The organism is Streptomyces sp. NPDC051822, assembly GCF_044452745.1.
Taxonomy (GTDB): domain Bacteria; phylum Actinomycetota; class Actinomycetes; order Streptomycetales; family Streptomycetaceae; genus Streptomyces.
The window spans coordinates 451,073-508,060 of record NZ_JBITBZ010000003.1; the positions used below are offsets into that span (position 1 = coordinate 451,073).

The 56,988-nt window shown below is 71.0% G+C and carries 46 protein-coding genes and 2 pseudogenes (1 of these 48 running past the window's edge); 24 read left to right on the forward strand and 24 right to left on the reverse strand.

The window, feature by feature from the left end; translation table 11 throughout:
- Positions 1–484, reverse strand: partial view of a universal stress protein gene (locus ACIA8N_RS12565; protein ID WP_365780211.1) — the 5' portion only. It extends 374 nt beyond the left edge of the window; only the first 484 of its 858 coding nucleotides appear in the window; its start codon is at positions 482–484; its stop codon lies off the left edge, out of view.
- Between the two features lie 223 nt (positions 485–707).
- Between ACIA8N_RS12565 and ACIA8N_RS12570 the strand changes: the two genes are divergently transcribed.
- From ACIA8N_RS12570 to ACIA8N_RS12595, 6 genes are all read left to right on the forward strand, one after another.
- Positions 708–1,613: a universal stress protein gene (locus ACIA8N_RS12570; protein ID WP_365780212.1), complete on the forward strand. Its 906-nt coding sequence runs from the start codon at positions 708–710 to the stop codon at positions 1,611–1,613.
- A 269-nt stretch (positions 1,614–1,882) separates the two neighbouring features.
- A complete protein-coding gene (ppsA, locus tag ACIA8N_RS12575; RefSeq protein ID WP_365780213.1) occupies positions 1,883–4,285 on the forward strand; it encodes a phosphoenolpyruvate synthase in 2,403 nt (800 codons plus the stop codon).
- 243 nt (positions 4,286–4,528) lie between these two features.
- Positions 4,529–4,942, forward strand: a complete 414-nt coding sequence (locus tag ACIA8N_RS12580) for a CBS domain-containing protein (protein ID WP_365780214.1) — start codon at positions 4,529–4,531, stop codon at positions 4,940–4,942.
- A gap of 217 nt (positions 4,943–5,159) precedes the next feature.
- Complete coding sequence (locus ACIA8N_RS12585) at positions 5,160–5,618, forward strand: Hsp20/alpha crystallin family protein (RefSeq protein ID WP_365780215.1); 459 nt, start codon at positions 5,160–5,162, stop codon at positions 5,616–5,618.
- Entirely contained in the window at positions 5,615–6,757 is a 1,143-nt protein-coding gene (locus ACIA8N_RS12590; protein WP_365780216.1) for a flavodoxin domain-containing protein, read from the forward strand. The genes ACIA8N_RS12585 and ACIA8N_RS12590 overlap by 4 nt, the downstream gene beginning before the upstream one ends.
- The gene (locus ACIA8N_RS12595) at positions 6,750–9,458 is read left to right on the forward strand and encodes a cation-transporting P-type ATPase (protein ID WP_365780217.1); all 2,709 of its coding nucleotides are present in this window, start codon (positions 6,750–6,752) and stop codon (positions 9,456–9,458) included. Before ACIA8N_RS12590 ends, ACIA8N_RS12595 begins: the two co-directional genes overlap by 8 nt.
- Here the strand turns inward: ACIA8N_RS12595 and ACIA8N_RS12600 are convergent.
- The 4 genes from ACIA8N_RS12600 to ACIA8N_RS12615 form a co-directional block, all read right to left on the reverse strand.
- Positions 9,419–10,078 (reverse strand): DUF4389 domain-containing protein, encoded by a 660-nt coding sequence (locus ACIA8N_RS12600; RefSeq protein WP_365780218.1) that lies wholly within the window; start codon positions 10,076–10,078, stop codon positions 9,419–9,421. The genes ACIA8N_RS12595 and ACIA8N_RS12600 overlap by 40 nt on opposite strands.
- A 5-nt stretch (positions 10,079–10,083) precedes the next feature.
- Positions 10,084–10,365 (reverse strand): BON domain-containing protein, encoded by a 282-nt coding sequence (locus ACIA8N_RS12605; protein ID WP_399416240.1) that lies wholly within the window; start codon positions 10,363–10,365, stop codon positions 10,084–10,086.
- 106 nt (positions 10,366–10,471) lie between these two features.
- Positions 10,472–11,125: a CBS domain-containing protein gene (locus ACIA8N_RS12610; protein WP_365780219.1), complete on the reverse strand. Its 654-nt coding sequence runs from the start codon at positions 11,123–11,125 to the stop codon at positions 10,472–10,474.
- A 110-nt stretch (positions 11,126–11,235) separates the two neighbouring features.
- Entirely contained in the window at positions 11,236–12,663 is a 1,428-nt protein-coding gene (locus tag ACIA8N_RS12615) for an MBL fold metallo-hydrolase (RefSeq protein WP_365780220.1), read from the reverse strand.
- A gap of 174 nt (positions 12,664–12,837) precedes the next feature.
- Between ACIA8N_RS12615 and ACIA8N_RS12620 the strand changes: the two genes are divergently transcribed.
- Genes ACIA8N_RS12620 through ACIA8N_RS12630 form a run of 3 tightly spaced genes read left to right on the forward strand, consistent with a single transcriptional unit; the run spans position 12,838 to position 17,077 of the window.
- Positions 12,838–13,917: an alcohol dehydrogenase catalytic domain-containing protein gene (locus ACIA8N_RS12620; RefSeq protein WP_365780221.1), complete on the forward strand. Its 1,080-nt coding sequence runs from the start codon at positions 12,838–12,840 to the stop codon at positions 13,915–13,917.
- A complete protein-coding gene (locus tag ACIA8N_RS12625; protein WP_365780222.1) occupies positions 13,917–14,690 on the forward strand; it encodes an HAD-IA family hydrolase in 774 nt (257 codons plus the stop codon). Before ACIA8N_RS12620 ends, ACIA8N_RS12625 begins: the two co-directional genes overlap by 1 nt.
- The gene (locus ACIA8N_RS12630; RefSeq protein ID WP_365780223.1) at positions 14,687–17,077 is read left to right on the forward strand and encodes a glycoside hydrolase family 65 protein; all 2,391 of its coding nucleotides are present in this window, start codon (positions 14,687–14,689) and stop codon (positions 17,075–17,077) included. Before ACIA8N_RS12625 ends, ACIA8N_RS12630 begins: the two co-directional genes overlap by 4 nt.
- A gap of 44 nt (positions 17,078–17,121) precedes the next feature.
- Here ACIA8N_RS12630 and ACIA8N_RS12635 read toward each other — a convergent pair whose 3' ends face one another.
- Together ACIA8N_RS12635 and ACIA8N_RS12640 are read right to left on the reverse strand one after the other, a co-directional pair.
- On the reverse strand, positions 17,122–18,111 hold the full coding sequence (locus tag ACIA8N_RS12635; protein ID WP_365780224.1) for an Acg family FMN-binding oxidoreductase: 990 nt from the start codon (positions 18,109–18,111) through the stop codon (positions 17,122–17,124).
- 24 nt (positions 18,112–18,135) lie between these two features.
- On the reverse strand, positions 18,136–18,759 hold the full coding sequence (locus ACIA8N_RS12640; protein WP_365780225.1) for a CBS domain-containing protein: 624 nt from the start codon (positions 18,757–18,759) through the stop codon (positions 18,136–18,138).
- Between the two features lie 341 nt (positions 18,760–19,100).
- Here ACIA8N_RS12640 and ACIA8N_RS12645 point away from each other — a divergent pair, with 341 nt between their 5' ends.
- Both ACIA8N_RS12645 and ACIA8N_RS12650 read left to right on the forward strand, forming a co-directional pair.
- On the forward strand, positions 19,101–21,722 hold the full coding sequence (locus ACIA8N_RS12645) for a cation-translocating P-type ATPase (protein ID WP_365780226.1): 2,622 nt from the start codon (positions 19,101–19,103) through the stop codon (positions 21,720–21,722).
- A gap of 52 nt (positions 21,723–21,774) precedes the next feature.
- Positions 21,775–23,511: a GAF domain-containing protein gene (locus ACIA8N_RS12650; protein WP_365780227.1), complete on the forward strand. Its 1,737-nt coding sequence runs from the start codon at positions 21,775–21,777 to the stop codon at positions 23,509–23,511.
- A 5-nt stretch (positions 23,512–23,516) separates the two neighbouring features.
- Here ACIA8N_RS12650 and ACIA8N_RS12655 read toward each other — a convergent pair whose 3' ends face one another.
- The 3 genes from ACIA8N_RS12655 to ACIA8N_RS12665 form a co-directional block, all read right to left on the reverse strand.
- Complete coding sequence (locus ACIA8N_RS12655) at positions 23,517–24,203, reverse strand: response regulator transcription factor (protein WP_365780228.1); 687 nt, start codon at positions 24,201–24,203, stop codon at positions 23,517–23,519.
- A gap of 51 nt (positions 24,204–24,254) precedes the next feature.
- The gene (locus ACIA8N_RS12660; protein WP_365780370.1) at positions 24,255–24,893 is read right to left on the reverse strand and encodes a CBS domain-containing protein; all 639 of its coding nucleotides are present in this window, start codon (positions 24,891–24,893) and stop codon (positions 24,255–24,257) included.
- A 594-nt stretch (positions 24,894–25,487) separates the two neighbouring features.
- Positions 25,488–26,438, reverse strand: coding sequence for a glycoside hydrolase family 16 protein (locus ACIA8N_RS12665; protein WP_365780229.1), 951 nt, complete (start codon positions 26,436–26,438; stop codon positions 25,488–25,490).
- Positions 26,439–27,243: 805 nt separating this feature from the next.
- Here ACIA8N_RS12665 and ACIA8N_RS12670 point away from each other — a divergent pair.
- Positions 27,244–29,331, forward strand: coding sequence for a bifunctional polysaccharide deacetylase/glycosyltransferase family 2 protein (locus ACIA8N_RS12670; RefSeq protein WP_399416419.1), 2,088 nt, complete (start codon positions 27,244–27,246; stop codon positions 29,329–29,331).
- Positions 29,332–29,333: 2 nt separating this feature from the next.
- Positions 29,334–30,593, forward strand: a complete 1,260-nt coding sequence (locus ACIA8N_RS12675) for an acyltransferase (protein WP_365780230.1) — start codon at positions 29,334–29,336, stop codon at positions 30,591–30,593.
- Positions 30,594–30,876: 283 nt separating this feature from the next.
- Here the strand turns inward: ACIA8N_RS12675 and ACIA8N_RS12680 are convergent, their stop codons facing one another.
- The 3 genes and pseudogenes from ACIA8N_RS12680 to ACIA8N_RS12690 all read right to left on the reverse strand — a co-directional run bounded on the left by ACIA8N_RS12680 (position 30,877) and on the right by ACIA8N_RS12690 (position 33,207).
- Positions 30,877–32,196: a TerD family protein gene (locus ACIA8N_RS12680; RefSeq protein WP_365780231.1), complete on the reverse strand. Its 1,320-nt coding sequence runs from the start codon at positions 32,194–32,196 to the stop codon at positions 30,877–30,879.
- Positions 32,197–32,694: 498 nt separating this feature from the next.
- Positions 32,695–32,967 (reverse strand): annotated as a pseudogene (locus ACIA8N_RS12685) (GNAT family N-acetyltransferase); the annotation flags it as partial.
- An 81-nt stretch (positions 32,968–33,048) separates the two neighbouring features.
- On the reverse strand, positions 33,049–33,207 hold the full coding sequence (locus ACIA8N_RS12690) for a hypothetical protein (RefSeq protein WP_365780232.1): 159 nt from the start codon (positions 33,205–33,207) through the stop codon (positions 33,049–33,051).
- A gap of 191 nt (positions 33,208–33,398) precedes the next feature.
- Here ACIA8N_RS12690 and ACIA8N_RS12695 point away from each other — a divergent pair, with 191 nt between their 5' ends.
- Complete coding sequence (locus ACIA8N_RS12695; protein WP_365780233.1) at positions 33,399–33,758, forward strand: hypothetical protein; 360 nt, start codon at positions 33,399–33,401, stop codon at positions 33,756–33,758.
- 4 nt (positions 33,759–33,762) lie between these two features.
- Here ACIA8N_RS12695 and ACIA8N_RS12700 read toward each other — a convergent pair.
- The 3 genes and pseudogenes from ACIA8N_RS12700 to ACIA8N_RS12710 all read right to left on the reverse strand — a co-directional run bounded on the left by ACIA8N_RS12700 (position 33,763) and on the right by ACIA8N_RS12710 (position 37,421).
- Positions 33,763–34,636: pseudogene (locus ACIA8N_RS12700) on the reverse strand (IS5 family transposase).
- Positions 34,637–34,681: 45 nt separating this feature from the next.
- The gene (locus tag ACIA8N_RS12705) at positions 34,682–36,175 is read right to left on the reverse strand and encodes a hypothetical protein (RefSeq protein WP_365780234.1); all 1,494 of its coding nucleotides are present in this window, start codon (positions 36,173–36,175) and stop codon (positions 34,682–34,684) included.
- 193 nt (positions 36,176–36,368) lie between these two features.
- On the reverse strand, positions 36,369–37,421 hold the full coding sequence (locus ACIA8N_RS12710; RefSeq protein WP_365780235.1) for a hypothetical protein: 1,053 nt from the start codon (positions 37,419–37,421) through the stop codon (positions 36,369–36,371).
- 321 nt (positions 37,422–37,742) lie between these two features.
- Between ACIA8N_RS12710 and ACIA8N_RS12715 the strand changes: the two genes are divergently transcribed.
- From ACIA8N_RS12715 to ACIA8N_RS12725, 3 genes are all read left to right on the forward strand, one after another.
- Positions 37,743–39,269 (forward strand): Re/Si-specific NAD(P)(+) transhydrogenase subunit alpha, encoded by a 1,527-nt coding sequence (locus tag ACIA8N_RS12715; RefSeq protein WP_365780236.1) that lies wholly within the window; start codon positions 37,743–37,745, stop codon positions 39,267–39,269.
- 1 nt (position 39,270) lies between these two features.
- Positions 39,271–40,689 (forward strand): Re/Si-specific NAD(P)(+) transhydrogenase subunit beta, encoded by a 1,419-nt coding sequence (pntB, locus tag ACIA8N_RS12720; RefSeq protein ID WP_365780237.1) that lies wholly within the window; start codon positions 39,271–39,273, stop codon positions 40,687–40,689.
- Between the two features lie 208 nt (positions 40,690–40,897).
- Positions 40,898–41,464, forward strand: coding sequence for a HutD family protein (locus tag ACIA8N_RS12725; protein ID WP_365780238.1), 567 nt, complete (start codon positions 40,898–40,900; stop codon positions 41,462–41,464).
- A gap of 59 nt (positions 41,465–41,523) precedes the next feature.
- Here ACIA8N_RS12725 and ACIA8N_RS12730 read toward each other — a convergent pair whose 3' ends face one another.
- Positions 41,524–41,898, reverse strand: coding sequence for a DUF6193 family natural product biosynthesis protein (locus ACIA8N_RS12730; RefSeq protein WP_365780239.1), 375 nt, complete (start codon positions 41,896–41,898; stop codon positions 41,524–41,526).
- 317 nt (positions 41,899–42,215) lie between these two features.
- Here ACIA8N_RS12730 and ACIA8N_RS12735 point away from each other — a divergent pair, with 317 nt between their 5' ends.
- From ACIA8N_RS12735 to mmsB, 5 genes are all read left to right on the forward strand, one after another.
- A complete protein-coding gene (locus ACIA8N_RS12735; RefSeq protein WP_365780240.1) occupies positions 42,216–42,425 on the forward strand; it encodes an enoyl-CoA hydratase-related protein in 210 nt (69 codons plus the stop codon).
- A gap of 506 nt (positions 42,426–42,931) precedes the next feature.
- Positions 42,932–43,933 carry a hypothetical protein gene (locus tag ACIA8N_RS12740; protein WP_365780241.1) on the forward strand — a complete coding sequence of 334 codons (1,002 nt, stop codon included), beginning with the start codon at positions 42,932–42,934 and terminating at the stop codon, positions 43,931–43,933.
- A gap of 5 nt (positions 43,934–43,938) precedes the next feature.
- A complete protein-coding gene (gene chvE, locus ACIA8N_RS12745) occupies positions 43,939–45,057 on the forward strand; it encodes a multiple monosaccharide ABC transporter substrate-binding protein (RefSeq protein ID WP_365780242.1) in 1,119 nt (372 codons plus the stop codon).
- Between the two features lie 16 nt (positions 45,058–45,073).
- On the forward strand, positions 45,074–46,636 hold the full coding sequence (mmsA, locus tag ACIA8N_RS12750; RefSeq protein WP_365780243.1) for a multiple monosaccharide ABC transporter ATP-binding protein: 1,563 nt from the start codon (positions 45,074–45,076) through the stop codon (positions 46,634–46,636).
- Positions 46,626–47,846 (forward strand): multiple monosaccharide ABC transporter permease, encoded by a 1,221-nt coding sequence (gene mmsB / locus ACIA8N_RS12755; protein ID WP_365780244.1) that lies wholly within the window; start codon positions 46,626–46,628, stop codon positions 47,844–47,846. The genes mmsA and mmsB overlap by 11 nt, the downstream gene beginning before the upstream one ends.
- A 58-nt stretch (positions 47,847–47,904) precedes the next feature.
- On the opposite strand, the gene ACIA8N_RS12760 is transcribed toward mmsB, so the two are convergent.
- The 3 genes from ACIA8N_RS12760 to ACIA8N_RS12770 all read right to left on the reverse strand — a co-directional run bounded on the left by ACIA8N_RS12760 (position 47,905) and on the right by ACIA8N_RS12770 (position 50,402).
- Positions 47,905–48,750 (reverse strand): SMP-30/gluconolactonase/LRE family protein, encoded by an 846-nt coding sequence (locus ACIA8N_RS12760; protein ID WP_365780245.1) that lies wholly within the window; start codon positions 48,748–48,750, stop codon positions 47,905–47,907.
- Entirely contained in the window at positions 48,747–49,520 is a 774-nt protein-coding gene (locus ACIA8N_RS12765) for an IclR family transcriptional regulator (protein WP_365780246.1), read from the reverse strand. The genes ACIA8N_RS12760 and ACIA8N_RS12765 overlap by 4 nt, the downstream gene beginning before the upstream one ends.
- A 411-nt stretch (positions 49,521–49,931) precedes the next feature.
- The gene (locus ACIA8N_RS12770; protein ID WP_365780247.1) at positions 49,932–50,402 is read right to left on the reverse strand and encodes an Lrp/AsnC family transcriptional regulator; all 471 of its coding nucleotides are present in this window, start codon (positions 50,400–50,402) and stop codon (positions 49,932–49,934) included.
- A 94-nt stretch (positions 50,403–50,496) separates the two neighbouring features.
- Between ACIA8N_RS12770 and ACIA8N_RS12775 the strand changes: the two genes are divergently transcribed.
- Together ACIA8N_RS12775 and ACIA8N_RS12780 are read left to right on the forward strand one after the other, a co-directional pair.
- Positions 50,497–51,372 carry a TIGR03619 family F420-dependent LLM class oxidoreductase gene (locus ACIA8N_RS12775; protein ID WP_365780248.1) on the forward strand — a complete coding sequence of 292 codons (876 nt, stop codon included), beginning with the start codon at positions 50,497–50,499 and terminating at the stop codon, positions 51,370–51,372.
- Entirely contained in the window at positions 51,369–51,797 is a 429-nt protein-coding gene (locus ACIA8N_RS12780) for a nucleoside deaminase (protein WP_365780249.1), read from the forward strand. Before ACIA8N_RS12775 ends, ACIA8N_RS12780 begins: the two co-directional genes overlap by 4 nt.
- A 43-nt stretch (positions 51,798–51,840) precedes the next feature.
- Here the strand turns inward: ACIA8N_RS12780 and ACIA8N_RS12785 are convergent, their stop codons facing one another.
- From ACIA8N_RS12785 to ACIA8N_RS12800, 4 genes are all read right to left on the reverse strand, one after another.
- Complete coding sequence (locus tag ACIA8N_RS12785) at positions 51,841–53,052, reverse strand: helix-turn-helix domain-containing protein (protein WP_030553945.1); 1,212 nt, start codon at positions 53,050–53,052, stop codon at positions 51,841–51,843.
- Between the two features lie 216 nt (positions 53,053–53,268).
- Positions 53,269–54,213: a hypothetical protein gene (locus ACIA8N_RS12790; RefSeq protein WP_365780250.1), complete on the reverse strand. Its 945-nt coding sequence runs from the start codon at positions 54,211–54,213 to the stop codon at positions 53,269–53,271.
- A 54-nt stretch (positions 54,214–54,267) separates the two neighbouring features.
- Positions 54,268–55,842 carry a DUF6801 domain-containing protein gene (locus ACIA8N_RS12795; RefSeq protein ID WP_365780251.1) on the reverse strand — a complete coding sequence of 525 codons (1,575 nt, stop codon included), beginning with the start codon at positions 55,840–55,842 and terminating at the stop codon, positions 54,268–54,270.
- Between the two features lie 188 nt (positions 55,843–56,030).
- Positions 56,031–56,666: a hypothetical protein gene (locus ACIA8N_RS12800; RefSeq protein WP_365780252.1), complete on the reverse strand. Its 636-nt coding sequence runs from the start codon at positions 56,664–56,666 to the stop codon at positions 56,031–56,033.
- Positions 56,667–56,988: the final 322 nt, after the last annotated feature.

Below are 56,988 nucleotides of genomic sequence, written 5' to 3' on the forward strand. Positions count from 1 at the left end.
GCAGGTCCTGGCACGGGTGGGAGACGGCGACACCCGCCACGATCCCGCCTCCGGGAGCGACGTGGCCGTCCTCCGCGCGCACGAGGACGACCGGCCGACGCGCCGCGCCGACGACGGCAAGGGAGACCGAGCCGACGATGAAGCCGCGCAGGCCACCGAGACCTCGCGAACCGAGGACCGTCAGGTCCGCGTCGTTCGCGGCGGCCGTCAGTTCCTCGGCCGCCCGGCCAGGCGCACGCTCCGTGACCACTTCGAGGCCGGGATGGTCCTGCCGCACGCGCTCCGCCTCGTCCCGCAGGAGGCTCTCGGCCCGGTCGGCCATGGTGCGGGTGTGGGACAGAGGCACCTCAGGGGTGCTCGGCCATTCCTCCACGTGCACCAGCCGGAGGGGAACTTCGTGCAACACCGCTGCCCTGGCCGCCCAACCCACGGCGGCGAGGCTTTCCTGCGAGCCGTCCAGACCGACGGTGACCTGGGCCGTCATGACGCGCCTCCTCAGTCGTGCCCTCTCCGTTCCGTCCATGGTCCGGATGGGAGAGGACGTCCCGAACTTCAGGCTGGTCGTCCCGCGCCGCCCGGCAGCAGGGCCGGGCAGGTCTCGATGGGGGCCGAACGGCCCATCCCCGGGCGGCCGCCACGGTGTCAGCGTGGGAGGTGTCGCCCCTCGGGACGTGTCCCGAGCCCGGGCGTACCCCGGAGGAGGAACCATGACCAGCGAGACCCCAGCCCGACCGGAGCTCGGCGACGTCGTCGTGGGAGTCGACGGGTCACCCTCCGGGCGTACGGCCGTGCTCTGGGCCGCCGCCGAGGCGGACCGACGGGGCCGGCACCTGCGTCTCGTGCACGCCGCCGACACCGACCGCCGGGCCCTCTTCGCCAACGCCGAGACGGTCCAGGCGGTACGCGAAGCGGGCCGCGACCTGCTGATCGAGACCGCGAGCACGGTCCAGGAGCGTTTCCCGGACCTCGTTTTGTCAAAGGAACTGAGCCGCAAGGAGCCGGTCGCCGCTTTGCGGGCGGCCGCGGACCACCGGGGCACGATCGTGGTGGGCAACCGGGGGCTCGGCGGGTTCGCGACCCTCATGCTCGGATCCGTCGGCATGGGAGTGGCAGCCCGCGCCGAGGCGCCCGTCATCGTCGTCCGCGGTGACGGGGACCGCCCCGAGGCGGGCTCGGTGACGGCCGCCGTGCACGGCGCCTCGGATGTCGGCTGGCTGCTCGTCGCGGCAGCCGAGGCGGACGCCCGCAAGGCGGTGCTGCGCCTGGTGAGCGTCTGGAACGTGCTCACCCACGTCGGCACCGTCGCGACCATGCTGGACGACCTCGACGAGATCGCGCGGCAGCGCGTGCACGAGATCAAGGCGCTCGCCGACCGCGTGCGTGACTTCTACCCCGGGCTCATCGTCAGCCATCACGTCGAGACGGGCACGAGCACGCCCGGGATCCTGGTGGAGGCGAGTGCCCACACCGATCTGTTGGTGATGGGCAGAGAGCACCGTGTCCTGGGCGGGGGCCCGTCCCTGGGGCGCGTCGCCCACGTCCTGCTGCACCACGCACACTGCCCGGTGGAAATCGTGCCACCCGCCTTCGCCACCCGGGTCGAGGAGACGTGAACGAGACACCGCCCGGAACCGGCCCCCGGAAGCGGCCGGCCCTGGCGAGGCAGCCGGACGTCGCCGTCCCCCAGGGTGCCGGCGGGTGCACCGGGCCGAGAGGACGACACCGGTCCGTCCGCACGTTCCCCGGAGAGGTGAGCACCATGCAGCGCATCCGGATCAGTCCCCGGCCCCGACAGCCCCGCAGGCCGGGCCCCCTCGATCTGCGCACCCCGGCCGGGCGACCGCTTCCCTACTGAGGAAGCCCGAGAGTCACGGAGGATGTCATGGAACCGACGCGACGCGTCCTGCCGTTCACGGAGCTGGGCCGGTCGGATGTCGGCCGGGTGGGAGGCAAGAACGCCTCGCTGGGAGAGATGACCAACCGGCTCGGCGCAGCGGGCATACGCGTACCGCCGGGCTTCGCCACCACCGCCGAGGCGTACGACGAACTTCTGGCCGACCGCGGACTGCGCGCGTCGGTCGAGGACCGGATCAACCGCCTGCACCAGGGGATCCCGCTCGACGAGGTCGGGGCGGCCATCCGTTCCTCCTTCCTCGCGCGGCCACTGCCACCACCTCTGCGGGACGCCATCCTGAGCGCGTACGAGCGGCTGGCCGCGGAGAGCGGCCGGGAGGCGCCCGAGGTGGCCGTGCGCAGCAGCGCGACGGCCGAAGACCTGCCCGAGGCGAGCTTCGCCGGGCAGCAGGAGACATTCCTGAACGTCCGTGGTACCGATGCGCTCCTGGAGGCGTGCGGGCGTTGCTACGCCTCTCTGTTCACCGACCGGGCGATCGACTACCGCGAGCGGATGGGCTTCGACCACCTCGCCGTCGCCCTCTCCGTCGGCGTCCAGCTCATGGTCCGCTCCGACCCCGCCGGGGCCGGGGTCGCCTTCACCCTCGACCCGGAGAGCGGCTTCCCCGAGGTGATCGTGGTGAGCGCCGCCTGGGGCCTGGGCGAGACCGTCGTCAGCGGCCAGGTCGACCCCGACGAGTACACGGTGTTCAAGCCCAGCATGAAGGACCCCGCTCTGGACCCCGTGATCGATGTGCGGATCGGCGGCAAGCGGCTGAAGACCGTGTACGCGGACACCGGGCTGACCCGCACGGTCGACACCCCCGACGCCGAGCGGAACCAACGGGTCCTCGCCGACGCGGAGATCCGTGGGCTCGCCGCGTGGGCGGCCGCCATCGAGGAACACTACGGCTGCCCGATGGACATCGAGTGGGCCAAGGACGGCCTCACCGGCGACCTCTGGATCGTCCAGGCGCGCCCCGAGACCGTGCAGTCCCGCCGGCGGCCCACGACCCTGCGCCGCTGCCGGCTGACCGTCGTCCCCGGCGAACCCCTCGTGGAGGGCATCGCGGTCGGCGACGCCATCGGCCAGGGCCCCGTCGTCGCCCTCGACGCACCCGTCGACCTCGACCGCTTCCCGCAGGGCGGGGTGCTCGTCACCCGGGTCACCGACCCCGACTGGGAACCGGTCATGAAGAGGGCTTCGGCGATCGTCACCGACCACGGCGGACGTACGTCGCACGCGGCCATCGTCAGCCGCGAGCTCGGCGTTCCCGCCGTCGTCGGAACCGGCGACGGCACCCGGCTGCTGCAGGGCGGCAGGCTGGTGACCGTGTCGTGCGCCGAAGGAGAGCACGGCCGGGTCCACGACGGCCTCCTCGCGTACGAGGAGATCCTGACCGACCTCTCGGAGCTGCCCGCGACGCGCACCCGGGTGATGCTGAACCTGGCCGACCCCTCTGCCGCGTTCCGCTGGTGGCGGCTCCCCGCCGACGGAGTGGGCCTCGCGCGTCTCGAGTTCATCGTCGCCCACCAGGTGAAGGTCCACCCGATGGCCCTGCTGCACCCGGAGCGGCTCGATCGGCAGGACCGTCATGTGATCGAACGGCTCACCGAGGGCTACCTCGACCGCGGACAGTACTTCGTCGAGCGCCTGGCCCAAGGCATCGCCAGGATCGCCGCCTCCCGCTGGCCCGCACCCGTCGTCGTACGCACCAGTGACTTCAAGACCAACGAGTACGCCAAACTCCTCGGCGGTCGGCCCTTCGAACCCGACGAGGCCAACCCCATGATCGGCTGGCGCGGTGCGAGCCGCTATTACAGCGACGGCTACCGCGAGGGATTCGCCCTCGAATGCCGTGCGCTGCGCCGGGTCCGTGAGGAGATGGGACTGACGAACGTCGTCGTCATGATCCCCTTCTGCCGGACCCTCGGAGAAGCGGACCAGGTGCTTGCGGTGATGGCGGAGGAGGGTCTCGTACGGGCCGAGAACGGCCTGCGCGTCCACGTCATGGCGGAGATACCGGCCAACATCATCCTCGCCCAGGACTTCGCGGAGCGCTTCGACGGGTTCTCGATCGGCAGCAACGACCTCACCCAGCTCACCCTCGGCGTCGACCGCGACTCCGAAGCCCTCGCCCACGTCTTCGACGAGCGCGACCCCGCGGTCGTCCGCAGCATCCAGGTCCTCGCCGACCGCGCCCACGCCGCCGGCCGCCCTGTCGGACTGTGCGGGCAGCGGCCCAGCGACGATCCGGCGTTCACCGCGATCCTCGTCGACGCGGGCCTCGACTCCATCTCCGTGGCGCCCGACAGCTTCGCAGCCGTCAAACGGCACGTGGCCCGCGCGGAGGCGACGCCCGAGAGCGGCGCCGGACGAAGGGAGGAGTGACCATGCCCAGGAAGACACGGAACCGAGTCGCCCGGGACACCGGCCTGTCGGCCGAGTTCGGTCGACAGGCGGCCACGGACACCAGGCGTGGCCGCCCCGGGAACCACCAGCCGTCCGCCGAGAGGGCGAACGGGCGTCCCAAGCGCCCGGTACACACCGTCAGGGTGTCGACGCTCTTCCTGTGAACCACCGGCGAACCGGCCGGATCGCGAGCAGGGGGGGGCCTGAAAGGAGGAGGCGGCCATGACGACCGCAAGGGAAATCATGCACACCGGTGCGAGCTGCGTGCAGGAGACCGAGAGCCTGCTGGACGCCGCACGCCGCATGAGCGAACTGGATGTCGGCGCCCTGCCCATCTGCGGGCCGGACGACCGGCTGCACGGCATCATCACCGACCGGGACATCGTGGTGAAGTGCCTCGCCAAGGGCAAGGACCCCCAACGAATGACGGCCGGGCACCTCGCCCAGGGCAAGCCGGTCACCGTGGACGCGGGCGCCGACAGCGAAGAGGTGCTCCGCACGATGCAGGACCACCGCATCCGCCGCGTGCCCGTGATCGACGACCACCGCCTGGTCGGCATGATCAGTGAGGCGGACCTGGCGCGGCACCTGCCGGAGGAACGGGTGGGCCACTTCGTCGAGGAGATCTGCCGCTGACAGCACCGGAACCGTGGCGCCATGGGCCGGTCGGTCCTTCCTGGTGCGGCCCGGTCGGCCCCGACGGACGGCCCCTCCGGACGCTGCGCCGCACGACCTCGCGGGCGGACGATGGGACTACGGAGTCGGACCGGGCCCCGTGACCCGATCCGCCGCCGTCCGCACCGACTCGGGTCCACGGCGACCGTCCTGGGCCCCGTACAGGAGGAGCAGAACAATGGCCAGAGGCAAGGCGGAACGCAGGCACAGCTTCTTCCCCGACTTCAACGACTGGTTCAACCGGGAGTTTCCGGGGCTGCCCGGGTGGCGACCCGCGACGGCTGCCCACTCCATTCCGGTGGAGGTGACCAGCGGTGACGGCATGTACGTCCTGCGGGCCGAACTCCCGGGAATGGACCCCGACAACGACATCAGCATCACCGTCGACGACAACCTCCTCACGGTGAGCGCGGAGCACGGCGATCGCAAGGAGGACGCGGAGCACTCGGAGTTCCGCTACGGATCGTTCCGCAGGACCGTGCGCCTCCCGGGCACGATCCCGGCCGACGACGTCGAGGCGTCGTACGCGGACGGCATCCTCACCGTCCGGGTCCCGATGCCCGAGGAGGAGACCAGCGCCGCTCGCACCATCCCGGTGAAGCGAGGCGGTACTCCGCCCGAAGGAGCCACGCCATGAACCCCAAGCGAGTCCTCGTCGCCTACGGCAGCAAGCACGGCGCGACCAGGGGGATCGCCGACGAGATCGGCCGGACGCTCCAGGCCGACGGCTTCGAGGCCGTCGTCCTGCCGGCAGACACCGTCACCGACGTGAGCGGCTACGACGGAGTCGTCCTCGGCGGAGCCCTCTACGCGGGGCACTGGAACGGAAAGGCGCGACGGTGCGCCCGGCGCAACGCCGAACAGCTCCGCCATCGCCCCGTCTGGCTGTTCAGCAGCGGCCCCGTCGACAGTTCCGCCGAGCAGCACGACATCCCGCCTGTACACGGTGTCGCCCGCCGGATGAAGAAGCTCGGTGCCCGGGAGCACGTCACCTTCGGGGGCGCCGTGACCGCCGAGACCGGGTCGTATCAGCCGGTCCCTGGTCCGCCACGGCAAGGGCGGAGACTTCCGCAACCCGCAACGGATCCAGGCGTGGGCCCACCACATCGGATCCGAAATCGGCCCCGCGCGCTGAAGGCGTCGCCGGCCCGTCCGGCAGGCGACTCCATCCGGAGGTGCGACATGGACCACCACAAGGCGCCGGACCCGCGCGGCACGCCGTCCGGGAGGGGACCCGGGGGGCGCGCCGCCCTGACCCTCGTCCTGATGATCGCGCTGATATGCGGCGCCGTTGCCGCCGGGAGCCTGTGGAACGCCGGAGCCAAGGCCGACCGTGAGCTCGCCGCCCACCGCCACCGGGTGCAGGCGACCACCACCGGACCGGCCAAGGACCCGCCCGTGGCGACCCGGTACGGAGCGCCGCCGAGGTCCGTCGCACCCGCCGTGTGGGAACAGCCCGACAACGTGCGTCGGTCCGGCACCATCCACGTCCCTCCCCGAACGCCACAGGGCCGCACGCTGCCGATCTGGGTGGATGACACCGGCACCCCCGCCCGACCGCCGGGGAGCGCCGCCGACCGCGCAATGACCTCACTCTCGGGCGGAAGCGTCGCCACTGTCGCCGTCGGAGCGATCGGGGCCGGCGCTCTCGTCCTCGTACGACGGCGGACCCAGGCGCGCCGGCTCGCGGTCTGGGAAAAGGAGTGGGAACAGGTCGAACCCGTGTGGTCCGGTCGGCTCCGCCGGGGAAGCGCTCCAGGGGGCGACGATGAGTGACCGCGGAGCCGCGGAGCGGGCCGCCACGCACACCGAGGCACTGCCCTTCGACCCCAGCGAGCCCCTGCCCAGGCTGCGTCGGGAACTCGACACCGGACCGGACGGGCTGTCCGCTCGCGAAGCCGCCCGACGAATCGCCGTCCACGGTCCGAACGAGGTCAGGCGCAAGGCCCGCTCCTCCTTTGCACGCGAGCTGGTCGGGCAGCTGGTCCACCCCCTCGCCCTGCTGCTCTGGGCCGCCGCCGCGCTGGCCTTCGTCGCGGACCTCGGGGTGCTCGGCTGGGCGATCCTGGCGGTCATCGCCGTCAACGCCGCCTTCGCGCTGCTCCAGGAACGCCAGGCCGAGCGTGCGGTGGAGACCCTCGCGCGCTATCTGCCCGAGCACGCCCTCGCCGTACGTGACGGCCGGCCGCTCACCGTGGAGGCCCGCGACCTGGTGCCGGGCGACGTGATCCCCCTGGAGGAGGGCGACAAGGTCCCCGCCGACGCGCGCGTCACCCAAGGCGGGGTGGAAGTCGATCTGTCGATGCTCACGGGGGAGTCCGTGCCCGCCGAACGCATGGACGCGGCCGGGCTCCTCGGTGCCCCGTTGCTGGAGGAGCCGAATCTCGTCTTCAGCGGGACGACGTGCGTCGAGGGGCAGGCCCGGGCCGTCGTGTTCGCCACCGGTGACCACACCGAGATCGGCCGGATCGCCGCCCTCAGCCAGCGCACCCGGCGCGAGGCGAGCCCGTTGGAACGGCAGGTCAAGAAGGTCGCCTGGCTCATCGCCGGCGTCGCCACCGGCGTGGGGGCCGTGTTCCTGGGCCTGGGGGTGGCCGTCGGACTGCCGGTGACCGACTCCCTCACGTTCGCCATCGGGCTCCTCGTCGCCAACGTCCCCGAAGGACTGCTTCCGACCATCACGTTGGCCCTCGCCGTCGGAGTCCGCGCGCTGGCCCGCGAGGGTGCTCTGGTGAAGAGGCTGAGCGCCGTCGAGACGCTCGGATCCACGAACGTCATCTGCACGGACAAGACCGGCACGCTGACCCGCAATCGCATGCGTCTGAGAGCTCTCTGGACGGCGGAACACGGAACGGAACCCGGCCCCTGGGCGCAGGAGCTGGTGCGCGCGAGTGCTCTGTGTACCACCGTCACCCGGGAGAAGGAGGGAGAGCTGCACGGTGACCCGACCGAGGCATGCCTCGTCGCCGGGGCCGCCGACCACGGGGCGCCGGTGGATCTCACCCGGCGCGACGCGGGACGCCGCAGACTGTTCCGCTTCGATCCGCGACTGCGTCTCATGTCGGTCGTGCAGGACGCCGAGGCGACGGGTCACCTGCGGATCGTTGCCAAGGGGGCGCCTGAAGCGGTTCTGCCCCGGGCCCTGCCCGACTCCGCCACGGACGCTGCCCGCTCGGCTGCGGAGGAGCTGGCCCAGGGCGGCATGCGGGTCCTCGCCGTCGCCGTACGTGACCTGCCGCCGGGCGCGGAGCCGCCGTCGCGCCGTCAGGACGCCGAATCGGACCTGACGCTGCTCGGTCTGGTCGGGCTGTACGACCCGCCTCGCCCCGAGGTGGCGGAGGCCGTCCGCCGCTGCCACGAGGCCGGCATCCGGGTACACGTGGTGACGGGCGACAACGGTGCGACGGCCGCGGCCGTCGCCCGTGAGGTCGGCATTGGAGTGCCCCGTCTGCACGTGGTCGCGGCCTCCGAGTCGCTGGGCGACGACGAGCTCGACCGGCTCCTCGTCGAGGGCGACGCCGAGATCGTCTTCGCCCGCTCCTCGCCCGAGACGAAGCTCAAGGTGGCCGACACTCTGCGGGCCCACGGCCGGATCGTGGCCATGACCGGCGACGGGGTCAACGACGCCCCCGCTCTGCACCGCGCGCACATCGGGGTGGCCATGGGACGCTCCGGCACCGACGTGGCCCGCGAGGCCGCCACCATGGTGCTCACCGACGACGACTTCGCCACCATCGTGACCGCGGTCGAATCCGGGCGCCGCGTCTACGACAACGTACGCAAGTTCATCGTCTACATCTTCGCCCACGCGACCCCGGAGATCGTGCCCTTCCTCGTCTTCGCGCTCTCCGCCGGCGCCGTACCGCTTCCCCTCACCGTGCTGCAGATCCTCGCCATCGACCTCGGCACCGAGACGCTGCCCGCCCTCGCCCTCGGCCGGGAACGCTCCGAGCCCGGCATCATGCAGCGGCCGCCCCGGCCACGGCACCAGGGCGTGATCTCCCGGGACATGCTCATCAGGAGCTGGGGCTACCTGGGCCTGGTGTCGGCGGCCCTCGTCATGGCGGGCTACTTCTACGTGCTGTGGCGCGCGGGCTGGCAGCCGGGGGATCCCACGGGCACGGGCAGCCCCTTGCACCACGCCTACGTGACGGCCACGACGGCCACGTTCGCCGGCATCGTCACCTGCCAGGTCGGCACGGCCCTCGCGGCCCGCACCGACCACGCGGCACTGCGCGACATCGGACTGTTCTCGAATCCGCTGCTGCTCGCCGGTATCGCCTTCGAGCTCGCGTTCACCGCCGCCCTCGTCTACGCGCCCCCGCTCCAGCACCTCTTCGGTACGGCCGCCCTGCCCCTGGACGTCGTCCTGCTCATCGCGACGTTCCCGGTCCTGGTATGGGGCACGGACGAGCTGCGGCGTGCCAGGCGGCGCCGTCAGCGAACCTCGTCCGCCGACGGTTCCCCGCCACCCTGATCGAGACGGAAGGGCGGGTAGGCGTCCGTCATGAGGCTCGCGTAGGCCGCGACGCGCAGGACCCAGCGGTTCAGGCCGACGATCAGCGCGAAGAGGTCGCGCGGATACCGCTCGGTGAAGGCTACGGCGAAGCCCGCGATGAGGGTCAGCAGGGTGATCAGACCGCCGCTCCACCAGCCGGCCCGCATACCGCCGGTGAGGAACGCGAGGATCAGATAGTGGGGGATGGCGAGCAGCCACCACTTGACCAGGACGAGCGAGCGCGAGAGGCGCTCCGGGTAGGCGATGTCGAGCCGGGCCGGATAGTCCGGCTCCCGGCCCAGGCTGAAGGGCGGGTAGCGGTCCGTGCCGAGGGCGCCGTACGAGTAGTACGACACGCGCCAGGACCAGCGGAGCACGCCGAGGTTGAAGTCGAAGAGGCCCCGGGGGAAGCGCTCGGTGAAGAGGATGGCGAAGAACGCGATCACCGTCACGAAGAGGAAGGCGACCCAGAGGAAGATCAGCACGATCCAGTGGGGGATCACCAGGATCCATTTGACCAGCCACAGCCAACGGGACAGCCGGCTGTCCAGTTCCGCTGTCACCACGACGGGAGTATGCGGGACGCTCGCGGTGTTCATGGTCGTCACTTCCTCGATAGGTCGTCGTCTTCGTACGTGAGCCGGTCGACGACCCCCACGACGCCGTCGACGCTGTTGCAGAGCCTGAGGAGCACGGGCACGAGGCTGCGGCGCCGCACCGTGCCACTGAGGGTGACCCGGCCGTCGGCTACCTCGACCGACAAGGCGGGCGGGCTCAGCCTCAGGGTGTGGGTGACCACGTCCTCGACGATCTCCTTGAACGTCGTGCCCGGGACGACGCTGACCGCCGTGGGTGTCATCAGATCCGCGACGCTGCGGTGCCTCATCGCCCGTCTCCTTCCGGCAGCGCCGCGACGCCGGCCTTGAAGCGGGTCCCGGCGGCTGCGTACGCAGACCACTCGTACAGATCGGTGGTCTTCACCTCGGGCATGGCTACGTCCCGCCCTGGGCGGTGAGCCGGCACCGTACGTCCACGATGCCCTCGACGGCGCGGGCCAGGCGCGCCGCGAGCGGGATGAGCGCGCTGTCGCGGACCTCGCCCGACAAGGTGACGACACCGGCGTCGACACGGACGTCGACCTGGTGCCGGGAGAGCGGGAACAGGTGCTCGACGACGTCGCTGCGCACCTCGGCGGCGAGATCGTCGTCGGAGCGGAGGAACACCTTGAGCAGGTCGGACCGGCTCACGATCCCCTGGACGACGCCGCTCGCGTCGACGACCGGCAGCCGCTTGACGCGATGGGAGGCCATGAGGCGTGCGGCCTGAGGCAGAGATGCCTCCGGGGTGACGGTGACGGCAGGCGAGGTCATCAGGTCCTCGGCCCGTCGCGACCCGGCCTTGGCAGTGGCGTCGAGCCGCCGCATCTGTTCGACGAGGCCGAGGCGGTGGTCGTGGAACTCCTCCTTGAGGAGCAGATCCGCCTCGGAGACCACTCCGACGACGCGGCCCTCTCCCTCCACCACGGGGACGGCGGTCACCTTCCACCGCTCCATGGCGGCGACGATCTCCTTGAAATCCGCGCCGGGCAGGACGGCGACGACCTTCTTGGTCATCACGTCGGCGACGGTGAACGGCTGGGACGTCATGGCTCTCTCCTCGTGCTCATGGTGTCCTCCGACCCCTTCCCCCAGGCTCCCGCGCCGCGGGCGCCACGGGGAGGGGCCGCACAGGTCGCACCGGGGGCCGAAGGGCCCCGTCAGCGGACCAGAACGGCCTCTCCGGAGCGGGGCACCACGGCCGTCCAGCCCAGCACGCGGTCGATGCGGTCGCGCAGCGCCTCGGAAGCGGCCGGTTCGCCGTGGACGAGGTAGGTGACGTGCGGGGGAGGGGCGCCGCGCAGCCAGTCGATGATCTGTCCGGCGTCGGCGTGTGCCGAGAAGTGCGGGACGTCGGCGACCTCGGCCCGTACGGGCACGTACTCGCCGAACATCTTGAGCGCCCTGGCACCGTCCACGAGGTCCCGCGCCCGGGTGCCGGCCGCGGCGAAGCCGACCACGACGACGGCGTTGCGCGGTTCCGGGAGCAGCCGGTGCAGGTGGTGCAGGACACGGCCGCCGGTCGCCATGCCGGCCGAGGAGACGATGACGGCGGGGCCTTCGACCTCGTTGATCGCGATCGACTCCTGGACGGTACGCGCGGCGAGGAACGGTTCGGGGCTCAGGGCGGCCGCTCCCTCGGCGAGGATCTCCGGCCGCAGCTCGGGGGAGCGCTCGCGTACGGCGTCCCGGTAGACGTCCAGGGCGGCCAGGGCCATGGGGCTGTCCACGTACACGGGGACCGATCGGGGCAGGACGCCCGTCTCGCGCAGCAGCGTCAGCTCGTGGAGGACGACCTCGGTGCGGTCGATCGCGAAGGCGGGGATGACGACGGTGCCGCTCCGTGCGAGGGTCCGGGCGATCACGGCGGCGAACTCGGACCGGGCGGACTCCTGGTCGTGGCGGCGGTCGCCGTACGTGGACTCCATGAGCAGCACGTCGGCGCCGGAGAAGGGCTCGGGCGGAAGCAGCAGCGGGTGTCCGGGCCGGCCGAGGTCCCCGGACACGGCCAGGGTGTGGCCGTCCTCCAGCGTCAGACGGGCCCACGCCGACCCCAGGATGTGCCCGCCGTGGTGAAGGGTCAGTCCGGTGCCGGTCATGATCTCCACGTTCTCGCCGACCGGGACCGGGTCGAAGAACGCCAGCGTCTTCTCCACGTCGGAGTCGTCGTACAGCGGTTTGGCGGGGCGGTGCTTGGACCAGCCGTGCTCGTCGGCGTGCCGGGCCGCCTCCATCTGGAGTCGGGCGCTGTCGCGCAGCACGATCCCGGCGAGCCGGGCCGTGTGGGCGCTGGTGAGGATGGGTCCCCGGAAGCCCTGTCGGACAAGGCGCGGCAGATAGCCGCAGTGGTCCAGGTGGGCATGGGTGACGACCACGGCGTCGACGTCCGCGGCGTCGCGGGCGAACCGTTCCCAGTTGCGCCGTCGCAAGGTTGCGAAACCCTGGAAGAGGCCGCAGTCGAGGAGGATCCGCGCATGGTCGCTCTCGACCAGGAACTTGCTTCCGGTGACTGTTCCCACGCCGCCCAGGAAGCTGAGCAGGGCGGGCCGCGGAGCGGCGCGAACGCCGTTCGGGACTGCCTCGGACATGGTCAGCCCTCCTTGCAAGTGGACCGGTTTCCACCCTCGCATCCTGACCGGCCGGGTCCGGAGGGCCCGAGCGGCCCCTTTCGGGGGCCGACCGGCTCATGCGCCGCTGGACGGCTCCGCGGAGCCTGGTGGACGAGGACCGCAGCGCCGCGCGACGGGAAGCAGGTGGACGCCATGAAGGCACTCGTCTTCCAGGGGCCAGGTCGGATCGTCTGGCAGGACGTGCCCGACCCGGGCATCGAGGACCCGGCCGACGCGATCGTCCGGGTCGACGTCGTGACCATCTGCGGCACGGATCTGCACATCCTCAAGGGGGACGTGCCGGAGGTGACGCCCGGCCGGGTCCTCGGACACGAGGCGGTGGGCACCGTCGTCGAGACCGGCGGCGACGTCCGCACGGTGCGGCCGGGAGACCGCGTCCTGGTCTCCTGCATCTCCGCATGCGGCAGGTGCCGCTTCTGCCGCGAGAACCGATATGGGCAGTGCCGTGGCGGAGGCGGCTGGATCCTCGGCCACACCGTCGACGGCGTTCAGGCCGAGTACGTTCGTGTGCCCTTCGCCGACCTGTCCGTCCACCCGCTGCCGGACACCGTCGACGGCTCCGACGCGGTCCTGCTCGCCGACATCTTCCCCACGTCCTATGAGGTCGGTGTCCTGAACGGTGCCGTGCGTCCCGCCGACACGGTGGTCGTCGTCGGCGCGGGCCCCATCGGCCTCGCCGCCATCTCCACCGCCGGCTTCTACAGTCCCGGCCGGATCATCGCCGTCGACCTGGCCGAGTCGCGGCTCGCCGCCGCCCGTGCCCTCGGCGCGGATGCCACCGTGAATGCCGCCGAAGGCCCCGAACAGCTCGTCGAGGATCTGACCGACGGCCTTGGCGCCGACGTCGTCATGGAGGCCGTCGGCGTCCCGGACGCGTTCGAGATGTGCACCCGGATGGTCCGGCCCGGCGGCAGGGTCGCCAACATCGGAGTGCACGGAAAGCCCGCAGTGCTCCACCTCGAAGACCTGTGGATCAAGGACGTCACGATCACCACCGGCCTGGTGGACACCTCGTCCACGCCCATGCTGCTGCGCATGATGGCCGCCGGGCGACTGCCATCGGCGGAACTGGTCACCCACCGGTTCGAGCTGGGGCAGATGGAGGAGGCGTACGAGGTCTTCGGGCGGGCCGCCGAGACCGGCGCCCTGAAGGTCGCCCTGGGCGGCCCGCAGCACACGGTCGTGAGCCTCCCCGACGCGCCGGTGGCCTGATGAACGGCCGAGGCCGCGGCTCTCGGCCGCCGGACGGTGTCGTCCTCGACACCGACGGCGTACTGCTCGACTCCGCCGTCGTGCACGCGGCGGCGTGGAAGATCGCGTTCGACGCCTGCCTCGACCGACTGGCGCCGGGAAGCGGGCCACAGCCCCCCTTCGACGCGGACGCCGAGTACCGTCGGCTCGTCGACGGCAGGTCTCGGTTCGACGGAGCCGCCGCCTTTCTCGCCGCCCGCGGCCTTCACCTCCCGCCAGGGGACCCGCACGACGCCCCCGGATGCGGCACGATCCGGGCCGTCGCGGCACACAAGGAGCAGGCGTTCGTCGATCTGGTTCGTACGCAAGGCGTCACGGCCTTCGCCGACGCCCGTCCGGCCCTCGCGGCGCTGGTCGCGGCGGGCGTCCCGTGCGCCGCGGTGTCGGCCTCCCGGCACGCCCGGGCACTGATCCGTGCCGCGGGGCTCGCCGGTCTCCTCGCCGTGATCGTGGACGGCGAGGACGCCGCCCGGCTGGGCCTCGCCGGTAAGCCGGATCCCGCGCTCTTCCTGCGGGCGGCCGCCCTCCTCGACAGCCGCGCGGAGGAATCCGCGGTCGTCGAGGACGCGCTCGCCGGCGTCGAGGCGGCGCGTCGGGGCGGTTTCGGTCTCGTCGTCGGAGTCGACCGCACCCCGCTCGGGCGTGCGGCCGGCCCCCTGCGGGAGCACGGTGCCGACCTGGTGGTTCCCGATCTCACGACGCTGGTCCGGAGCGTGTGGGGTGAGCGCGGATGACCACCGGCTGGACCTGGGAGTACGACCGTTACGACCCGGCGCGCGAGCCGCTGGTCGAAGCGCTCTGCACGCTCGGCAACGGCCGGTTCGCCACCCGGGGCTCCGCTCCCGAGTGCCCCGCCGGAGGCCCGCACTACCCGGGGACCTACCTGGCGGGCTGCTACGACCGGCTCACCTCGGTCGTCGCCGGCGAACGGGTCGACAACGAGGACCTCGTCAACCTTCCGAACTGGACGCAACTGCGCTACCGCTGCCTGCCCGACGACGGACCGCCCGGCGACTGGCTGACGCCCGACGCCGGGGAGCTGCGCCACTGCGATGTCCGTCTCGACCTCCGCGCGGGTGTGCTCACCCGACGCCTGCTCTTCCAGGACGCCCGCGGGCGTGGTCTGCGCGTCAGCCACATCCGCGTCGTGCACATGGGAGACGCCGGCCTCGCGGCCCAGTGCACCCTGTTCCGCGCGTACGGCTGGAGTGGCTCCGTCGAGGTGTGGTCCGTCCTCGACGGCTCCGTCACCAACGCCGGAGTGGAGCGCTACAGGCACCTGGACGGGCGTCATCTCACCGACCGCCGGACCGGATTCGCGCCCGACGGGGTCGCATGGATCTCCTGCCGTACCGTCGATCCGGGCACCAGGATCGCCATGGCGGTGCGCACGGTCACCCGCCCCGCGCGGCCCGCGAGGGAGAAGGCGACCAGTGCCGGCGCGGTGCAGACCTACCGCCTGCCCCTCGCTCCCCACCGCTCGGCGATGGTCGTGAAGACTCTGGCACTGCACACCTCGATGGACTGGCCGGCCGCCGACCCGCTCCCGGCAGCCACCGACGCGGTCGCGAGCGCCCCTTCCTTCCCGCGGCTGCTCTCCGCCCACAAGGCGGCCTGGCTGCGCGTCTGGGAACAGGGCGAGTTGCACGTGCCCGGCGAGGCGGGCCGCATCCTTCGGCTCCACGTGTTCCACCTGCTGCAGACGCTCTCCCCGCACACGGCGGACCTCGACGTGGGCGTTCCCGCCCGCGGACTGCACGGTGAGGCGTACCGGGGGCACGTCTTCTGGGACGAGCTCTTCGTCCTGCCCTACCTCGAACTCCACTTCCCCGAGGTGGCGCGGGCCCTGCTCATGTACCGGCACCGTCGACTGCCGGCCGCCCGCGCGGCCGCCCGCCTCGCCGGTCACCAAGGGGCCATGTACCCATGGCAGAGCGCGAGTTCGGGACGGGAGGAGACGCAGGTCCTGCACCTCAACCCTCGCTCGGGGCGCTGGCTGGACGACCACTCACGGCTGCAACGCCATGTGGGCTCCGCCGTCGCGCTCAACGTCTGGCGGTACGCGCAGTCCACCGGCGACCGCGGGTTCCTCCACTCCGCAGGGGCGGAGATCCTCCTCGAGGTCGCCCGCTACTGGGCCGGGGCCGCCGCGTTCGACCCTGAGCTCGGCCGCTACCGCATCCGCGGGGTCGTGGGACCCGACGAATACCACGACGCCTATCCCGACGCCACGACCCCGGGGATCGACGACAACGCCTACACCAACGCGACCGCCGCCTGGGTGCTCGCCCGCGGCCTCGACCTGCTGGGCGAACTGCCCGATGCGCGGCGCGCGGAACTCTCGGAGCAAGTCTCTCTGCACGAGGGCGAGACGGCTCGCTGGGAGGATGTCTCCCGCCGCCTGCACGTACCGTTCCACCAGGGCGTGATCAGCCAGTTCGAGGGGTACGGAGAACTCGCTGAGCTCGACTGGGAGGCGTACAGGGCTCGGTACGGCGACATCCGCAGGCTCGACCGGATCCTGGAGGCCGAGGGGGACACGGTCAACCGCTACCAGGCGTCGAAACAGGCCGACACCCTCATGCTCGGCTACCTCTTCCGCCCCGACGAGCTGTACAGCCTGTTCGACCGGCTCGGTTACGCGCTGGACGACGAGACGTGGCGGGCCACCGTCGCGTACCACCTGCGGCGCACCAGTCACGGCTCGACGCTGAGCAGCCTCGTCCACGGTTGGGTGCTGGCCCGGCAGAAGGGCGCCGACGCCTGGCGCTACTGCGAGGAGGCGCTGCTCGCCGACGTGGCCGACGTCCAGGGAGGAACGACCGGCGAGGGCATCCATCTCGGTGCGATGGCCGGGACGGTCGACCTGGTCGAACGCGGCATCACCGGCCTGGAGACGGGACCGGAAGGGCTTCGGGTGGCTCCGGTCCCGCTGGCGGAGATCCCCCGGTTCACCTTCACCTTGTGCGTCGGTCCTCATCGCGGGGTGCGTGTGCGGATGCTGCCCGGGCGGCTGGCCATCCGGGTCCCGGCCTCGCCCGAGGGCCCGCTCGCCATCGTCCTGCCCGGCGACCGGAGGGTCACGGTCGCACCCGGACAGGAGCGTTGGTTCCGTCTGTGAGAAGTGGTTCGGTCGAGAAGTGGCTCCGTCCGGGAGAAGCGGGCTCAGTCGAAGGCGAGCACCTCGGAGGCGGGACGGCGGGGTGTGGCCTTCCCCTTCGGGCCATAGCCCAGGCGGATCACCATATGGACGAAGCCGACCCCCGAGCCGGGATCGCCTGCGTGGGAACGGAGTTCGGGCCATTCCAGGGGCTGGGACATCAAGGAGGCGGAAAGGCCGTCGAGGGTCGCCTGCAGGAGGACCCGGTGCATGGCCTGGCCGGCCTTGAGCCACTCCTCCGGGGTGTCGTCGACCGTGCCGAGCAGCGCGATCTGCGGCCTCTTCTCGAAGTGTTCCGAAGTGCGGCCGGGCACCTGCCGGGGGGTGTCGAAGTCCCTGACGGGGGAGGCCACGTCGTACTGCCGTGGACCGAAGGCGTACGCGGGGATGCCCTCGGTGCCGGGGCCTTCCCCGGACGCGCCGGTGCGCGTCCAGGCGGCGATCTCCGCGCGTACGGCTTCGTCCGCGGCCTCGAACAGCTCGGATGCGTGGACGAGGTCCATGACGGTGTCGGTGTGCCACGCACCTGGTACGACCAGCCGGCAGCCCTCCAGGAGGGCCGCGGCGCGGAGTCCGTCGATCACTTCGGACGGGATCCGCTCCTCGGTGAAGGGGAAGCGGCTCGTGTGCCGCCGCGAGAGGGCGTCGTGGAGCACGCCCAGTTCGCTGTCGGCATCGTCGGGAACGTCGAATCGTACGTCGGCGAGGTGCCAGGGGTCGTCGGGAGAGGGCAGCAGTCGAACCACGGGGTGCAGGGCTCGGTGCGCGGCGGCGACCCGCAGACCGAACAGGGCGGCACCGCAGCCGAGATGGAGGGACCGGTGGTCCGGGTCCTGGCGCGGCATGCCGCGCAGCGGGTCGCCGTGCAGTTCGACGACGCCCACGCCCGTCTTGCAGACGAACTTCCAGGGCTGTGCGTTGTGCATCGAGGGAGCCGTGACGGCGTCTTCGATCAGCGACGTCACGAGCGGTGGGGTGAGAACGGTGGTGGACATGGTTCGTCCTGTCTGCGGAGGGGGTCACCATGAGATGTCGTGCGGAGTCCGGGTGGGGGACGCGGGACGTGCGTCGTCCTCGAGGAAGGACAGCCGGTCCACGACGGCGACGACGCCGTCGACGCGCTCGGCCAGTCCGGCGAGCATCAGGGCCTGACTCCGCCGCCGGACGCGGCCCCCCAGCGTCGCCACGCCGTCGAGGACGTGCACGTCCACCGCGTCCCCGGGCAGGTCCATGGCATCCGTGAGGACGTCCTCACGGATGCGGCGCCGGATCTCCGAGTCCGGGCGGAGATAGACGCAGAGCAGGTCGCGGCGGGTCACGATGCCCACCAGCCGTTCCTCCTCGTCGACCACGGGAAGGCGCTCGACCCCTCGGCGCACCATCAGCCGAGCGGCGTCCGCCACCGTCTCCTCGGCGTGCACCGTGACGGCCGGCGTGGTCATCAGGTCCCGCGTGGTGAGCTCGCGGCCGGCCAGGAGGTCGCTCTCGGAGACGACTCCGACGACATGGTCGTCCTCGTCCAGGACGGGGACCCCACTGATGTCGTACTCGGCGAGCAGCTTCGCCACGTCCCTGAACTGCGTCGCAGGGACGACGGAGACCACTTCGTCGGTCATCAGGTCGCCGACCTTCATGTGCTTCATCGCCGCGCCTCCTGTTCGAGGGTCCGGACGGTGCACGTCCCGCATCACCACCCTCCGACGTGCACTCGGAGTCGGCGAGGGCCGAATGGGCCACCCTCAGGACCGAACGGGCTCGTCACGGCCCAGACCACGTCCTGCCCGACCGGGGGTAGGGGCCCTTCGGTCCCGTCATTGCCCCCAGCGGCCCTCCGGCGCGCTCGGGCCAGGCCGGCAAGGTGGAAGGAGGTCCCGAGGACCCTCGGAGGAGGAGCCATGAGCGGAACCACTACCGGCCCCGGACTGGACAGGATCGGCGGTCGGCGGTCGGCGATCGCCCGGCTGTCCCGAGGAGTTCCTCAGCCATGACGGCGTCGGCAGCGGACCGGGCACCTGCGACGGTGCGGGAGACGACGGGACTCACCCAGGAGGAGGCCGCCCGGCGGCTCGCCGATACGGGCCCCAACGAGGTGACCGCGAGCAAGCCCGTACGGCTTCACAAGCGGGTCCTGGCCCAGCTGACCGACCCGCTGATCATGGTGCTCCTCGGGGCCGTCGTGCTGACCCTGGCGATAGGCGACCACCCTGACGCGATCGTCATCGGGCTGGTCGTCCTGGTGAACACCACCGTCGGCGTGGCGCAGGAGATCAGGGCGGACAATGCCGTCGCCGCCCTCTCCGCCCTGACCGCACCGCACGCGCGCGTACGGCGGGACGGCGCCGTCCGCGACCTCCCGGCGGCGACGATCGTCCCGGGTGACGTCCTGCTTGTCGGTGAGGGCGACATCGTCGCCGCCGACGCCGAACTCGCCGAGGCGTCCGCCGTACTGGTGGACGAGTCCATGCTCACGGGGGAGTCCGTGTCCGTCGACAAGGACTCCGGTGCGACGCTGAGCGCGGGCACGGTCGTCGTCCGGGGACGCGGTGTGGCGGTGGTGACGGCGACCGGGGCGTCCAGCGCGCTCGGCCGCATCGCAGCCCTTCTCGACGAACGCCGGGAGTCGACCCCGCTGCAGCACCGACTCGCGGCCCTCGGGCGCGTTCTCGCGGCCGTGACGCTCGCCCTGTGTGTCCTGGTCTTCGCTCTCGGCCTGGTGCGGGGGTTCCCGCTCGGCACGATGGCCGTCACCGCCATCAGCCTGGCCGTGGCGGCGGTCCCCGAATCCCTTCCCGCCGTCGTCACCCTCGCCCTGGCTCTCGGGGCCCGGCGCATGGCCGCCCGGCACGCACTGGTGCGGCGGCTGCCCGCGGTGGAGACGCTCGGCTCGGTGTCCGTCCTCGCCACCGACAAGACCGGCACCCTGACCGAGGGCCGCATGGTCGTCCAGCACGTCTGGACGCCGCGAGTGAGCGCCGAGCTCTCGGGCGTGGGGTACGAACCCGAGGGCGAGGTCCTTGTCGCCGGGAGACCGGCCGAGGCGGACGAGGCCGAGCCGCTGCGCGAGCTGCTGACGGTGACCGCCCTCTGCAACGACGCCACGCTGCGCCCGGCGGAGGACGGGGCGTCCGACGGTCGCTGGACGGCCTTGGGCGACCCCATGGAAGCGGCCCTGCTCACGGCCGCGGCCAAGGCGGGCTGCCCGGAGCCGGCGGAACTGTCGGCGATCCGCCCCCGGATCGGAGAGGCGCCCTTCGACAGCCTCCGCAGACGCATGACCACACTCCACAAGACCGACGGAGGCGGGGTGCTCGTGTGCCTGAAGGGTGCTCCCGAGGCCGTCCTCGACCCGGCCGTCCTGCTCGATCCTCCGGACGTGCTTGCGGCGGCTCGCCAGGAGGCGGGGAGTCTGGCCGCCCGGGGATACCGCGTGCTCGCCGTGGCATCGGGCGTGCGGAACGACCTCCCGATCCCGGTCACCGAGGCCGAGTCGGGGCTCGCGCTCCTCGGCCTCGTCGCGCTGAGCGACCCGCCCAAGCCGCACGCGGCGGCGACCCTCGCCGCCTGCCGTGCCGCCGGCATCACGCCCGTCCTCATCACCGGGGACCATCCGGCGACGGCTCGGGCGGTGGCGACCGACGTCACACTCCTGGGCGACGGCGGCGAGACGGAGGGCCACGTCGTCACGGGAGCCGACGTGGCCGCGGGACAGGTCGCCGACCTCACCTCGGTGCGGGTCTTCGCCCGTACGAACCCCCAGCAGAAGCTGGACATCGTGGAGGCGTGGCGCGCCAAGGGGGCGGTGACGGCGATGACCGGCGACGGGGTCAACGACGGACCCGCGCTCCACCGGGCCGACATCGGTGTCGCCATGGGCGCACGCGGCACGGAGGTCGCGCGCCAGGCCGCCGATCTCGTCCTCACCGACGACGAGCTGTCGACGGTCGTGGCAGCCGTCGACGAAGGGCGGCGCGTCTACGACAACATCCGCCGCTTCCTCGTCTACGGGATGTCCGGCGGCGCTGCCGAGATCCTCGTCATGCTCATCGGTCCCATGCTGGGGCTGCCCCTGCCCCTGAGAGCGGGACAGATCCTGTGGATCAACCTCCTCACGCACGGCCTCACCGGTGTCGCCATGGGGGCGGAACCGGCCTCGCCGGGAGCGATGCGACGACCGCCCCGCCCTCCGGGCCAGCACATCCTCGGTGCCGGTGCCTGGCAGCGCCTGCTCGTCCTCGCCGGCGTCGTCACGACAACCTCTCTCGGTGCGGGACTGGCGGCCCAGGCGCTGGACCTGGCTTGGCAGAGCGTCCTCTTCCTCGCCCTCCTCGCTGCCCAGCTCGGTGTCGTCCTCGGGCTGCGTGCCCGGCTCCTGACCAGGAAGAACCCGTTCCTTCCGCTGTCCGTCCTCGCCTCCGCCCTACTGGCCGCGGCAGCGCTGTACGTGCCGTTCCTGAGCTCGGTCCTGGAGACCGAACCGCTCGGCTGGGCAGGCATCGGCATCGCCGTCGCCTGCGCGCCCGCCGGATTCCTCGCCGCACGACTCGTCCGAACCGCCTTCCGGGGAACGAGCCCGACAGGAACGGTCGGCACACAGGGACTACCGTGAAGATCAGGCGCCACGGGCGCCGCCCATGCGCCTGAGGTGACCGGAGGTCTTGATGGGCCGGGAGGACGCCGAATCCGCGGACACGCGTGCGCCACGCCTGAAGCTCGACGAGCTGCTCGACGAACTCCAGGCGCGCATCGACGAGGTACGGGGCACCAGGGACCGGTTGAACGGGCTTCTCGAGGCCGTCATGTCCGTCGGCCGGGAGCTGGACCTGCCACAGGTGCTGCGCGGCATCGTAGAGGCGGCTGTCACCCTCGTCGACGCGGAATACGGAGCCCTCGGAGTCATCGGTGACGACAATAAGCTCTCCGAGTTCCTCCCCATCGGCATCGCCGACGACCTGCGGGAGCAGATCGGAGATCTGCCCTCCGGACACGGAATTCTCGGCGAGCTGATCCGGAACCCCCAGCCGCTGCGCCTGTCGGAACTGTCCGAGCACCCGGCTTCGTACGGATTCCCGCCCCACCATCCTCCGATGCACTCGTTCCTCGGCGTCCCCATCCGGGTCCGCGATGAGGTCTTCGGGAATCTCTACCTCACCGAGAAGCGTGGAGGAGCCGACTTCGACGCCGAGGACGAGGCCGTCGTGACGACCCTGGCCGTCGCGGCCGGCATCGCGATCGAGAACGCCCGCCTCTACGAGGAGGGCAGGCTCAGGCAGCGGTGGCTGGCGGCGAGCGCGGACTTCACCAGCGCTCTTCTGTCCGGCGCCGGCGAGTCCCAGGTGCTCGACGGGATGCTGGAGCAGGCCGTGGACATCGCGGGCGCCGACATGGGGGTCTTCTACCTGGTGGGTACCGGTGGCGAGCTACGGGGCTCCTTGGCACGTGGTGAGGGATCCGACCTGCATCGGGGCGTCGTCCTGCCGAGCAGCGAAGGGACCCTGGCCGCCGCGGCCCTCATGGAGGAGGACGGTCTGGTCACGGTGGCGGACGTCGCGAGCGACGAGCGCGTGACGGTGCAGCCGGAGCGCTGGGAGCACTTCGGGCCGGCGGTGGCCGTCACGGTCGGCACGAAAGAGCGGCTGAACGGCGTACTGATCCTCGCCCGGCGTAGTGGCCGGTCCCCCTTCGTGGGCGCCGAGATCGCCGCTCTCCCCGGATTCGCGGGACAGGCGGCCCTGGCACTCGAACTTGCCGACCGCCGCCGTGACGCCGAGCAGGTGGTCCTTCTGGAGGACCGCGACCGGATCGCCCGCGACCTGCACGATCTGGCGATTCAGCGCCTGTTCGCCACAGGGATGACGCTCCAGAGCGCCCGGCGCTTCGTCGAGCACCCGGAAGCGGTGGACCGGCTGGCCCGGGCCATCGACGACCTGGACGCCACCATCAAGATCATCCGGTCGACCATTTTCGGCCTCCGGGACCACGACCCCTTCGGAACGGCACCGAAGCTCAGGAGCCGCATCGTCAAAGTGGTCGAATCAGCCGCGTCGACGCTGGGGTACGCCCCTGCTCTTCGTATGGAGGGGTTGCTCGACACGGATGTGCCTTCCGAGGTGGCCGATGAGGTGATCGCGGTGATCGGTGAAGCGCTCACCAACGTGGCCCGGCATGCGCGGGCCCGCGGGGCGGAGGTGGCGGTTCTCGCCGATGACGGTGTGCTTACCGTGACAGTGAGTGACAATGGTGTGGGTATTCCGGAGGGTCGGCCCCGCAGTGGTCTGCGTAACCTCTCTGAACGAGCGCATCGCCTGGGCGGCTCCCTGTCCGCCTTCGCACGGGCGGAACCCCGCAACGGCACCGTGCTCGAGTGGCGCGTGCCCCTGGTCGCTGACCGGAAGTGAGGGCGCTACCCCTGCTCGGCGTCGTGTTCGTGGACCTGTGCCGCGATCACTGCCGCCTGTACACGCCGTTCCACGCCCAGCTTGCCCAGCAGCCGTGAGATGTGGTTCTTGACCGTCTTCTCGGACAGGTAGAGCTGCTTGGCGATCTGCCGGTTGGTGAGCCCCTCGCCGATCAGATCGAGCACGGATCGCTCCCGCTCGGACAGCACCGCGAGCCGCTCGTCCTCCAGCGGCTTCGCCGCCTCGGGGGTCCGCAACGAGCGCATCAGCCGGGCGGTGGTGGCCGGGTCGAGCATCGACTGCCCGGTGGCCACGGTCCGTACCGCCGACACGAGATCGGATCCCTTGATCTGCTTGAGGACGTACCCCGCCGCTCCCGCCATGATGGCGTCGAGCAAGGCGTCCTCGTCGTCGAACGACGTCAGCATCAGGCAGGCCACCCCGGGCATCCGCGAGCGAAGTTCCCGGCACACGGAGATGCCGTCGCCGTCGGGCAGCCGCACGTCGAGGACGGCCACGTCCGGCCGCAGGGCGGGCCCCCTGGCCAGCGCCTGCGCCGCCGTCGCCGCCTCGCCGACCACGTTCATGTCGGGCTCGTCATTGATCAGGTCGCGGAGGCCTCGGCGGACGACCTCGTGGTCGTCCAACAGGAATACCTGGGTGGGTGCGTCGGGCATCGGACGATCGGACATGGCGATCCTTGCGATCGATGGGTTCGTACCCGCCCCCACAAGGATTGTCCGTCATGCGGCGTCTTCATGGGCACCGACATCCATCCGCACGTCGACGACACCCTCCACCGCTCGCACGGCGCGGGCGAGCAACGGCACCAGCGACCGGTCGGCGAGCGCGCCACGCACGGTGGCCACGCCATCCCGTACGGAGACGTCCAGCTCCGGCGGGGCAGCCGACTCGCCGAGGATGGAACGGCGGATCTCCTCCTCGATCTCGCCGTCCGTACGGAGGAAGACCTTGAGCAGGTCGCTGCGGCTGACCACACCCTCCAGCATCCCGATGTCGTTCACGACCGGCAGCCGCTTCACCTTCCGCGTGGCCATGATCCGTGCCGCCTCGGCGAGTGTGGCGGCGGGGTGAACGGTCACGGCCGGGCTCGACATGAGTTCCCCGGCCCGTAGGGCCCCGGCCTTGGCCGCCTCGGCGAATTCGTCCGGGCGGGGCTGATCGAGCCGGAACTCCTCCTTCGGCAGAAGATCCGCCTCCGATACGACTCCGACGACACGCCCCTCTCCCTCGAGGACGGGGACGGCGCTCACCTTCCACTGGTCCATGAGGGCGACGATCTCCTTGTAGGACGCATCACGGCCGATCGCGACAGCGGTGTGGGTCATGACGTCGCTGACGGTGTAACGGGTGACAGGCATGGATCGCATCGGGAGCCTCCTCGTATGCCACTCCCAGCCTCGCCCCGCGAACGGTGGACCGAGGAGGGTCGGATGGGCCCCGTCTCGTACCACTCGGCCCGCTGAAAATACCCCCACGGGGTATCGCAGTGGACGAGGGTCTGGTCCTGCGGGCGGTCACCACTCCCGGTCATACTCCGCACCACACCTCTTATGTCCTGGAAGAGGACGGGCGCTCTGCGATCACTCGGGCAGTAACGATCCAGGCCGCGGCGCACCCTCCCCCGCGTAACCGCCGAGAAGTCCGGTGCCGCGCCGAACAGTCGGCACGTCTCGTCCGTCTGTCGTGACCGACTTCACGCGGGCGCTCGCGCACCCCGGCCGGCGATCCGTACCTCGTCGCCACGGTCGGGCTCCTGCGGTTCGCAGGGGACCAGTTGGGGGACCACACGCTATGCCGGAAAACACCCCCGACGCTCACTCCTGGGCGCCCACGGCGAGACCGAACTCGGCCGACACGTCACGGGTCAAGTCCGCCGGCGGTCCTCCAGACGGCAGGTGATCTCCCGTTCGGTGAGCAGCACGTCGAGGGGGACGACCCCGCAGCGGGTGGGGTCAGGGCTTCGGGACGGTGTTGACGTAGTCGGCGCCGGTGCTGTGGAAGCCGTCCACCGTCTTCTGGAGGTCCGCGTGGGAGACGGCCTCGTCGGCCTTGTAGTAGACCCAGTCGACCTTCATGTCCCAGATGCGCGGGCCACCGGTGAAGGGGAGGTCGATGAGCCAGTTGCTGAAGTGGATGTCCATCCGCTCGCGCGGGACGTACTTGCCGGAGCTGGTGAAGAGCTCCTTGCCGTCCAAGGAGTAGGTGACCCTTCCGTCCATGGCGGTGATCATCATGGTGTGCCAGCCCCCGAGGCGCCGCTTGAGGGTGTTGTGGACCCGGTCCGGCGGGTCGGCCCTGTACCAGCTGACGTTGTCGAGCTGCGGACCCACCGAGCCCCAGCCGCCGTTCGGCAGGTACTCGAAGTCGAGTTCGCTGTAGTTCTCCGAGGAGTCCGACGGGGAGATCGGGAAGAAGGTCTGGACGACGTGGTCGCCGTCGCGTCCGCTCGTGGGCTCGTCGCTGAGGTGGACCCGGGCGGCGAAGGTTCCCGTGAAGAAGTTCCGGCTCGTGGTCTGCACCTCGACCTGCGTGGTGCCCTGCTCGGTGCCGTCGGTGGAGGAGCGCAGCCGGAGGACCTTGCCCCCCTTGGCCGTCGGGTCGGAAGGGAAGGCGGCGCCGTCGGCGGTCCAGGTGTCCTTGATTCCCGGGCCGCCCCCGCCGGTACGGATCTCCCAGCCGTGCGCGGCGAGGGAAGGGTCGTCGGCGCCGGTGTAGTTGAAGTTGTCGAACAGGGTTCCCGGTGGTCCGGCGGGCGTTGGCGAGGCGTCCCGCGCGGGCCCGGCGGCGTCGGCGCCCCCGCCGGTCGCGAGGTCTGCGGAACACGCGGCGAGTACGCACAGGAGGGCGGGCAGCGTGAGCGCCGTCCACGCGCGGCGACGAGAGGTGCGGCGGGGCTGGCTCACGCAGGCTCCTTGGGGCGTAGGGGTGACATCTGGGCACGCCCCTTGCATGGGGGCAAACGCTGATCACATGAGTTGAGGCGTCATCCTAGCGAAGGGTTTCAGCCACCCCGTCGTGTGTGTTCGACCGGCCGCCCATGGGCGGGGACACGCCCGTCGACATACCGATCTGGTTACGACGTTCGGTCGGATCATGCTAAAGGCGGATATCGCGCACCGATCGTTCAGGGTCATCCGCTATGGTCCGCTCTACGCTTTCGCTGTCTATCTCCCTGCACAAAAAGGCCACACGAGATGCGCCAAGTCTCCACATCCTTCGGGCGTGGACCGGCATACCCGGCACAGGTCGGCGTGGCCGAATCTGGCCTCCAGGAGCCTGTCCCGACACCGGTGTTCGTCGACCAGTCGGGTCTGCGCAGTCGTCTGTTCCGGCGCTTCGGCTGGCCGGTCTCCGTGGTCGGCGCGATCCTGGCGGCCGCGATGGGCAGCAGCCTGATCGGTATGCAGTCGGACGCCCCTGCGATGGAGATTCCTCCGAAGCCCTCGTACTTGCCCACCAGGGGACCCCTGCCTCCCTCCTTGCCCTAGAGGGCGCGGTCTGCGAGACCCACCCGAAAAGTTCGGCCGTCACGCCGAACATCGCGACATTCCACGGCATACCGCGACCATCGTGTCGCCCGGAGCCACGCCTGTGGGTCGGCCGAGCGTGCCTGATCGTCCGCACCACCCATTTCCAGGAGCGTCCTTGTCCCGCCACCAGCGTCGTCGGCAGTCCCTGCTGAGGCCGCGCCGACTGGCTGCGCCGCCGCTGCGCTTCTTCATGCCACTGTCCCTGCTGGCCTGCTTGCTCGCGCTCCTCGTCCTGCGCGGCCTCGCCACCAACGAGGCGTTCCACGACGACCGGATCGCGACCTCGGTCGACAAGACGACCGTGCCGGAGAACCTGCTCAAGGGCGGCCCGATCATCGACGCGCGCGGCGACAAGAACGAGCGCCCGGTGAGCTACCGGGTCCCCGACCGCACCGTGGTCCTGAGCTTCGACGACGGCCCCTCGCCGGAGTGGACCCCGAAGATCCTGGACGTGCTCGCGGCTCACGACATCCACGCGGTCTTCTTCGTCACCGGCGCGATGACCACACGCCATCCGGAGCTGATCCGGCAGATCGTCGCGGGCGGCCACGAGATCGGTGTGCACACCTTCACCCACCCCGATCTGGTGTACCAGTCCGAAGCCCGGATCACCTGGGAGCTGGCGCAGACGCAGCTGGCGCTGGCCGGCGTCGCGGGCGTCCACAGCGCGCTGTTCCGCCCGCCGTACTCCTCCGACGCCTCGGCGCTCGACAACTGGAACTACCCGGTGATCAAGTACGTGGGTTCCCACGGCTACCTCACCGCGTTCATCGACCGCGACACCGACGACTGGAAGCGTCCCGGCGTCGACGCGATCGTCAAGGCGGCGATGCCGCGCAAGCCCGGCGCGGGTGAGCTGATCCTGTTGCACGACGCGGGTGGCGACCGTACCCAGACCATCGCCGCGCTCGAGCAGATCATCGTGAAGCTGAGGAGCGAGGGGTACCGCTTCACCACCGTCTCCGAGGCGCTCGGCGCCACCGACGCCACCGTGCCGGTGCACGGCTACCAGCTGTGGGCGGGCAAGTGCTTCATCTGGGCCAGCGAGGCCGCCGTGCTCACCCTGCCGGTGCTGGTCGCGCTCCTTGCCGTCGTCGGCTTCCTCAACTTCGGCCGGTTCGCGCTGATGCTCGTCCTCGCGCCGCTCCACGCCCGGCGCTCCCGGCGGCGGGAGGCGTGGGGACGACCCGTCACCGAGCCGGTCACCGTCCTCGTCCCGGCCTACAACGAGCGCGAGTGCATCGCGAACACCCTCAACTCCCTGATCGCCAGTGACCATCCGATCGAAGTGATCGTCATCGACGACGGCTCCACGGACGGCACCGCGGACATCGTCGAGGAGATGAACCTGCCGTTCGTCCGGCTGATCCGCAAGGTCAACGGCGGCAAGTCCAGCGCGCTCAACACCGGCATAGCGGCCGCGTCGCACGACATCATCGTGATGATGGACGGCGACACCGTCTTCGAGCCGTCCACCGTGCGCGAGTTGGTCCAGCCCTTCGGTGACCGGGGGATCGGCGCGGTCGCGGGCAACGCCAAGGTCGGCAACCGGGACAGCCTGATCGGCGCCTGGCAGCACATCGAGTACGTCCTCGGCCACAACCTGGACCGCCGGATGTACGACATGCTCAACGTCATCCCGACCATCCCCGGCGCGGTCGGCGCCTTCCGCAAGGAGGCCCTGCGACGGGTCGGCGGGATGAGCGACGACACCCTCGCCGAGGACACCGACATCACCATGGCGGTGCTCTGCGACGGCTGGCGGATCGTCTATGCCGAGCGTGCCCGCGCCTGGACCGAGGCCCCCGCCAGCATCCAGCAGCTCTGGTCCCAGCGGTACCGCTGGAGCTACGGCAGCATGCAGGCGATGTGGAAGCACCGGCGCGCTGTGATCTCCCGGGGTCCGGCCGGGCGCTTCGGCCGGGTCGGGCTGCCCCTCGTCGTGCTGTTCGGCGTGGTCGCCCCGCTCCTCGCGCCGCTGGTCGACATGTTCCTGCTGTACGGCGTGCTGTTCGCGGACGCCCCGATCACCCTCGCCAGCTGGGGCGGCTTCATCCTGCTCCAGGCAGTGCTGTCCTGGTACGCCTTCCGGCTGGACGGCGAGAAGCCCCTGCATCTGATCAGCCTGCCGATCCAGCAAGTGGTCTACCGGCAGCTGATGTACATCGTCCTGTTGCAGTCCACGATCACGGCGCTGACCGGTGGCCGACTGCGCTGGCAGAAGCTCCGGCGCACCGGTGAGGTCGCCGCACCGGTGGAGGCCTGACCATGACCGCATCCTTCGAGTTCGGGGGAACCCAGGACACCGTCCGGCTGAGGATCCCCGCCGCACTGCGACGGGAGCCCCAGCCGGTGCCGGAGCCGTCGGCACCGTCCCCGCGCAAGGGCGGCCGAGACCTGTATCTCGACCTGCTGCGCGCGCTGGCGCTGGTCCGTGTGGTGATCTACCACAACTTCGGCTGGTTCTGGCTGCCCGTCGTCTTCCCGTCGATGGGCGTGATGTTCGCGCTGGCCGGTTCGCTGATGGCACGCTCGCTCAGCCGTCCCGCCCTGGGCGTCATCCGGGGCCGTATGCGTCGGCTGCTGCCGCCGATGTGGCTGTTCGGCGCGGTCATTCTCACCCTGGAGATCGTCGACGGATGGGGGCCCGAGGCCGAGGGGCACCCCGACTGGTGGTGGGGCAAGCTGCTGTTCTGGCTCGTGCCGCTGAGCACTCCTCCGTACGCCGAATCACTGAACGGTTTCGACCATCTCGTGGGGCAGGGCTGGGCGGTGCAGGTCACCGTCCCGCTCTGGTACCTCCGCGCGTACCTCTGGTACGTCCTGCTCTCACCGCTGCTGCTGTGGGCGCTGCGGCGGATGCCGGTGGTGACGCTGTCCGTGCCGCTCGCGGTGACGATCGTGATGCACACGTTCCTCATCGACCAGGAGTTCCTCTACGGCCGGGTCTGGGAGAACCTCAGCGACTTCGCCATGTTCGGCTCCTGCTGGATCCTCGGCATGGCCCACCAGGAGGGCCTGCTCAAGAGGATCCCGCAGTACGTCGTGCCGTCCGTCGCGCCGCTGATCATGGTGGCCGGCTGGTGGTACCTGCAGACCCGACCCGTCGATCCGACCGTGCCCACCGACATCGAGAGCTGGCCGATAGCCCAGGCCCTGTGGTCCTTCGGCTTCGTCGCCATCCTGCTCCACGTCAGTCCCTCCTGGGAACGGTGGCCCCGACCGCTGGAACGCTGGAACGGCCTGATCAGCCTGCTCAACACACGCGCTGTCAGCGTCTACCTCTGGCACCAGGTCGCGTTGGTGGCCGCCATCCCGCTGATCGACCCCCTCTGGTCCGTCGGCTTCTTCTACGAGCACTTCCAGTGGCTGCTGACCAGCCAGTGGTTTCCGCTGATGGTGGCGATCCCCCTGACCGGACTGCTGGTGCTGACCTTCGGCTGGGTCGAGGACGTGGCCGCGAAGCGCTCTCCGCGCCTCTTCCCGTACCCGCGCCGCGTGCGGGGCAGGCGCAGGGCCGGCGTCTGAAGCGGGCCGTCCGGTCCGCGGACGTGCGTGGCTCCCGGGTACCCGACCTGCGATCCAGAAGCCGGCGCCAGGCGGTCGCAATGTCAGGGGCTTCAGGCATGGGCACATCTTCGAAGGTCCTGGCGGCAGCCACAAGCGAATGAGCCGTCGACAACCACGACTTTCCCGACAACTGGAGAGACCTGCCGGAACAGTTCGGCCCTGGGCAGACGGTCCATGGGCGATGCGCCCGCTGGGCAGCCGACGCATTTGGCTCGACCGGCACGTGATCGACAGGACACCCCTAGCGTGCTGCCCGGCGCCAGAACCTGCCGGAGCCCCTCTCCTTCGGCGGGCGGACCTCCAGGGTCCAGTCGCCCTCGGCACTGCTGACCTGCACGAGCAGGGGCCCGTCGGGCAGTTCCCTCGTGTCCTTGGGGCGTCTGCTCGCCACGTTGGCCAGCAGGTGGTCGCGGCCACCCGGCTCATGGCCATGTACGTGGAAGTACGCGTGGCTGTAGGTGTGGAGCCGGGAGGTGAGCCGGCCGGCGGGACCCGTGTGGAGCAGCACGTCCGCGCCCCGGCCCTTCGCACCCCGGCCGAGTTCCTCCACGACGCTCACCGGACGGACGGCGATCGTCCACTCGCGCCCCGCGGCGCTCACGCGCAGGCGCAGCGGGCTCCTGCCGCGGTGACGCAGCACGGCCCGGCCCTCGAAGTCCTCCAGGGTCGTGTTCGCGAGGAGGACGTCGTCCTTGCCCTGCTTGTCCATGCTGTGCACGCTGAAGTAGCCGTCGCCCGTCCGGGCGGAGTCGACCACGACGTAGCCGGCCGGGATCGGCACGTCGACCGTGAAACTCTTTTCGCCCTTGCCGCTGCGGACGAACTCGGGGAAGTCCTCGCCGAAGACCTCGACGTCCGACGTCGGGCCGGTCCGCACGGGGTCCTGAACGGGAACCTGCGCCGGGACGGCGGCTTCGGCTTCCCGGACCTTCGCCAGGAGCTCCTGGGGGATGTCCTCCGGTGGGGCGCCCTCGGGGGCGGTCTCGTCGTCGAGAGTGCGCTCGTCGTCGGGAGCGGGCTTGTCGGGGTCCCTGCCCTCGATGCCGAAGTCCTCCGCCAGGCCGACGAGGCCGGAGTCCCATCCCTGGCCCACCGCGCGGAACTTCCACGCCCCGTCGCGCCGGTAGAACTCGCCGAGGACGAACGCCGTCTCGGTGCTCGCGTCGTCGACCTCGTACAGCGCCAGCTGCTCCCCTGTGCCGGCGCTGATCGTCCGTATGTGGAGGCCCGGCACCTGGCCGAACGTCCCCGCGTCGGTCGAGGCGCTGATGACGATGCGGTGGACGGTGGGCTCCACCAGCGCGGTGTCGACCTCCAGCCAGTCGGCGATGCGGTGCTGCTCGTCGCGCACCTGTCCGATGTGGCGCACGGCGCCGGACGGGTGGGTCAGCTGGTTGTAGAAGACGAGGTCGCCGTCGCCCCTGACCCGGCCGGTGGCGTCGAGCAGGAGCGCCGAGGCGTCGACCTCCGGCACTCCGTCCCCGGCCGCCCGCCGGACGACCGCGATCCGCCACACCTGCCCGGGCACCGGCAGGTTGCCCCCCTTGACGATCTTTGTCACGCCGTCATGCTGGCACGCGGCCGTCCCGCCTGCCTAGGGGGTGTCCTGTCGACGAGCCCGGCATGATCGGCGAGACACTCCCCAGGCAAGCTCGCCATCGCCTACCAGGCCGCCCCCACCTCGCGCCGTCCTCATGTGGGCCTGGCGACAGACCGCTGTCAGCTACCGACGGCCCAGCATGTGTCTGTGGGTCACGAGCCCGTGCTGACGATGTATCCACGAGTCCGAACGCCTCACCGATGGAGACGGATTCCCGGTCCGGGTACTCGTCGTGCTGTCCGTTGGACGGGACGACGGCCCGCTGTCGATCCTCGGCCGAAGAGCCTCCGGCACTACCTCGGACGACACAGGAACAGCGCTGTCGTCATGGACGACCCAGGACTCGATCACGAACACGGCGATCTCACGGAGGGAGCCAGGAGACGGTCCTAGGGCGTGTATCGAAAGCACGGACAGGCCGGGCGGGGTGATGTCCCGGTCCGGCCCGTCCGCTCTCTGCTAAAGGTCGAGCTGATACTGGTGTGTCGTGTGCGTGGGTGTGTAGCCGAGACCGTCGTTGACCCGTCGCATGTGCGCGTTGCTGTCGGCGGTGTCGGTCAGGAGGTCACCGAGGTCCGGATGGTCCCTGTGGGCCTGCCGGATCGACTCGGCCTTCATCCATCGGCCGAGGCCGTGACCTCGGCGCTCGGGCAGCACCCCCGTGCCGTAGTGCTGGCCGTCACCTGTGCCGTTGCCGGGGATGAAGAGTTCGGTGAAGGCGGCGATCGAGCCGCAGAGTTGAGCTCGGCCGCCTCCTGACTGACCCCTGACCTGACGGCGAAACGCCCCGGCTTGCCGGGGCGTTTCCTCAGTTCAGCGCAAGCCGTCTGTGTCGTCGTGCTCCTCGCCGATTGGGAGTGGCCGGTCCTCCACCGAGTCATCGCTGTAGATGACCGCGGAGACCGCGCTGTCGTAGGCATCGTCGAGGCCGTTACCGCTTGCGCCGAGTATGTTCTCCCAGTCAATTCCCATACCTACGAGCCTACCCGTAGTGTTCGAGGAACCGAGCGATGTGGGCGTTGAGCTCGTCCGCCTGGGCAAAGATCGCAGCTTCCTCTCCTGGAAGGTGGGCGGCGCGGCCAGCCTCGTCATCGGGCTAGGTGTTCTGCGTCGGGAGGTTGTGGACGGCTGGGCAGTTGAGTCGGGTCGGTACAGTCGCGTGCATGCTAAAGCCAGTGCTGCGTGTGGTTGAAGCGGGCGGTCGTACCGTGGACGATCCGACCGAGGAGGTTCTGCACGACCTGCTGTCTGAGATGAACCTGTCGCACCGGTTTGTGATCCTGGAAAGACTCGATCTGGAGCCTGTGGATCAGCATTACATTCAGGTGTACCTGAACGACCACCTCAGCTACCAGGTCGAGTACCGCGAAGGCAGTGCAGACAAGCACTACCAGGCCCACGTTCCAAGGCTCCATGAAGTGTTCGGCCCAGAAGAGTCGACCGCCAAGGTGATGATGGACTGGGCTCACGATCGACAGGGCTGGCGGGAGGCGTTGCCGTGGACCCCGATGCCTTTTCAGTGAAGGATCACAGCCACTCGTTGATCGCCGTGACCAGGACTGTCGCTTCGTAGCGGACAGCGAGCTTGTCGTACCGCGTGGCGACAGCGCGGTTCCTCTTGAGGCGGTTGATCCCACACTCGACCGCGTGGCGCTCGCGGTAGTCGGCCGGGTCGAAGCGCGGCGGCCGGCCGCCGCGGGAACCGAGCCTTCGGCGGTTGCGGGCCTGGTCGGCCTTGTCCGGGATGGTGCAGCGAATCCCGCGGCGGCGCAGGTAGCCGCGGTTCCTGCGGGAGGCGTACGCCTTGTCGGCCCGCACGGGGTTGGGGCGGACGCGTGGCCGTCCCGGACCGATGCGGGGCACGCGGACCTTGTCCAACACGGGTTCGAACTGCGGCGAGTCGCCGCGCTGCCCGGCCGTGATCACGATCGACATGGGTTTCTGACCCTGCTCGACGGCAAGGTGCAACTTGGTGGTGAACCCGCCGCGTGAGCGACCCAGTCCGTGATCCTTGGGTTCGGTGAACACACCGCCTGGCGGTCACTTCTGCAGGTCACCCTGCCTGCGGCCCCAGCCGCACGCTGATGAGCACGACAGACCGTGGGTCGACACTCAGGTCCCACGTGATCCTCCCCTTCGCGTCGGCCAAGGACTGCAGCCGGGTGAAGACCTGATGCCAGGTGCCGTTCCGCTGCCACCGGCGGAACAAGTCGTAGACCCGGCCCCACGGCCCGTACTCGACGGGCACGTCCCGCCACGGAACCCATTTACGGACACGGAACCGTATGCCGTCGATCAGCTGCCGCCGAGGCCAGACAGGTGGCCGGACCGCCTTCGTGCCCTTCGGCAACAACGGCTCCAGCACCGCCCACTGCTCGTCCGTAAGATCTCCCCGACCCATGAACCGTGATCATCCACAGCACCAGATCCACTTTCGACACACAGCCTAAGGCCGCGACAGGGCCTCCCGGACGGCGTCGATGCCGGAGGCCAGGTCCGCATGGAAACGCTGGTGGAGGTCGAAGTCCCGGGTCATGTCGACGTAGTAGCCGTCCGGCAGTGTCGACTCGGCACGCGAGAGGTCGCTGTTCAGTTCGCCGAGCTGGAGGATCATCCGGTGGGCGTCGCGCAGGGACTGCGTGAGGGCCTCGGCGAGCGAGCCGCCGGGCTGAGGGGAGGTGTCCGCATCGGTCCGGTCCAACGCGCGCAGCGCCGCCCGCACCGACGCGCGCCGGAACTCGGCCAGAGCGAGGGACACTTCGATCCCGTCGTAGGAGACCTCGTTCGTCCAGGGGTCGTCATGGGCGAGGCCTGCCGCCAGGAAGCCGACGCGGCGCGGGACGCCGAGGTCCTTCACCGCGTCGAACATCGGCGCGGCGAGCGCGGCGTCCTGTGCCAGTGCGACCGCGAACGCCCAGGCGTCCTCCCTCCGGAACTCGTCCTTGGTGGCCCGTGTTCCGGACCTCTCGGCCTCCCGTCGGAACCGCTCCACCTGAAGGGCGAACACCGCTCCGAGTCGTACGGCCGCCAGCTCGACCGCGGGAAACACGCGTGGCGCAGCCGCGCGCCCCTGCGCGTCGCACCGGGCGAGGCCGGCCGCGTACGCCCGTAGCCCGGATGGCGCGGGCTCGGCGAGCGAGTGCGGCACCGGTGCGCCGAAGGGCGGCACGGGGAGCGAAGGGCCGAGGTTCCACAGCGGCGGTACGGGGTCGCGGCGGCCGGTGGTCCCCTCTGCGCCGATGGAGCCGCTCACCTCGTCCAGCCCGGCCCGCAGGTCGAGTACGGGATCCAGCGCGGCGGCCAGCTCGCCCAGCAGCTCCGCGAACCTGACGTCCGTCTCGGTGGTCCCCTCGTCCGCCCCGGACCCCTCGGCCTCCCCCGACGCCTCGGCACCCCTGGCCTGCCGTACCCCCGTCTCCGCTTCGAGCAGCTTGCCGACGTGGCGCAGGGTGCGGTGCACCTTCGGCATCGACAGGCCCAACTCGTACCCGATCGCTCCCGGGGCGCAGCCGGCCAAGCGGAACGCGACGACGTCGAGTTGGCGCTCGTTCAACTCTCGTAGCGGGGCGAGTGCCACCACCGTCCGGGCCTGTACCAGGGCGTCGGTGCTGCCCTTCCCCAGGAGGGCCGGCACCGTCCCGTGCGCTGAGCGGAGCGCTCCGATGCCGCCGCCGACGGTCATCCGGCACGTCCAGGAGCGCAGCGCCTGCGCGGTGACCACAGGGGTCCTGGTGTCCTTCGCGGCCCCGGCCTCGTTCGCGACCAGCAGGTCAATCCACCGGCGGGCCACCGCCATCGCGTCCTGGGCGAGTCGTGCCGCCTCCACCAGGTCCGCGCCCCGCAGCAGCGACAGGGCGACGAGCGGCCCCGCATGCGCCCGGTAGTAGTCCCCGAACCCGACCCCGCTGACGGACGCCGTATCCGCCGGATCTGCTGCCATTTCCAACTCACCTGCCGTCGCCGGTACTTGTCATTTCCGTCGGGGAACACGGTAGAGGCTCGAAGCGGGTTGAGGGAGATTGCTCCGCCCCCTGGAGCGAGGTCACCGTACCGGGCGGAACGGCCGGCTTCCGCAGCCGGCGGCGGCCCGAGCAGGTGCCGGGTGCCGGGGGAGGAGGGCGCCGGCGCGGCGCCTACTGGAAGCTGAGCCGGTGCGGGTGTTCCGGGTCGGCGGGGCAGGTGTGGATGCGCATGGAGCCGCGGCCTAGGTAGACACCGACCGGGTCGATCACGTCAGGGTCGATGACGTCCGGAGCGATCACGTCGGACGCGTCGGTCGAGTCGCGTTCCTCGACGGGAAGCCAGCTCCTCGAACCGCCGTCGCACTCCCACTTGTCGACCGTGAGCAGTGGCGGCATCGGTGTGCCGCAGACCGCGCAGTCGACCCGTGCGGGATCGGTGAGGTGCCAGGACGCGAAACCGCCCACCTTCCATCCCGGGGCGATGGACAGATCGCTCATGTAGTCGACCTCGTACTCCTCCTTGTCCTCGTCGTCCTCCTCGTCGTCCTCCTCCTCGTCCGACAGGCCCTCCTCCCAGTCGGCGACGGCGTCCTGGAGTTCCTCGCTCAGCAGGCCCAGGTACTCGTGCTCGACGACCTGTTCGGGGTGAAGGACGCAGCGGGTGGGAACGCACTCCTCGCGGCCCGCGACCGGGGGCTCGGGCTGGTGCGTCAGGACGTCGCCGACCTCCCGCGAGCGCCGCCACCTCAGCACGACGTCGATGGTGCGGTCAGGTCCGTGGACCTCGAAGGGGCACCAGAACACCTGGAGCAGGTCGTGGCCTTCCGGGCCGACGAGGTCGGGGATGTCCCGCGTGTACAGCTGGGCGACGGCCAGCAGCGGGAGGGGATCCTCGTCCCGGAGGTCCGGGGCGTGTTGTCCCGGTTTGATGGCGTCGAGTCTCCGCCGCTCCTCGTCGGAGAAGCCGCGTCCTCTCGCCTCCGCGAGGATGCGCCGCCCGAGCCGTACGTCGTCCAGCCGATGGCCCCTGCCCTTGGGGTGCTTCGCGACGCACACCGGCCACGGCTCGTCGGCCGGCCACAACAGGGGCCCCGCCAGCGAGCTTTCCCCGGCCTTCGCCACGCCCTGGCGGGGATGCAGGCGCGTGGCCGTACGCCGATGGGCGGAGAGGGCGGGGAAGACGGCTTCGACATCGACGGGTCGCGGGGGTGTGGTGCGGGTCATGCGGTCCTCCATGGCGGTTCGTCGACGACGCTGTACGCCGTTTCTTCCCCCCGGGCGCGGTCACCGCCGAGCTGGTGCATGACCCCAGGAGCTGCTGCCTGTTCCCAGGAGCAGGTGCCAGACGCACGATGCCATGTGATGCATGGGGTTCCTGTTCAGTCGAGTGTTGCGTGTGCCTCACTTGTGGGAGCTGTTCAAGGACGGCTTTCGGCGGCCAAGCTGAGCGTCGTGCTCCGGGTCATTGCGGGCGCACTTCTGATCGTGTCGAGAACGTGTCGAGAACGTGCCGGTGACGGCCTGAACAGCGAACGGAGAACACCCGTGATTGTCGGAGTCCTCAAGGAAGGGCGGGCAGGTGAGAGTCGTGTCGCGGCCACGCCTGCCACGATCCAGCAGATCCGCAAACTGGGGTACGACGTGGTCGTCGACCCGGGCGCGGGGGTCGCGGCCGGATTCACCGACAGTGCCTACGAGGCCGCCGGCGCGACCGTCGGCGACGCGGCGGGCGCGGACGTGGTGCTGGGCGTGAACGCCCCGAGTCCGGCGCAGTTGGACCGAGTACGGCCGGAGGCGACGGTGATCGCCCTGTTCGCGCCGGCCTTCGACCCGGCGATGGTCGAGGACCTGGGCCGGCGCCCCTTCACGGCGCTGTCGATGGACGCCGTGCCGCGCATCAGCCGGGCGCAGTCGATGGACGTGCTGTCGTCGATGGCGAACATCGCCGGCTACCGGGCCGTCATCGAGGCCGCGCACGAGTTCGGGCGCTTCTTCACCGGCCAGGTGACCGCGGCGGGCAAGGTGCCGCCGGCGAAGGTGCTCGTCGCGGGCGCGGGCGTGGCGGGTCTCGCGGCGATCGGTGCGTCCGGTTCGCTCGGTGCGATCGTACGGGCGACCGATCCGCGCCCGGAGGTGGCCGACCAGGTCCGGTCGCTGGGCGGCGAGTACCTGTCGATCGCGTCCCCCGAGGTGGAGGTCTCGAAGACCGGCTACGCCAAGGAGATGGGCGACGACTACAAGGCGCGCGAGGCCGAGCTCTACGCCGCGCAGTGCCGCGAGGTCGACATCGTCATCACCACGGCGCTGATCCCGGGCCGTCCCGCGCCGACGCTGATCACCGCGGAGATGGTGGCGAGCATGAGGCCGGGGTCGGTGATCGTCGACATGGCGGCCGCCAACGGCGGCAACGTCGAGGGCACCGTGAAGGGCGAGAAGGCCGTCACGGAGAACGGCGTGACGATCATCGGATACACGGATCTGGCGGGCCGGCTGTCGGCCCAGGCCTCGCAGCTGTACGGCACGAACCTGGTCAACCTGCTGAAGCTGATGACACCCGGCAAGGACGGCCTGCTGGTCCTCGACTGGGACGATCCGGTGCAGCGCTCGATCACCGTCGTACGCGAGGGCGAGTCGGCGTGGCCGCCCCCGCCGGTCCAGGTCTCGGCGGCCCCGGCCCCCGCGCCCGCGGCCGCCGCGGCGCAGCCGGCGCCCAAGAAGGCGCCGATGACGCCTAAGCAGAAGTTCGGCGGCGTCGCCCTGGGCGCGCTCGCGCTGTTCCTCGCCGTGGGGTTCGCCCCGGCGGCGCTGCTGCCCCGTGTGACGGTCTTCGTCCTCGCCATCGTGATCGGTTACTACGTGATCGGGCACGTGCACCACGCGCTGCACACGCCGCTGATGTCGGTGACGAACGCGATCTCCGGGATCATCGTCGTCGGCGCACTCCTGCAGATCGGCCACACGAGCACGACGGTCACGGTGCTGTCGTCCGTGGCGATCCTTCTGGCCAGTATCAACGTCTTCGGCGGCTTCGCGGTGACGCGTCGCATGCTCGCCATGTTCAACCGGAGCTGACATGTCTGCGACCCTCGCCGCACAGGCGGCCTACCTTGTTGCCGCGCTGCTGTTCATCCTCGCGCTGGCAGGACTTTCCAAGCACGAATCGGCACGGCTCGGCAACGCCTTCGGCATGCTCGGCATGGGCGTCGCGCTCGTCGCGACGATCGTGCTCGCGTTGGACGGCGACATCAGCACCGCGGGCCTCGGCCTGATGGCCGTCGCGATGCTGATCGGCGCGCTGATCGGCCTGCGGCGCGCCCGCGGCGTCGAGATGACCGGTATGCCCGAACTGATCGCGCTGCTGCACTCCTTCGTCGGTCTGGCGGCCGTACTGGTCAGCTGGAACGGCTTCCTGAACGTCGAGTACGACCCCGACGGCCACGAGGCCGAGGTCCTGGGCGCGCTCGGCACCCTGGGCATCCACCACGCCGAGGTCTTCATCGGCCTGTTCATCGGCGCGGTGACCTTCACCGGCTCCGTCGTGGCGTACCTGAAGCTCGCCGCGAAGATCGACTCCAAGCCGCTGGTGCTGCCGGGCAAGAACGCCCTGAACCTCGGCTCGCTCGTCCTGTTCCTCGCCCTGACGGTGTGGTTCGTGATCACGCCGGAGCTGTGGCTGATGGTCACCGTGACGGTCCTGGCGCTCGCCCTCGGCTGGCACCTGGTGGCCTCGATCGGCGGCGGCGACATGCCGGTCGTCGTCTCGATGCTCAACAGCTACTCCGGCTGGGCGGCCGCGGCCTCCGGCTTCCTGCTCGGCAACGACCTGCTGATCATCACCGGTGCGCTCGTCGGCTCCTCGGGTGCCTACCTGTCCTACATCATGTGCAAGGCCATGAACCGCTCGTTCCTCTCCGTGATCGCCGGCGGCTTCGGCATCGAGGCGCCGTCCGGCTCGGAGGTCGACTACGGCGAGCACCAGGAGACCACCGCCCAGGGCGCCGCCGAACTCCTGGGCTCCGCTCGGTCCGTGATCATCACGCCCGGGTACGGCATGGCCGTCGCCCAGGCGCAGTACCCGGTCGCGGAGCTCACCTCGAAGCTGCGCGCGAAGGGCGTCGACGTACGGTTCGGCATCCACCCCGTCGCCGGCCGTCTGCCCGGCCACATGAACGTGCTCCTCGCAGAGGCGAAGGTGCCGTACGACATCGTGCTCGAGATGGACGAGATCAACGACGACTTCGCCAAGACCGACGTCGTCCTCGTGATCGGCGCCAACGACACGGTCAACCCGGCCGGAGCGGAGGACCCCAGCAGCCCGCTCGCCGGCATGCCGGTGCTGACCGTCTGGGAGGCCGGCAAGGTCATCGTCTTCAAGCGCTCGATGGCCTCCGGGTACGCCGGCGTGCAGAACCCGCTGTTCTTCAAGGAGAACACCGCGATGCTCTTCGGCGACGCGAAGGCCCGGGTCGAGGAGATCGTCGGCGCCCTCTGAGAAGCGCGGTACGGGAGGACCTCCTGGCGCATCGGCGTGGACGCGGACCCGTCCCCGCCGATGCGCCACGCCGATGCGCCGGCGGACCCTGCCGACGCGCCGCGGGACCCCGCCGGGAGCCCTCCGCCGCGGGGGCGTCGGAGGACGGCCCCTATCGTTGTCCGGCCGGGTGATCCGCGCCCGCACCGCACGTAGCTCGGGAGTCCGCATGCACCACTTCGACGTCGAGACGCTGAAGGCGGGCCGGTGGCGCAACGGTGGAGGCGCCACGAGGGAGATCGTCTCGTGGCCGGTGGGCGCCGAGGAGTTCCAGTGGCGTGCGAGCGTGGCCGACATCGACCGGCACGGGCCGTTCTCGGCCTTCCCCGGTGTCGACAGGACGTTCACGCTCCTGTCGGGCGACGGGGTACGTCTGACGTCCCCGGGGACGTTCGACCGGACGGCGCGACCGGAGGAGCCTCTCGCGTTCTCCGGTGACCTGGAGCTGACCGCCGAACTGTGCGGCGGGGCCTGCCGGGTCCTCAACATCATGGTGCGGCGCGGCCGCCGGACGGCTCGGGTGGACCGGATCACCGGGCCTGTCGCGCTGCCCGGCGGCCACGCCGCGGTGTTCTACGTGCTGAGCGGCCACTGGCGGACCGGCACGGAAGGACGCCCTCTGGTCGCGGGCCAGGGCGTGTGGTGGGACGAGCACGACGCCACGCCGGGTCGAACGGCCACACCGCTCTCGCCCGACGCCGTCGCCCTGTGGGCGGACATCGCTCCTGTGGCGTGAGCGCGCTGTGGGCGGACATCGCTCCCGAGAGGTGAGCGCGGGCCGCCCGTCCCTCGCCGTCAGACCCGGTCCGCGCCTCCGGGCACGGCCGGCCCGCACTCCTCCGGGAGATGGGCGACCACCAGCGCGAACGCATCCACCAGGGTCTCCGCCCTGCCGAGGGTCCCCACGCCCTTGGGGCCGCGCACCCGGAACCGTCCGTCGGCACCTCGCGGGCAGACCTGTCCCCCGACATGGACGGCCGGCATTCCGGTGCGGCCACTGAAGTACATGACTCCGTGACCGGCCAGCGGGAACAGCTGCCGCAGCCGCGGCTGCGCGTGAGCCGCGCGGACGGTCTCCGCGTCGATCAGGTCGTGACTCCCGCCGAGGAGGAAGCGCCATTCCCCGGCCACGATCTCCGCGGCCCTCCGTGCTTCGGCGTCGTCCGTCATCTCTCCGCTCTCACCTCACGTGCTGCGGAAGCCCAGTAGGGGCCGATCGAAGCCCGCAGCTCCCGCATCCCTGGACTGGCTGTTCGCTTACGCCGACCAGTACCGGGACTACGTCGTCTCCGTCCCCGGCCTGTTCGCGCGGACGGCGCCTCCGTCGCCGTCGGCATGGGCCAGGTGGCCCACGACTTCCGCGTGATGCGCGCCGACCGCGGCTACTGGTGCCTGCCCGAAGCGGACATCAACATCCTCTTCACCCCCGGCATGATCCAAACGAGAGGCCCTAGTCCCGGCCGGCCCCGCGGAGCGCCCACAAGGTCGTGATCACCGCCCGCCGCTACGGCGGCTCCGACGCCGAGGCCGCCGGCATCGTCCACCGGGCGGTCCCCGAGGACGCCGTGCGCTCCGCCGCGATCGAGCTCGCCCAGGCGCAGGTGAACAAGGCCGGCGACACCCTCGGCACCGTCAAGGCCCGGATGCACGCCCCGGCCCTGGCCACCCTGCGCGACACGGCCGACCCCCTCGGCTGAGCCCTCACCTCACCGACCCGGCCCCGCCGCCGGGCGCTCCTCGGAGCGGCCGGGGCGGGGTTTCCGGCGTATTTCGCCCTTCGCGCCCCGCCGCTCCGTCCGCCCGGGTTCCCGGTCCTGTCCGGACTCTTGACGCCCGCGTGCGGCCTCCCTACTGTCACCGCCAGAGTTTCGAACGCAGTACGAAATCTCGAACAGTAGGAGGTCAACGGTCGTGCGGATGGGAGTACTTCGACGACTTCGCCGACGCGGAGACCAAGAAGGTCGTGCACGGGGCACCCGAGGTCGGCTGGGGCGGCGCCGGCCCCGGGGGGCCGGGTGGGCGAGCGGGTGAGCCGCGCGCCATGGTGACGCCGCCGTCGTGGGCGGCGGGCTGCCCGCTCCCGCCCTCGCCCACGGCTCCGACGCCTCTCCGCCCGCCGCCCGGACCCCTCCGCTCCGGCATCGACACCCTCGTATCCACACCACCGAACCACGTCCGATATATCGAACATGAAGGACAGTCCGTGACCGATGTCTCCGCCCCGACCGCCCGCCGGCCGGCCGAACAGGCGCTCGCCGCGCTCGGCCTGGGCGCGCCCGCCCCTTCCCCCGACGACGCCTCGCCGCACGCCTTCCCCGGCGGCGGCCGCTGGCGCACCGAGGTCCCCTCCTGCGAGGGACCCGAGGCGCTGGCCGTGATCCTGGAGGAGGCCGACCGGCTCGACGTGCCGGTGCACCGGATCAGCCAGGGCAGCGGCGTGTGGATGCTGACCGACGCCGAGATCGCCGAGATGGTCGCCGCCACCACCGAACGGGCCGTCGAGCTCTGCCTGTTCACCGGCCCGCGCGGCACCTGGGACACCGGAGCCTCCGTGCGCACCGACTCGCGGGGGGCCGGACTGCGGGCGCGTGGCCACGACGCCGTCGCCGGATGCGTCGAGGACGCCGTACGCGCGACCGAGCTGGGCGTGAAATGCCTGCTCGTCGCCGACGAGGGCGTGCTGTGGACACTGCACCGGGCACGTCTCATGGGGCTCATCCCGGCCGACACCACGCTCAAGGTGTCCGCGCTGATCGGCCCGGTCAACCCCGCCTCGTACGCGGTGTACGAGCGGCTCGGCGCCGACTCGGTCAACGTGCCGAGCGACCTGACGCTCGATCACCTGACCGGTATCCGGCGGGTCTCCGCCGCGCCCATGGACATGTACATCGAGGCTCCCGACGACCTCGGCGGGTATGTCCGGATGTACGAGGTCGCCGAGCTGATCCGGCGCGGCGCACCGCTCTACCTGAAGTTCGGCCTGTCCAGGGCGCCCGGGATCTACCCGTACGGCGCCCATCTCCGGACCCTCGCCCTGGACTCGGCCCGGGAGCGGGTGCGGCGGGGCCGCCTCGCCCTGGACCTGCTCGCCCGGCACGGCGCGGACGGCGCGATGGCGCCGCTCGGCACCCGGCTTCCGGGGCCCCTGAACCGTTTCTCCGCCACGGAATCGCCTGCTCTCGACGACGAGAAGAACGAGGACTGATCACCATGCGCAACCGCAGAGCCGCACTGACCTCCCTGACCGCAGCCGCCTGTCTGGCCCTGACACTGTCCGCCTGCGGCCAGAACGCCGAGGGCGGCGGCAAGGGGGATTCCGGCAGCGGCGGTGCCGACGGCGCCACCATCGGCATCGCCATGCCGACGAAGTCCTCCGAGCGGTGGATCGCCGACGGCAAGAACGTCGTCAAGAACCTGGAGGCGAAAGGATACAAGACCCAGCTGGTCTTCGGCGAGGACGACCCCGACCAGCAGGTCGCCCAGATCGAGAACCTGATCACGCAGGGCGTGAAGGCCCTCATCGTCGCCGCGATCGACAACAAGTCCCTGAACAACGTCCTCCAGCAGGCCGCCGACGCGGACATCCCGGTCATCGCCTACGACCGGCTGATCCTCGGCTCGAAGAACGTGGACTACTACGCCTCCTTCGACAACACGAAGGTCGGCGAGCTGCAGGCCACGTACATGGTCGAGAAGCTCGGTCTGAAGGACGGCTCGAAGAAGGGCCCCTTCAACGTCGAGCTGTTCGCCGGCTCCAACGACGACAACAACACCAAGTACTTCTTCAACGGCGCGATGAGCGTGCTGCAGCCCTACATCGAGAAGAAGCAGCTGGTCGTCGCCTCCGGTCAGACGGCGCTCAACCAGGTCACCACCCTGCGCTGGGACGGCGGCACCGCGCAGAAGCGGATGGACGACATCCTCACCTCCTCGTACAAGACCGGCCGGGTGGACGGGGTGCTCTCGCCGTACGACGGCATCTCCATCGGCATCCTGTCCGCCCTCAAGTCCGACGACTACGGCTCGAAGACCAAGCCGCTGCCGGTGGTCACCGGCCAGGACGCCGAGCTGGCCTCGGTGAAGTCGATCATCGCGGGCGAGCAGACCCAGACCGTCTACAAGGACACCCGGGAGCTCGCCAAGGTCGCGGCGAACATGGTCGACGCGGTGCTGCACGACAAGAAGCCGGAGGTCAACGACGAGAAGGCGTACGACAACGGTGCCAAGGTCGTCCCCGCCTACCTGCTCCAGCCGGTGAGCGTGGACAAGACGAACTACGAGCAGATCCTCGTCGGCGGTGGCTACTACAACGCCGCGGACCTGAAGTAGCCGGGAGGGGGCGACCATGACAGGACCCGTCCTGGAGATGCGTTCGATCGGAAAGACCTTCCCCGGAGTCCGGGCGCTGGCGGACGTCACACTGACCGTCCGCCGGGGCGAGGTCCACGCCCTCTGCGGGGAGAACGGCGCAGGCAAGTCGACGCTGATGAAGGTCCTCTCCGGAGTCCACCCGCACGGCGGCTACGAGGGGGAGATCCTCTTCGAGGGCGACCCCTGCCGCTTCCGGGACATCCGGGCGAGCGAGCGGCGCGGCATCGTGATCATCCATCAGGAGCTGGCCCTCGTCCCGTACCTGTCCATCGCCGAGAACATCTTCCTCGGCAATGAGCGGGCGAAGCGCGGCATCGTCAGCTGGAACGAGACCCTGAAGGAGGCGACCCGGCTGATGCGCCGGGTCGGCCTCGACGAGCACCCGCAGACCCGCGTCGCGGACATCGGCGTCGGCAAGCAGCAGCTCGTCGAGATCGCCAAGGCACTGTCGAAGGAGGTGAAGCTGCTCGTCCTGGACGAGCCGACCGCCGCGCTCAACGACGAGGACAGTGCCCAACTCATCGACCTGATATTGGAGTTGAAGGGCCAGGGCATCACCTCGATCATCATCTCGCACAAGCTGGGCGAGATCCGCCGGGTCGCCGACGCGGTGACGATCCTGCGTGACGGCCGGACCATCGAGACCCTCGACGTGGCCGACCCGGCCACCACAGAGGACCGGATCATCAGCGGCATGATCGGCCGGGACCTCGACCACCGCTTCCCGGACCGCACCCCGTACGGGGGCGAGCCGGGCACCGCCCCGGCCCTGGAGATCCGCGACTGGACCGTGTTCCACCCGATCGACCGGCAGCGGAGGGTCGTCGACGGGGTGTCGCTGTCGGTCAGGCGCGGCGAGATCGTCGGCATCGCGGGCCTCATGGGCGCGGGCCGCACCGAACTCGCGATGAGCGTCTTCGGCCGCTCGTACGGGCGCTACGGGGGCGGCGCGGTCCTCAAGGACGGCGGGGAGATCCGTACCCGCAGCGTCCCGGAGGCGGTCGCGCACGGCATCGCGTACGTCACCGAGGACCGCAAGCACTACGGGCTCAACCTCATCGACACCATCGGACGGAACATCTCGCTCAGCGCGCTGGGCAGGGTCGCCCGGCGCGGTGTGGTCGACGCCCACGAGGAGCGCCGGGTCGCCGAGGGGTTCCGCACCTCCATGAACATCAAGGCGCCCACCGTCTTCGAGCCGGTGGGCCGGCTGTCCGGCGGCAACCAGCAGAAGGTCGTCCTCAGCAAGTGGATCTTCGCGGGCCCCGACGTGCTGATCCTGGACGAGCCGACCCGGGGCATCGACGTCGGTGCCAAGTACGAGATCTACACGGTGATCGACCGGCTGGCCGCCGAGGGCAAGGCGGTGATCGTCATCTCCTCCGAACTGCCCGAACTCCTGGGCATGTGCGACCGGATCTACACCATGGCCGCCGGCCGGCTCACGGGCGAGGTGCCCCGCTCGGAGGCGACACAGGACGTGCTGATGCGCCATATGACCAGGGAAGACACGAGGGAGAACGACCATGAGCGCTGACGTCACGACCGAGAAGCCGGTGGCCAGGCCGCCGGGGGGCGCGGTCGCGCCGCTGCTCGACGGCATGCGCCGCAACATGCGCCAGTACGGCATGCTGATCGCCCTCGGCGTCATCGTGGCCCTGTTCGCGGTGTGGACCGGCGGCGACCTGCTGCTGCCGCGCAACGTGTCCAACCTGGTGCTGCAGAACAGCTACATCCTGATCCTCGCGATCGGCATGATGATCGTCATCGTGGCCGGGCACATCGACCTGTCGGTCGGCTCGATCACGGCGTTCGTCGGCGGCGTGGCGGCCGTGTTCATGGTCCAGTACGACCTGCCGTGGCCGGTCGCAGTGCTCCTCTGCCTGGCCATCGGCGCGGTCGCCGGGGCCGCGCAGGGGTATCTGATCGCCTACGCGGGCATGCCGTCGTTCATCGTCACGCTCGCCGGGATGCTGGTCTTCCGGGGCCTGACCGAGGTCTTCCTCAAGGGGCAGACCCTCGGCCCGTTCCCCGAGGACCTCCAGCAGCTCGCCAACGGCTTCCTGCCCGAGGTCGGCCCGACGACGAACTACCACAACCTGACCCTGCTGCTCGGCTTCCTGCTGATCGGGGTCGTGATCCGCCAGGAGATACGCAACCGGCGCAGGCAGAGCGAGTACGCCCTCGACGTGCCGCCGGCCGGGCTGTTCGCGGTGAAGCTGGCCGCGCTGACCGCCTCGATCCTGATCTTCACGATGCTGCTGGCCAGCTACAAGGGCGCGCCGGTGGTGCTGCTGATCCTGGCGGCGCTGCTCGTCGGCTTCGGCTTCCTGATGCGCAACGCGACCATAGGCCGCCATGTGTACGCCATCGGGGGCAACCTGCCGGCGGCGAAGCTGTCCGGCGTACGGGACCGGAAGGTCACCTTCCTGGTCTTCCTCAACATGGGCATGCTGGCGGCGCTCGCCGGACTGGTCTTCGCGGCCCGCTTCAACGCGGCCTCGCCGAAGGCCGGACTCAACTTCGAACTGGAGGCCATCGCCGCCGCGTTCATCGGAGGCGCGTCGATGAGCGGCGGTGTCGGCACGGTGCTCGGCGCCATCATCGGCGGCCTGGTACTCGGCGTGCTGAACAACGGCATGAACCTGGTGGGCATCGGCAGTGACTTCCAGCAGGTCATCAAGGGCCTGGTGCTGCTGGCCGCGGTCGGCTTCGACGTGTGGAACAAGCGGCGGGTCGGCGCGTAGCGGCGCCGGGGGACGGTGAGGGGTGGCCCACGGGTGGGCCGCCCCTCACGTCATGTCCTCAGCCCGCGAAGGGGGGTTGGGGCAGACCCTGTCCCAACCCCGGCACGACGAGCAGCGAGCCGGACAGCGGGTGCGGGCGGTCCAGACCCGTCCGTGCCGTCGTCACGTACAGGTCGGTCAGGTCCTGCCCGCCGAAGGCGCAGGCCGTGGGCCGGCGCACGGGCAGCGTCAGGACCCGGTCGAGCGCCCCGGACGGCGTGTAGCGGCGTACCGCCGCGCCGTCCCAGAGGGCCACCCACACACAGCCGTCGGCGTCGACGGCGAGCCCGTCGGGGAAGCCCGCGCCCTCCTCGATCAGGGCCAGCGGGCGGCGGCCCGTCGGCTCCCCGGTCCCGGGGTCGAGGTCGAGGACGTCGATCCGGCGGGTCGGCGAGTCGATGTAGTACATCCGCTGCCCGTCGGGGCTCCAGCCGGTGCCGTTGCTGACGGCGACGTCGTCGACGACCGTACGGACCGTGCCGTCCGGCGCCACCCGGGACAGCGTGCCGCCGCCGGGCGCCTCGTCGTAGCGCATCGTGCCCGCCCACAGCGACCCGTCGGGGGCGACGGCGGCGTCGTTGCCCCGGCGGCCGGGCACCGGGTCGCGGTGCAGCCAGGAGAAGTCCCCGCCCGGCCCGTAGGCGCCCACGCCGTCGCGGAGGTTGACCACCAGGCCGCCGTTCGCCCGCGGCTTGGCCGCGCCCACGTGCTGCTCGGTGGCGAGGACCGTGCGGCGCCCGGAGGCCGGGTCGTACGTGTGCACCCGGGAGCCCAGGACGTCGACCCACACCAGCCGCCCGGCGGCCGGATCCCAGGTCGGGCCCTCGCCCAGCTCCGCGTACTCCCGGACCGCGACCTCGGTCACGCCGCACCCCGGTGGCCGAGCCGCTCGGACAGCTCGGCGGCCCCCTTGGCTGCCAGCCCCTCGAGCTCGACGCGGCGGGCGTCGCTCCAGCGGATCATCGGCACCGAGATCGAGAGGGCGGCGACCACCTGGCCGGTGCGGTCGCGCACGGGGGCGGCCACGCAGCTGACGTCCGGGTTGGACTCCCGGCTCTCCAGGGCGATGCCGCGCTGCCGCACGTCGGCGAGCGCCGCGCGCAGGGTGGCGGGGTCGGTGACGCTGTGCGGGGTCATCGCGACCAGCTCGGCGTCGTCGGGGACACGGGCCGCCAGCTCCTCCTCGGGGAGCGAGGCGAGCAGCATCTTGCCGACGGAGGTGCAGTGCGCGGGCAGCCGGCGGCCGGCCGCGGAGACCATGCGCACGGCGTGCGTGGAGTCCACCTTCGCGATGTAGATGACGCTCGTGTCCTCCAGGACCGCCACGTGCACGGTCTCGTCGCAGGTCTCGGCGACGGCGCGGGCGACCTGCTGCCCCTGGGCGGCGAGATCGAGCTGCTCGGCGTACCGGCTGCCCAGCTGGTACGGGCGGACGCCGAGCCGGTAGCGTCCTGGCTGCTCCGGGACCGGGACCAGGTACGAGCGCGCCGTCAGCGTGGCCACCAGCTCGTGCACGGTGGTGCGCGGCAACCGGAGCCGGCGCACGATCTCGGGCGTCGACAGCGTTCCCTCGCCGTCGAGGAAGAGCTCCAGGATGTCCAGGGCCCGGGTCACGGCAGGTACGAGGCGTCCCATGACCGCCCTTCCCTTGTGTTCGAAATATCAACATCCGATCGGAATGACGAACACAGGCTACTGACAGAGCCGCCCCTTGTCAGGGCGTCGGCGAACTCCCTTGGCGGGGTGATTTCGGTCCTCCTCCGTCGGTCGGGGCCGCCGTGGGCCCGCAAACGCCGTCAACCCCGGCGAACCCTGGACGCCCGACATCCTCGCGGCCGCCTACCGCACCGCGTACGGCGAGTTCCTGCAGAAGCTGCGGGCGCGCGCCGACGCCGGCGACACCAAGGTCCGCCACTGGTACCTCGACGGCTCGGGCCTGGACCTCTCCGGCTGGCACTGGGACTACCCGGCCCACGACGACCGCCTGGCCTCGTTCCTCGCCGGCCTGCCGTCGCGCTGGTGACCGCCTCGCCCCCGGCGGAGTGATCACTCCGCCGGGCGCGCCCGGGGGACCCGTGGGCCGCGGAGGGGGAGGGGGCGGCTGAGGACGAGGTTGGTGGTCGTGCTCCCCAACTCGGCCAGCTCGTCGACGATCGTCTCCAGATGGGCCATCGACGTGGTCGCCACCTTCATGACGTAGCAGTCGTCACCGGTGGTGCGCAGGCACTCCAGGATCTCCGGCCGTTCCCCCAGGAGCCGGCGGAGCGGCTCGTGCCGGCTGCCGGGGCCGGGGTACTTGAGCCGGACCACCGCCGTCACCGGGTAGCCGGTCCGCTCCAGGTCCACCTCCGCCCGGTACCCCCCGATCACCCCGGCCGCCTCCAGGCGCCGGACCCGCTCGGTCGTCGCCGAGGTGCTCAGGTTCACCCGCCGCGCCAGCTCCGTGAACGGGATCCGGCCCTCGCGCTGGAGCTCGTCCAGGATCGCCCAGTCCGTGGCGTCGAGACTCTCGGTCATCCGGTCAGATTACCGGTAGATCCACGGCGCGACCGCGCCTGGACAGGGAGGAATCCCTTCTGAGGAGCCGTACGACGCCACTACGCTCGTCCCCATGAAGATCGGCGTGAACGTCCTCAACTTCGGCCCGGGAAGCGACCCGGGAGTCCTGCGGAACTGGGCCCGCACCGTGGAGGACCTGGGCTTCGACCTCCTGATGGTCTCCGACCACGTGGCCGTCACACCGGACGTCGCCGAGCGCTATCCGGCACCCTTCTTCGAACCCTTCACCACCCTGTCCTGGCTCGCCGGCCTCACCACCCGGGTCCGACTCGGCACGACGGTGCTCATCGCCCCCTACCGGCACCCGCTGCTCACCGCCCGCATGGCGGCCAACCTGAACGAGCTGAGCGACGGCCGCCTCGTCCTCGGCGTCGGAGTCGGCTGGGCGCGGCAGGAGTTCGCCGCCCTCGGCATCCCGTTCGCACGGCGCGGCCGGCTCACCGACGACCATCTGCGGGACATGCGGGCGGCCTGGGCGGACACCGCCTCCTACGGGCACCGCAGGATCCCGGTGTGGGTCGGCGGCAACAGCGACGCGGGCATGCGCCGGGCCGTACGGCTCGGCGACGCGTGGCACCCGCTGCGCCCGACCCTGCCGTGGCTGCGCGAGGCCGCGGACAGGCTGCAGGCGTACGCGGACGAGGACGGGCTCCCCGTCCCCGCCCTGGCCCCCCGGATCGTGCTCCGGCCCACCGCGGCACCGGTCGGCGGACCGGACCGGCTCGCGGGCGAGGGCACCCTCGACCAGATCATGGACGACCTCGACCGACTGCGGTCGCTCGGCGCCGAGTCCGTCGTCCTGGACACCTATCAGGGAGACCCGGAGGAGACACGCCACCCGGAGGCGGCCTGGCAGGCCCTCGCCGCGGTGGCCGCGCGCCTTCCCGCGCCCCGCACACGACCCCGCACCGGAACGGAGCAGTCATGACCACATCCGACGACCACGCCCTCCTTCGAAGGGCCATCGGGCTCGCGGCCGAGGCACGCGCGGGCGGTGACCCGCCGTTCGGGTCCCTCCTCGTGGGCCCGGACGGGACGGTCCTGGCCGAGGAGTACAACACGACCCTCACCGACGACGACGTCACCGCGCACCCGGAGCTGAAGCTGGCGAGGTGGGCGGCGCGCGAACTGGACGAGGAGACGGCGGCGGGCACCACGATGTACACCAGCTGCCAGCCGTGCGGGATGTGCGAGGCGGTCATCCAGCGGGCGGGGCTAGGGCGGGTGGTGTTCGCCCTCTCCGGCGAACAGCTCCTGGACATCCGGCCGGGCAGCGGCCGGCCGCCCGTGCCGCAGGAGGGCCCCGCGCTGCTCGAAGAGGTGCGGGCCGTGGTCGAGGGGTACTACCGCTGACCGCGGCCGCGACTGCGGGCGCCGGGACCGGTGTCCGGGCGGTTCAGTCGGTGCGCCTCGTGCCCTGGAGGTGGAGCGAGCGCAGGGCCGCTTCCAGGGCGAAACGGCGGTCCGGGTCGACGAGCCGGTCGCCGAAGTGGTTGTCCAGGTTCCGCAGCCGGTAGCGGACCGTCTGGGCGTGGACGCCCAGCATCTCGCCGACCTGTTCGGCGGGGGCCCGGGTGGAGACGTGGACGCGCAGCGTCTCGATCAGCCGGTCGCGCCGAGTGCCCGAAAGGCCGTCGAGCGGGGCCAGTTCGCGGGTGGCGAGCTGCGCCGTGAGGGCCGGATCGGCCAATAACCATAACGTTGTCAGATGGTCCTCGCAGCGCACCAGGGGCGCGTCCGGCACGATGCCGTCGTCGATGAGTTCGAGGACCCGCCGTGCCCAGCGGACGGAGTGCGCGGCCTGTCCCGGCGGCACGGTCAGGCCGACGACCGCGGGCGTGCCGGCCAGGGCGGAGCCGAGCATCGCGAGGCGCTCGGCGGTGAGCGGGCCGGGGATGAGCAGGTGCGGCTGGGGGAGGCCGAGATCCGCCAGGACGTCCCGGTCGAGACCGGCCTGGACGAGATCGGCGACGGGGGGACGCAGGGCGACCAGGGTGCATTCGGCGGGAAGCTGCCAGGAGGCCTCCTTGCACAGTTCGGCGATGGTCGTCCGCGGCAGCGGCGGGCCCGCGAGGAGGAGGTGGAGGAGCTGTCTTCGCAGCGCCGCCACGTCGGCGACGGTGCGGGTCTGGACCATGACGTAGCCCTCGCGGGACAGTGCCTCCAGCTCCTCGACGTAGGCGAAGAGGGCGTCCGCGAAGGCCAGGATCAGGGTGGGGGAGAGGTTGTACGTGCGCCCGATGCTCTTGGCCCGGCGCAGGGCGATCCGCGCGCCGAGCCGGTAGGCGCCCTGCAGGGTGTCGAGATCGCGGCCCTCGTAGGCCTCCACCCGGCCGAACTTGCGGATGAGTTCGTCCCGGAGGGCCGACTGCGTCCCGGGGGCGGCGACCCGTTCCACGAAGGCCGCCAGGGCCTGTTCCACGCCCTGGCGGATCGCGTCCGAGTGCGGTCCGTTGAAGAGATGGGCGTACACCGGGTAGGCCCGTTGGATCTCCACGCCTATCTCCTTGATGAGGCCCGGGATCTCGGGCCTCATCAGCTCGGCGAACTCCCTGGGGAGCGGGTCGAGCGGTTCACCGGTGTCCGGCGACTGTGTGACTGCGGGCATGAGCCGATCCCTTGCTCTCCTGCGCGACCGGTGGGGGAGTGGCGGTGCGGCACCCGGACCTGGCGTGGTGGGCGCCGCCCTGGCCGTCAGGCGCGTACCGACGTGGTCTGCTGAAGCTAGGTCAACTGCTGTGTGCTGTACACAACTTGCACAAGAGTTGGCGTGCCGGGACGGCGTGCGCCGGAGAGTAGGCCGGGAATCGCCCCTGACTGGCCGTTAGTTGACCGCGGAGTGCCAGTTCCGGGCCATCACCTGCCCGGCGTCGGGGGCGACGACGCCCGGTGCGTACAGGCCGGTCAGGTAGGTCTGGGTGTTGTCGAGGGTGAGGCGGTTCTTGCCGGCGGCGGAGGGCAGTCCCGTCTTGAGGTTGACCGCGCCGTCGATCAGACCGAGCAGTCCGAGGCCGCAGCCGCTGGCGCCGGGGACGGCGAAGGTCGTGTCGACCTGGGTGGAGCCGAGCAGGTTGAGGCGGCTCATGTCGCCTTCCTCGTTCGGCGAGCCGTCGCCGTTGGAGCGGTCGACGGCGAAGGAGGGGGCCGTGAGGTTGCTCGGGCGCAGCACGATGGGGTTGGACCTGGTCCCGATGTAGCAGTTGCTGCCGAGGAACGGGTTCTGCAGGTGGATGCGGACGGGGATGTTCACGATCGGCATGTCGGTGAGGACGCCCGCGATCTGGTCGAAGTTCGAGGGCGTGCCGACCGACTCCACGGTGGCGGTGATCTTGTTGAGCCGGGCGTCGGACAGCTGCCGGCAGATGTCGGTGATGAACGGGATGTCGCTCGGGCACATCAGGCCGAGCAGACCGCCGGGGACGGTGGCGGAGTCGGCGATGAGCGAGCCGGCGGCGGGGGCGACGACCGTGCTGGTGCCGTCGGCGTTCTGGACGACGCCGATCTGGAGGTTGGTCCTCCCGGTGACCACGGTGGTGTTGCCCAGCTTGATGGAGCCGCTGGCGGAGGCCGAGGAGACGCACTGCGGCGCTTTGTCGAGTCCGTCGGCGGCGAGCATGGCCGGGGCGTCGACGGGACAACGGGTGAACGGTGCCCAGCTGCCGTTCAGTTCGGGGACGGCCGCGGTCGCCGTGCCCATGGAGGCGAAGGCGCCGAGCGCGGTCAGCGCCGAGAGGGTGGCCAGGCGTGTGCGTGCGGAGACGAGGGGCATGGCGAAGCCTTCCGTTGGAGGGGGAGGAGCGGGAGTGCGGGCTCGTGCGGGGGTTCAGCGGGCGGGCTCGGGAACGACGTACGGCTGGCGGTCCTCGGTGCACTGGCCCTCGGTGGGCACCTCGACACCCACGGCGCAGGTCTGGCCCTGGATCTGCTTGAGGTGGTTGCCGGGGCCGGAGATGGACGCGGTGAGGAGCCGGTCGAGGTCCTCGCCCCCGGTGCCGCAGTTCTCGAAGGCGGGGATGGTCACCTCGCCGGTGAGCGGGCCGCCGCTGGTGAGGACGTAGCCGCTGGCGTCCGTGCCGTTGAGGAGCTGTCCCTTGCCCAGGAGTACCAGGTGGTCCCCGGGGTACTTGACGGGGTCGGGCTCGGGGGAGCTGAGCGGCTTCGCCGTGCGGCAGGAGGGGCCGACGTCAAGCCGGGTGCCGTTGACCCGGACGTCGAGGACGCGCAGGACGAGGGGAGCGCGGATGTAGGTCTCGGCGATGTTGTCGGGGAAGACGAGGAGGATGTCCGACTCGACCGCCATGGGCCCCACCTGTTCCAGGACGAGGGTCGCCGTGGTCGGGGCGAAGCCGAACGTCAGGAAGGTCGCCTCGAAGGGCGGGGTCTGCTTGCGTCCCTTGTAGGACAGTTCGGCGTCCGACTTCTGGAGCAGGTGGATGCCGTCCGGCAGGAAGACGATCTCGGGATCGCCCTGCTCGATCAGCGTGCAGGACACCGGGATGACGTTGGCGCCGTTCAGCTTCCGCACGTTGGAGTAGCCGGTGATGTAGGCGGTGAGGGACTTGGACGTCGGCTTGTCGTTGCGGCAGGTGGGGGCGGGAGGCCGCGCGGCCTCGGTGCCGGCCCCGGTGCCGGGCGTGGTGTCGTCGGCCGCCCGCGGGCCGCTGCCCGCCGTCCGCCCGGCCGCCGGGCTCCGTGGAGCCCCGCTCGTCCCGCTCGCGGACTCCCGCCCCGTCGGACGGGACGGCGGTGGCGAAGGGAGTGAGGAGGGGGAGGAGGAGGGGGTGGACGAGGAGGGGGTGGTCGAAGGCGTGGGGGACGTGCTCGGTTCGCCGGTGGTGGGGCCGGGGCGCACCGGGACCGTGGCGAGCACCCGGCGGCCCTCCGCCTCCTCGGCGGGGGCACAGGTGACGGAGAGCGACGCGGGGACGGTGGCGGCGCCGTCCGCCGTGCTCGGGGCGAGGTCGACGCCCAGGCTCCCGGCCGTGAGGGACAGATCGCCGGGGCCGCCCGCCGTCAGGATCGGGACGTCGCCGGTCGTCGTCAGCGTGAGGGGCCCTTCGGCGGGTACGTCGAGGGACGGTGACGTGCCGCGCCAAACGGCCTCCGCCCGCTGCCCGTTCTGGGCCACGCCGACGGTGAGCCGGGTCTCGGCCCGTACGGTGGCCGCTTCGAGCACGGTGAGGTCGGCCACGGCCGCCGCGGGGAGCTCCATCGTCGTGGTGACGTCGGTGGGCCGGATCTCCTCGCCGGCGGCGACCCGCTCGGGGAAGGCCGCCGTGATCCGTACCGTCGCGGCCTGCGGGCCCGAGGGCAGGGTGCAGACGTAGGGCAGCGCGGTGTCGACCTTCAGCGTCCCCACCGCGACGGCCGCCGCCGGGAGCAGGGGGGCGAGCGCCACGAACGCGGCTATCGTCGCGCCGCGCGCGCGGACACGGGACGGTCGGGTGCTGGGCCCTGGGCCTCTCATCTGCTGCTCCGCTCGGGTCGTTCGTGCGCCGGCGGATGGGGCCGCGGGCGTAGGGGACACGGACAGGCCCGCGCCCGCCCGGCCGGGGTCGCCGGCCGGGCGGACGCGGGTTTCCCGCCTTACGGGTTGGAGCCGACGATCTTCGGGATGGTGGTGGTGCCCGCCACCTTGACGAGGTAGGTGCCCTTGAAGAGCGGCTTCGCGCCGACCGGGACGGCGGAGCCGCAGTTGGTCGACGAGACGACCGTGAGCTCACCGGCCAGGCTGTTGACGGCGAGCGCGCCCGTCGAGTTCGTGTACGTGCCCGAGGCCTTGCCGGTGACCCGGAAGACACAGGCACCGACGGTCACCTTGGCGTCGACGTTGCCGACGTAGCCCTTGGTGACGCCGGTGGAGGCGGTGTAGTCCTGCGCCACCACGGTCCAGGGGGTGGTCGCGACGGTGGTCACGTTGCCCAGGACGCTGGTGCAGGGCGCGCCGGTGGCGCCGAAGGCGATGGCGCTGATGGAGGCGACGGTCGCCGGGTTGCCGGTGGCGCTCTGCATCGTGCCGGAGGCGTTCGACTTCGTACACGTCATGGCGATGCCGTTGACGCTGAGGACGATGTTGCCGCTGTTGACGGCGGTGAAGTTGGCCGGCGACGGGGTGACGGTCCAGACCGTCGAGGGGACCGCGGAGGCGGGGCTCACCGCGAGGGCGAACGCGGCCGTGGCGGCTCCGGCGACGACGCCTACGTTTCTCATGGGCTTCTTCATGGCTCTGGGACTCTCCTTGGGGATTGACCGGCAGAGGTGGCCGCGGTGGGGGTCGAAGCGGCCGGCGGCCCGCTGTTTCTCGGCCGCGAAACCTGACGTTACTTGCGGGAAACTTAGCTGAACAATGGCGGAGTCCATGATTCTTTGAAGAGGCCGAATTGCCTGTCAGGCGGGTGAGCGATGGCCGGAATGCCCTTGGTTCCGGGGTGCGTAATGTCGACAATTTTGATCGATCATGCGGTATGGGGTGCGCGTTTGAGTGCGGCTGGATTCCGGGCTCCTCGCGGGGCCTACGGACGCTTTCCCTGCTCTCTCCGGTGAC

Excerpts from the sequence above, each read along its gene's own strand:
- ACIA8N_RS12730 (WP_365780239.1), bottom strand. The coding sequence starts at position 41,898 with ATGACGGACGACGCCGAAGCACGGAGGGCCGCGGAGATCGTGGCCGGG.
- ACIA8N_RS12650 (WP_365780227.1), top strand. The coding sequence starts at position 21,775 with ATGGGCCGGGAGGACGCCGAATCCGCGGACACGCGTGCGCCACGCCTG.
- ACIA8N_RS12630 (WP_365780223.1), top strand. The coding sequence starts at position 14,687 with ATGACCACCGGCTGGACCTGGGAGTACGACCGTTACGACCCGGCGCGC.
- ACIA8N_RS12790 (WP_365780250.1), bottom strand. The coding sequence starts at position 54,213 with ATGCCCCTCGTCTCCGCACGCACACGCCTGGCCACCCTCTCGGCGCTG.
- ACIA8N_RS12585 (WP_365780215.1), top strand. The coding sequence starts at position 5,160 with ATGGCCAGAGGCAAGGCGGAACGCAGGCACAGCTTCTTCCCCGACTTC.
- ACIA8N_RS12620 (WP_365780221.1), top strand. The coding sequence starts at position 12,838 with ATGAAGGCACTCGTCTTCCAGGGGCCAGGTCGGATCGTCTGGCAGGAC.
- ACIA8N_RS12785 (WP_030553945.1), bottom strand. The coding sequence starts at position 53,052 with ATGCCCGCAGTCACACAGTCGCCGGACACCGGTGAACCGCTCGACCCG.
- ACIA8N_RS12775 (WP_365780248.1), top strand. The coding sequence starts at position 50,497 with ATGAAGATCGGCGTGAACGTCCTCAACTTCGGCCCGGGAAGCGACCCG.
- ACIA8N_RS12765 (WP_365780246.1), bottom strand. The coding sequence starts at position 49,520 with ATGGGACGCCTCGTACCTGCCGTGACCCGGGCCCTGGACATCCTGGAG.
- ACIA8N_RS12590 (WP_365780216.1), top strand. The coding sequence starts at position 5,615 with ATGAACCCCAAGCGAGTCCTCGTCGCCTACGGCAGCAAGCACGGCGCG.
- ACIA8N_RS12595 (WP_365780217.1), top strand. The coding sequence starts at position 6,750 with ATGAGTGACCGCGGAGCCGCGGAGCGGGCCGCCACGCACACCGAGGCA.
- mmsB (WP_365780244.1), top strand. The coding sequence starts at position 46,626 with ATGAGCGCTGACGTCACGACCGAGAAGCCGGTGGCCAGGCCGCCGGGG.
- ACIA8N_RS12640 (WP_365780225.1), bottom strand. The coding sequence starts at position 18,759 with ATGAAGCACATGAAGGTCGGCGACCTGATGACCGACGAAGTGGTCTCC.
- ACIA8N_RS12695 (WP_365780233.1), top strand. The coding sequence starts at position 33,399 with ATGCTAAAGCCAGTGCTGCGTGTGGTTGAAGCGGGCGGTCGTACCGTG.
- chvE (WP_365780242.1), top strand. The coding sequence starts at position 43,939 with ATGCGCAACCGCAGAGCCGCACTGACCTCCCTGACCGCAGCCGCCTGT.
- ACIA8N_RS12580 (WP_365780214.1), top strand. The coding sequence starts at position 4,529 with ATGACGACCGCAAGGGAAATCATGCACACCGGTGCGAGCTGCGTGCAG.
- ACIA8N_RS12780 (WP_365780249.1), top strand. The coding sequence starts at position 51,369 with ATGACCACATCCGACGACCACGCCCTCCTTCGAAGGGCCATCGGGCTC.
- ACIA8N_RS12725 (WP_365780238.1), top strand. The coding sequence starts at position 40,898 with ATGCACCACTTCGACGTCGAGACGCTGAAGGCGGGCCGGTGGCGCAAC.
- mmsA (WP_365780243.1), top strand. The coding sequence starts at position 45,074 with ATGACAGGACCCGTCCTGGAGATGCGTTCGATCGGAAAGACCTTCCCC.
- ACIA8N_RS12660 (WP_365780370.1), bottom strand. The coding sequence starts at position 24,893 with ATGCCTGTCACCCGTTACACCGTCAGCGACGTCATGACCCACACCGCT.
- ACIA8N_RS12710 (WP_365780235.1), bottom strand. The coding sequence starts at position 37,421 with ATGACCCGCACCACACCCCCGCGACCCGTCGATGTCGAAGCCGTCTTC.
- ACIA8N_RS12800 (WP_365780252.1), bottom strand. The coding sequence starts at position 56,666 with ATGAAGAAGCCCATGAGAAACGTAGGCGTCGTCGCCGGAGCCGCCACG.
- ACIA8N_RS12635 (WP_365780224.1), bottom strand. The coding sequence starts at position 18,111 with ATGTCCACCACCGTTCTCACCCCACCGCTCGTGACGTCGCTGATCGAA.
- ppsA (WP_365780213.1), top strand. The coding sequence starts at position 1,883 with ATGGAACCGACGCGACGCGTCCTGCCGTTCACGGAGCTGGGCCGGTCG.
- ACIA8N_RS12615 (WP_365780220.1), bottom strand. The coding sequence starts at position 12,663 with ATGTCCGAGGCAGTCCCGAACGGCGTTCGCGCCGCTCCGCGGCCCGCC.
- ACIA8N_RS12675 (WP_365780230.1), top strand. The coding sequence starts at position 29,334 with ATGACCGCATCCTTCGAGTTCGGGGGAACCCAGGACACCGTCCGGCTG.
- ACIA8N_RS12600 (WP_365780218.1), bottom strand. The coding sequence starts at position 10,078 with ATGAACACCGCGAGCGTCCCGCATACTCCCGTCGTGGTGACAGCGGAA.
- pntB (WP_365780237.1), top strand. The coding sequence starts at position 39,271 with ATGTCTGCGACCCTCGCCGCACAGGCGGCCTACCTTGTTGCCGCGCTG.
- ACIA8N_RS12655 (WP_365780228.1), bottom strand. The coding sequence starts at position 24,203 with ATGTCCGATCGTCCGATGCCCGACGCACCCACCCAGGTATTCCTGTTG.
- ACIA8N_RS12570 (WP_365780212.1), top strand. The coding sequence starts at position 708 with ATGACCAGCGAGACCCCAGCCCGACCGGAGCTCGGCGACGTCGTCGTG.
- ACIA8N_RS12625 (WP_365780222.1), top strand. The coding sequence starts at position 13,917 with ATGAACGGCCGAGGCCGCGGCTCTCGGCCGCCGGACGGTGTCGTCCTC.
- ACIA8N_RS12605 (WP_399416240.1), bottom strand. The coding sequence starts at position 10,365 with ATGAGGCACCGCAGCGTCGCGGATCTGATGACACCCACGGCGGTCAGC.
- ACIA8N_RS12705 (WP_365780234.1), bottom strand. The coding sequence starts at position 36,175 with ATGGCAGCAGATCCGGCGGATACGGCGTCCGTCAGCGGGGTCGGGTTC.
- ACIA8N_RS12610 (WP_365780219.1), bottom strand. The coding sequence starts at position 11,125 with ATGACGTCCCAGCCGTTCACCGTCGCCGACGTGATGACCAAGAAGGTC.
- ACIA8N_RS12645 (WP_365780226.1), top strand. The coding sequence starts at position 19,101 with ATGACGGCGTCGGCAGCGGACCGGGCACCTGCGACGGTGCGGGAGACG.
- ACIA8N_RS12690 (WP_365780232.1), bottom strand. The coding sequence starts at position 33,207 with ATGGGAATTGACTGGGAGAACATACTCGGCGCAAGCGGTAACGGCCTC.
- ACIA8N_RS12770 (WP_365780247.1), bottom strand. The coding sequence starts at position 50,402 with ATGACCGAGAGTCTCGACGCCACGGACTGGGCGATCCTGGACGAGCTC.